The organism is Citrobacter sp. wls615, from assembly GCF_005281355.1.
Taxonomy (GTDB): domain Bacteria; phylum Pseudomonadota; class Gammaproteobacteria; order Enterobacterales; family Enterobacteriaceae; genus Citrobacter; species Citrobacter werkmanii.
Genome location: NZ_SZXM01000060.1, coordinates 1 through 56,739, shown reverse-complemented (window position 1 = coordinate 56,739; position 56,739 = coordinate 1). Strand labels below are relative to the sequence as shown.

Genomic DNA, 56,739 nt, shown 5'->3' with positions numbered 1-56,739 from the left:
CGTCGGTACCGCCCACTACGGCAAAGGCGCTGATACAAGGCTTAAAGCATGACTTGCTGGCCGATGACGCTGAGCTACGCGCGCTGATCCCACAAAAGCTGATCGCCTTTGATGACGCAGTGCGCAGCACGCTGAAAGAAGAAGAGAAGCTGGTTAACTCCAGCGACTGGGGGTATGACGCTCAGGCATTCGCCCGCTGGCGTCCCGAATATGGCTATTTTGCCAAACAGGCTGGCTTTAGCGTCGACACCTCCGCCAGCCTGAAAGCGCTGTGGCAAGTGGTGAACCGTCTCGGCGGGAAAGAGGGCTATTTCTTTGGCAATTTTTTGTGGAAGACGCGCGCCGCGCTGGACCTGCTGGTCGGCCATAAGCTGGCAAAAGGTCGCCCGGATAACCCGTTGTTGCAGGTTGGCGATGCCGTGGATAGCTGGAAAGTGATCATCGTTGAGCCAGAAAAACAGCTCACACTGCTGTTTGGCATGAAAGCGCCGGGATTAGGCCGTTTAAGCTTTACACTGGAAGATAAAGGCGATCATCGGCGCATCGATGTACGAGCCTGGTGGCATCCGCACGGCATGCCCGGTCTCTTCTACTGGTTGTTGATGATCCCGGCTCATCTGTTCATTTTCAGAGGGATGGCGAAGCGTATCGCCAAACTTGCAGAACAAATCACAGACTAATGACAAAAAGAGACTGTATTCTTTCACGTTTCCCATTGCATACAGTCGTATTTCACGGAAGAATGCGCACGATGTTTTTTAAACACAGTGGATTGATATGAAGGTACTGGTTACCGGAGCCACCAGCGGCTTAGGCCGAAATGCGGTTGAGTTTCTATGCAGCAAAGGCGTCAGCGTCAGAGCCACCGGTCGCAACGAAGCGATGGGCAAGCTGCTGGAGAAAATGGGCGCAGAATTTGTGCATGCGGATTTGACCGAACTGGTCTCTTCGCAGGCAAAAGTCATGCTCGCAGGTATCGACACGCTGTGGCACTGCTCCAGTTTTACCTCACCATGGGGAACGCAGGAAGCCTTCGATCTGGCCAACGTTCGTGCTACCCGCCGTCTGGGCGAATGGGCCGTTGCCTGGGGCGTACGTAACTTTATCCATATCTCCTCTCCGTCGCTCTATTTTGACTATCACCACCATCGGGATATCAAAGAAGACTTCCGACCACATCGCTTCGCCAATGAATTCGCCCGCAGTAAAGCGGCTGGTGAAGATGTGATTGCGCTGCTCGCACAGGCTAACCCGCAGACCCGCTTCACAGTATTGCGCCCGCAAAGTCTGTTCGGACCTCACGATAAAGTTTTTATCCCCCGTCTGGCCCACATGATGTACCACTACGGCAGCATCCTGTTGCCGCACGGTGGAAGTGCGCTGGTGGATATGACCTATTATGAGAACGCGGTACACGCGATGTGGCTGGTAAGCCAGGAAGCCTGCGATAAGCTGCCGTCAGGCCGCGCATACAACATTACTAACGGCGAGCATCGAACGCTGCGCAGTATCGTGCAGAAGCTGATCGACGAGTTGAATATTGATTGCCGAATCCGCTCGGTGCCATACCCGATGCTGGACATGATTGCCCGCAGCATGGAGCGTCTGGGCAATAAATCGGCGAAAGAACCAAAGCTTACGCACTACGGCGTATCGAAGCTGAATTTTGACTTTACTCTGGATACCAGCCGCGCACAGGAAGAGTTAGGTTATCAGCCCATCGTCACGCTGGATGAAGGGATTGAGCGTACCGCAGCCTGGCTGCGCGACCACGGTAAGCTACCGCGTTAACCCTGCCCGTATTTCTCCAGTAACGCTTCGGCAATCGCCTGAGTTTCTGCGTCCGCCACGCCGTTCCACAACGTCGGGCGGAAGTGCATCTGGAATGCCATAATCACCCGCTGCTGTTCACGCGGCGTCATATCAGGTTTTACCTCATAGCCATAGCGCGACAGCAGATCGAGTAACGATGCAGTGTCTACCGGCATAGACGGCGCTCTCCCATTGAGATAAAACGCCACGCGGTGAGCATCAGGCCATGCGCCAATCCCCTGTGCTGCCAGTTGTTTCCACGGAAACAATGGGCCTGGATCGTCCTTACGCTGCGGTGCGACGTCCGCATGGGCCACCACGTTTTGCGGCTTGATATCGTAGCGAGCAATAATGTCCTTCGCCAGTGGGATCAACGCCTGAATCTGCGCTGGCTCAAACGGGGCAAAATATTTCGTTCCCGCCGATTTTTGCCAGCCGCGGTTTTCCAGCTCAATGCCAATCGAGGTATCGTTAATCCGCGTAGCGCCGCACCAGAAGCTAATCCCGGCATGCCAGGCCAGATCTTTTTCCGGCACCAGTTGCCAGATACGCGGCTTGCCGTGGTAGAGCGGTGGCACAGCCGGGATCAGATAGTGCGAACTGACGTTTTTATCGGTCAGCGTAGCCAGAGAAGCGTCAAAATCATCGGCCGTGTAATGGATAACCAGTACTTTAATGCGCGGATAAGCGGCCTGCGCCTGACGGCGGGTATCCAACTGATATCCGTCTTTATCGACAATCCCTTTTTCGCCAGCACAGCCCACCAGCAGCAGCGTCAATGCCAGCAGCCACAACAGATGCTTCATCGGCGAGTTTTCACCGCAGTGCCGCTGACGCTCACCATCAACATGCTGCCATCTTTACCCACGGTTTCGTAATCAATGTCGATACCGACGACCGCATCAGCACCCAGCGCTTTCGCCTGTTCACCCAGCTCCTGAAAAGCAATTTCGCGCGCTTTGCGCAACTCTTTTTCATATGCGCCGGAGCGACCGCCGACAATATCGCGAATGCCAGCGAAGAAATCACGGAAGATATTCGCGCCTAAAATGGCTTCACCCGTAACCACACCGCAGTATTCCACGATGCTCTGCCCTTCAAGCGTTGGGGTAGTTGAAAACTGCATGGTTAATCTCCTTTTTGCGCTAAGAGCACGATCTCAAAAGCATTATCGAACCGATCCACTATCATTGAAAGGATATATTCTATCAACGTAGAACACTAATAGTAGAAAGCTAATAAGGAAATCATTATGCGCTACTCGAAACTCTCTCTGCTGGTTCCATGTGCACTACTTCTCAGCGCCTGTACTACCGTGACTCCGGCCTATAAAGATAACGGCACGCGGAGCGGTGCATGCGTAGAAGGCGGGCCAGACAGCGTGGCTCAACAATTCTATGATTACCGTATTCAGCATCGAAACAATGACATTACCGCCCTTCGTCCATACCTCAGCGACAATCTGGCTAAACTGCTGACCGATGCCAGCCGTGATAACGCGCATCGCGATCTGTTTAACAGCGATCCGTTCTCCAGCCGCTCTACGTTACCGGATAGCGCCAGCGTCGCCAGCGCATCGACTATTCCGAATAGTGATGCACGCAACATTCCGCTGCGCATAGAGCTGAAACAGGGTGACCAAAGCTGGCGTGACGAAGTGCTGATGATCCGCGAAGGCCAGTGCTGGGTAGTAGACGACGTCCGCTATCTGGGCGGCAGCGTACACGCGCCAGCCGGGACGCTGCGCCAGTCTGTGGAAAACCGCTAGTCGCCCCCATTCACCCGCCTGTTTCATAAACCCCATAAATTGTCTGGCATTCTGCATAGAATGCCGACAATTATTCTTGCCCGCTGGTGGCCCCGCTATTTTGTGCTATGTTTAGATAAGAATGCGGTTTGCATTTAACTTTTAACGCATAAATATTGCATAACTATTCTGTCAAAGGTAGTATCTGCGGCTTCAATAGCTATCAGACTGCCAGCATACGAGTGTCAATGAGTATTCAATTAAACGGCATTAACTGCTTCTACGGCGCACATCAGGCGCTGTTCGATATCACGCTGGATTGCCCTCAGGGTGAAACACTGGTGTTACTTGGCCCTAGTGGAGCCGGGAAAAGCTCGCTACTGCGCGTACTCAACCTGCTTGAGATGCCGCGCTCGGGCACGCTCTCTATTGCGGGTAACCGTTTCGACTTCACGAAAACGCCGTCAGATAAAGCTATTCGCGATCTGCGCCAGAACGTGGGTATGGTTTTTCAGCAATATAATCTTTGGCCGCACCTCACAGTTGTACAGAATCTGATTGAAGCGCCCTGCCGTGTGCTCGGTCTGACAAAAGAGCAGGCAATGGCGCGCGCCGAGAAACTGCTCGAACGTCTGCGTCTGAAGCCCTACAGCGATCGTTATCCGCTGCATCTCTCCGGCGGCCAGCAGCAGCGTGTGGCAATTGCCCGCGCGTTGATGATGGAACCACAGGTACTGCTGTTTGACGAACCGACCGCCGCGCTTGATCCGGAAATTACCGCGCAAATCGTCAGCATCATTCGTGAGCTGGCGGAAACCAACATTACTCAGGTGATCGTCACCCACGAAGTGGAAGTTGCTCGTAAAACGGCCAGTCGTGTGGTGTATATGGAAAACGGTCATATCGTCGAGTTTGGGGATGCGAGCTGCTTTGCCAACCCGCAAACCGAAGCGTTTAAAAACTATCTTTCTCACTAAGATTCGGGACAATACAATGAAAAAAGTTCTGATTGCCGCGCTAATCGCAGGTTTTAGCCTTTCCGCTACCGCAGCCCAAACCATTCGTTTCGCTACCGAAGCGTCTTATCCTCCGTTTGAATCTATCGATGCGAATAACAAGATCGTAGGTTTTGACGTTGATCTGGCGAACGCGCTGTGTAAAGAGATCGATGCTACCTGTACGTTTACCAATCAGGCATTCGACAGCCTGATCCCAAGCCTGAAATTCCGTCGTTTTGACGCAGTGATGGCAGGTATGGACATCACGCCTGAGCGTGAAAAACAGGTCCTGTTTACCACCCCTTACTACGACAACTCTGCGCTGTTTGTTGGCCAGCAGGGTAAATACACCAGCATTGATCAGCTGAAAGGCAAAAAAGTTGGCGTACAAAACGGGACTACGCACCAGAAATTCATCATGGATAAGCATCCGGAAGTGACCACCGTACCATATGACAGCTATCAGAATGCCAAACTCGATCTGCAAAACGGTCGCATTGACGGTGTATTCGGTGATACCGCAGTGATAACCGAGTGGCTGAAAGACAATCCAAAACTGGCCGCGGTTGGCGACAAAGTGACGGATAAAGATTACTTCGGTACGGGTCTGGGCATCGCGGTGCGTCAGGGCAACACTGAGCTGCAGCAGAAATTTAACGCTGCACTGGAAAAAGTGAAGAAAGATGGGACTTACGAGACCATCTACAACAAATGGTTCCAGAAGTAATATTTGATGAATGAATTTTTTCCGTTAGCAAGCGCCGCCGGGATGACCGTCGGCCTTGCGGTTTGTGCGCTAATCATTGGCCTCGCGCTCGCCATGTTTTTTGCCGTCTGGGAGTCCGTAAAATGGCGTCCGGTGGCATGGGCAGGTTCAGCGCTGGTTACCATTCTGCGCGGGTTACCAGAAATTCTGGTGGTTCTGTTTATCTATTTCGGCTCCTCGCAACTGCTGCTGACGCTGGCCGATGGTTTTACGATTAATCTCGGGTTTGTAGACATCCCGGTACAGATGCAGATCGAAAACTTCGACGTCAGTCCGTTCCTGTGCGGTGTGATTGCGCTGTCTTTGCTGTACGCCGCCTATGCGTCGCAAACACTGCGTGGCGCGCTGAAGGCCGTGCCACTCGGACAATGGGAATCGGGTCAGGCGTTGGGTTTATCTAAAACCGCGATCTTCTTTCGCCTGGTGATGCCGCAGATGTGGCGTCACGCTCTGCCGGGACTGGGTAACCAGTGGCTGGTATTGCTGAAAGATACCGCGCTGGTCAGCCTGATCAGCGTGAACGATCTGATGCTGCAAACCAAAAGCATTGCCACGCGTACCCAGGAGCCATTTACCTGGTACATTGTGGCGGCGGCTATTTACCTGGTGATTACGCTGGTGAGTCAGTACATTCTCAAACGCATTGACCTGCGCGCGACACGTTTTGAGCGGAGACCAGGCTGATGCTCGAGTATTTACCTGAATTGTTAAAAGGGCTGCATACCAGCCTGACGCTGACGGTCGCCTCCATCGTGGTTGCTCTGGTGCTGGCACTGATTTTCACCGTCATCCTGACGCTAAAAACGCCGGTACTGGTCTGGCTGGTCCGCGCCTATATCACGCTGTTTACCGGTACGCCGTTGCTGGTGCAAATCTTCCTGATCTACTACGGGCCAGGACAGTTCCCGACGCTGCAGGAGTATCCGGTACTGTGGCATCTGCTCTCCGAACCGTGGCTGTGCGCGTTAATTGCGCTGTCGTTAAACAGTGCGGCTTACACCACGCAACTGTTCTACGGCGCTATCCGCGCCATCCCGGAAGGCCAGTGGCAGTCATGCGGTGCATTGGGGATGAGCAAAAAGGATACGCTGGCGATTCTGTTGCCATATGCCTTTAAACGCGCCCTCTCCTCGTATTCCAACGAAGTGGTACTGGTGTTTAAAAGTACCTCACTGGCTTACACCATCACGCTGATGGAAGTCATGGGCTATAGTCAGTTGCTGTATGGTCGCACTTATGACGTCATGGTCTTCGGCGCGGCGGGCGTGATTTACCTGATCGTCAACGGTTTGCTGACGCTGATGATGCGCTTAATCGAACGTAAAGCGCTGGCGTTTGAACATCGAAATTAAGCCGATAACTGCATAAAGCGAAAAACAAAAGACGGGCAAGTCTAACAACCGCCCGTCTTTTTTTATACCAATAAAATACTTAATCAATTTTATTGCATATAAATTCATTAAGTGGCATTGTTACTTCACGCCGCAGACACGGTAAATCATCATAAGATTGACAGACGGGAGTTCCACCATGAAAAAGTTAGTACTGGCCGCATTACTGGCTACTTTCGCCGCTGGCGCCTCAGCCGCTGATAAAATTAGCTTTGGTGTATCAGCGACTTATCCGCCATTTGAATCGCTGGACGCGAGCAACAAAATTGTCGGTTTTGACATTGACCTGGCAACGGCGCTGTGCAAACAAATGCAGGCGGAATGTACGTTTACCAATCATGCTTTCGACAGCCTGATCCCCGCGCTGAAATTCAAAAAATATGATGCAGTGATTTCCGGAATGGATATCACGCCTGAGCGTAGCAAACAGGTTGCGTTCACTCAGCCTTACTATGCTAACTCCGCGCTGGTTATTGCCAAGAAAGACGCCTATAAAACCTTTGCCGATCTGAAAGGAAAACGCATCGGTATGGAAAACGGCACCACGCACCAGAAATACCTGCAGGACAAACATCCTGAAGTGAAAACCGTGGCCTATGACAGCTATCAGAATGCGATTATCGACCTGAAAAATGGCCGTATTGATGGCGTATTTGGCGATACCGCCGTCGTTAACGAGTGGCTGAAAACTAACCCGCAATTAGGCGTGGCTACCGACAAAGTGACCGACCCACAATACTTCGGTACCGGTCTTGGCATTGCGGTTCGCCCGGATAACAAAGCCCTGCTGGAAAAACTGAATAACGCGCTGGCCGCCATCAAAGCGGACGGCACCTACCAAAAAATCAGCGATCAGTGGTTCCCGCAGTAATTTCCGCTCAATCTGAAAAGCCGCAACCGCGGCTTTTTTTTATCTCTTCGTCTGCGCTTTCAGTCAGTTCTTACGCCATAAATGCATTCATGGCATACACTAGTTAAAACGATAAAGAATGAGGCATAAGGATGATAGCGTTTCCTGCCAGCTTGCTGATCCTCAATGGAAAAAGTGCTGATAATCTTCCCCTACGTGACGCCATTGCAAATCTGCGTGATGAGGGTGTGGAAATCCATGTTCGCGTCACCTGGGAAAAAGGCGACGCTCAACGTTACGTGGATGAAGCGCGTCGATTAGGCGTTGCAACGGTGATTGCCGGCGGCGGCGACGGCACGATCAACGAAGTCTCTACAGCGCTAATCCAGTCGCAGGGTGGCAATATTCCCGCCCTGGGTATTTTACCGTTGGGAACGGCGAATGACTTTGCCACCAGCGTGGGTATACCCGACGACCTTGATAAAGCGTTAAAGCTGGCTATTGCCGCAAATGCCGCTGAAATTGATATGGTACAGGTCAATGATAAAACCTGTTTTATCAATATGGCGACCGGCGGCTTCGGTACACGCATCACCACCGAAACGCCAGAAAAACTCAAAGCCGCGCTGGGCGGCGTATCGTATTTTATTCACGGTTTAATGCGCATGGATACGCTCAAGCCCGACGTCTGCGACATCCGTGGAGAAGATTTTCACTGGCAGGGCAAAGCGCTGGTGATTGGGATTGGTAATGGCCGCCAGGCCGGTGGTGGACAACAGCTTTGCCCGACGGCGCTGATTAACGACGGTCTGCTGCAACTGCGCATTTTCACCGGCGAGGAGTTGCTGCCTGGGCTGCTTTCAGCGTTAACGCAATCTGAAGACAACCCTAATATCATTGATGGCGCTTCATCGTGGTTTGATATCCGCGCCCCACACGAAATTACCTTTAATCTTGATGGCGAACCGCTCAGCGGACAGGAATTTCATATTGAAATCCTGCCCGCGGCGCTACGTTGCAGACTGCCGCCGGGTTGCCCGTTGTTGCGCTAACAAAACGGCACCCCGCCGGAATCAGGCAATGGTGACTTTGCTGTCCAGATAAACATCCTGCACGGCGTTAATCAGCTTAACGCCGTCGGCCATGGTTTTCTTGAAAGCTTTGCGTCCAAGGATCAGCCCCATACCGCCAGCACGTTTATTAATGACCGCCGTACGTACCGCATCGCTCAGATCGGTTTCTCCACCGGCAGCGCCGCCAGAGTTAATTAATCCGGCGCGCCCCATATAGCAGTTCGCCAACTGATAGCGTACCAGGTCAATCGGGTTATCGCTGGTCAGCTTGCTGTAGACGCGATCGTCGGTGTAGCCAAAGTTAACGGCTTTGTATCCGCCGTTATTTTCCGCCATTTTCTGCTTCACAATATCCGCCCCAATGGTGGCTGCCAGATGGTTAGCCTGACCGGTGAGATCGGCGGAGACGTGATAATCCACGCCGTCTTTCTTAAACGCGGAGTTACGCAGATAAGCCCACAGTACGGTGACCATACCCAGTTCATGGGCACGCTCAAACGCGGCAGAAATCTCTTCAATCTGACGGCGAGACTCCTCAGAACCGAAATAGATTGTCGCCCCGACCGCAACCGCGCCCATATTGAACGCCTGCTCGACGCTGGCGTATAGCGTCTGGTCAAACGTATTGGGATAACTGAGCGTTTCGTTGTGGTTAATCTTCACAAGGAACGGAATGCGGTGCGCGTAACGGCGGGAAACAGAAGCCAGCACGCCATAAGTCGATGCCACGCAGTTACACCCTGCTTCGATTGCCAGTTCCACGATATTCTTTGGATCAAAGTACAACGGGTTAGCCGCAAACGATGCCCCGGCGGAATGCTCCACGCCCTGGTCCACCGGAAGAATCGACAGGTACCCTGTTCCGGCCAGACGGCCCGTGTTATACAGCGTCTGCATATTACGCAGTACGGCTGGCGGACGGTTGTTATCAACCATTACGCGATCGACGTAATCATGTCCTGGCAGGTAAAGTTGGTCAGAAGGAATGGTCATACAACGATGCTGTAAAAGGCTGTCGGCATCTTTGCCAAGCAACTGCGCAATATCAGTCATAGCTATGCTCCCGTAAGTTCCGATTAATAATCGGAATGTGAATTATCCTGACCCGCCTTTTTGCGGGCAGCAATAAGCCTGGTACCGACTGCGCTTTTTTTCCATCTTTAGCGCACTTTTCAGCGATTTCCGCTGGAACGATTCAGGAAGAAATAGTGTTAAGGCGGTCAAATTTAGACCACAAAGGTATTTTAAAGGTATTATCTGGTGGTACTATCAACGCGTACCTTACCTGTCATGAAGGATTTAAAGATGAAAACTACAGTTAAGCTGTCGTTCATGATGTTTGTTGAGTGGTTTATCTGGGGCGCCTGGTTTGTCCCACTTTGGCTGTGGCTCAGCAAAAGTGGCTTTACCGCGGGTGAAATTGGTTGGTCTTACGCCTGTACCGCCATTGCCGCGATCCTGTCGCCGATTCTGGTTGGCTCTATCACTGACCGCTTCTTCTCAGCGCAAAAAGTCCTCGCCGTGTTGATGTTTGTCGGCGCTATCCTGATGTACTTCGCCGCGCAGCAAACCACCTTCAGCGGATTCTTCCCGCTGTTACTGGCCTATTCACTGACCTACATGCCGACAATTGCGTTAACCAACAGTATCGCTTTTGCCAACGTACCGGACGTTGAGCGTGATTTCCCACGCATTCGCGTGATGGGCACCATTGGCTGGATTGCGTCTGGTTTGGCCTGCGGCTTCTTGCCGCAAATGCTCGGCTATAGCGATATTTCCCCCACCAATATTCCCCTGCTTGTCACGGCCGGAAGTTCCGCGCTGTTAGGCGTTTTTGCGTTCTTTTTACCGGATACGCCGCCGAAAAGTACCGGCAAGATGGATTTCAAAGTCATGCTGGGGCTGGATGCGCTGATCCTGCTGCGGGATAAGAACTTCCTCGTCTTTTTCTGTTGCTCATTCCTGTTTGCCATGCCGCTGGCGTTTTATTACATCTTCGCCAACGGTTATCTGACAGAAGTTGGGATGAAAAATGCCACCGGTTGGATGACGCTGGGCCAGTTCTCTGAAATCTTCTTTATGCTGGCGCTGCCGTTCTTCACCAAACGCTTTGGCATTAAAAAGGTATTATTGCTTGGTCTTATTACTGCGGCTATCCGCTACGGATTCTTCGTTTACGGCGGTGCGGAAGAATATTTCACTTATGCCCTGCTGTTTCTCGGCATTCTGCTACACGGCGTCAGTTATGACTTCTACTACGTTACGGCCTATATCTATGTCGATAAAAAAGCGCCGGTACACATGCGCACCGCAGCACAAGGGCTTATCACGCTCTGCTGTCAGGGATTCGGCAGCCTGCTGGGTTATCGCCTGGGCGGCGTAATGATGGAAAAAATGTTTGCCTATAAGGAACCGGTTAATGGTCTCACCTTCAACTGGGCGGGCATGTGGGGATTTGGCGCGATCATGATCGCCGTCATCGCCGTGCTGTTTATGATTTTCTTTCGCGAATCAGACAAAGAAATTACCGCCATTAAGGTGGACGATCGCGATGTAGCGTTGAAACAAGGGGAAGTGAAATGAAAGCAGAACGTATTCTCGGTGCTCTTTATGGGCAGGCGTTAGGGGATGCGATGGGCATGCCGTCGGAACTGTGGCCAAGAACCCGGGTAAAAGCACACTTCGGTTGGATCGACCGTTTCTTGCCTGGACCTGCGGAAAATAATGCCGCCTGCTATTTTAACCAGGCGGAATTTACCGATGACACATCCATGGCCTTGTGTCTGGCTGATGCCCTGCTTGAATGTGACGGAAAGATAGTCCCAGACGTTATTGGCCGCAATATTCTGGCCTGGGCCGAACGTTTCGATGCTTTTAATAAAAACGTGCTTGGTCCAACGTCAAAAATTGCGCTAAATGCCATTCGCAACGGTAAACCAGTTGCCGAACTGGAAAATAATGGCGTCACTAACGGGGCGGCAATGCGCGTTTCGCCGCTGGGATGTCTGCTGCCCGCGCGCGATCTCGATACCTTTATTGATGACGTGGCACTGGCCTCCAGCCCGACGCATAAATCGGATCTGGCTATCGCCGGCGCAGTCGTCATCGCATGGGCGGTGTCGCGTGCTATCGACGGAGGAAAATGGTCGGAGATTGTTGACGCGCTACCTGCCATTGCCCGACATGCGCAGCAAAAACGGATCACCACCTTTAGCGCCTCGCTCTCTGCCCGTCTTGAACTGGCGCTGAAAATCGTCCGTCATACCGATGGCATTGAGTCCGCCAGCGAGCAGTTGTACCAGGTCGTTGGGGCCGGGACCAGCACCATTGAGTCCGTGTCCTGCGCCATCGCGATGGTCGAACTGGCGCAGACCGATCCTAACCGCTGCGCCATTCTGTGCGCGAATCTTGGCGGCGATACCGACACCATCGGGGCAATGGCGACCGCTATTTGCGGTGCGTTGCACGGCGTAAGCGCGATTGACCCGGCATTGAAACAGGAACTGGATGCGGTAAATCAGTTAGATTTTACCCGCTATGCCAATGGATTACTACGACTGCGCGGGCAACGGGAGGCGTTATGAACAGCACCACGCGTCTGCAACACCTTCTCCCGCAGTTAGGTTCACACAGGCCGGTCACGGTGGTGGGGGCGGCGGTCATTGATGTGATTGCCGATGCGTATGCCCTCCCCTGGCGCGGATGTGATATCGAGCTTAAACAGCAAGGCGTTAACATTGGCGGCTGCGCGCTCAATATTGCCGTGGCGCTCAGGCGTTTAGAGATCAACGCCAGCAATGCGCTACCGCTGGGTCAGGGGGTATGGGCCGATATTATCCGCAACCGGATGGCAAAAGAGGGATTGCACAGCCTGATCGACAACGCGGAAGGCGATAACGGCTGGTGTCTGGCGCTGGTGGAACCGGATGGCGAACGTACCTTTATGTCTTTTAGCGGCGTCGAAAACCAGTGGAACGCCGACTGGCTGGCGCGTCTGAACATCCCGCGTAACAGCCTGGTCTATCTGTCAGGCTATCAGTTAGCCTCTCCATGTGGCGAGCTGCTGGTACAGTGGCTGGAAGGTCTGGAAGACGTGACGCCATTTATCGATTTTGGTCCGCGAATCGGCGATATTTCAGACGACTTAATGGCGCGAATCATGGCCTGCCGCCCACTGGTATCACTCAATCGACAGGAGGCCGAAATTGCCGCCGAGCGGTTTGCATTAAGCCAGGATGTAGAAGGTTTTGGCGTTGAGTGGGTGCGCCGTTTCGCCGCGCCGGTGGTGATACGCCACGATAAAGACGGCGCGTGGTATTTCAGCGCGCAAACATCCGGTTGCGTGCCAGCATTTAAGACCACCGTCGTTGATGCCATTGGCGCGGGCGACAGCCACGCCGGTGGCATGCTGGCCGGACTGGCGTCAGGCTGGCCGCTGGCTGATGCGGTACTGCTGGGCAATGCGGTGGCTTCCTGGGTAGTCGGGCATCGCGGCGGCGATTGTGCCCCCTCGCGAGAGGCGTTACTCCTCGCACACAAAGACGTATAGATCGCTTCGGCAATAGCTGATGCTGTATTCAATGGGCCGTTGCTGCTGGTCAAGCGCTACCTGCTTGATCACCAGCACCGGCACTTTGCTGTCCATTTGAATGTGTGCCTGGAACTCCGCGTCTGGCATCCGGGCGCTGACGCGTGAGCGCGTACACTGCGGGAAGATATGCTGGCTGCGGAAATACTCATACAGCGAAACGCCGATGGCATCCACATCATGGATTAGTTGGGCCGGTACCCATGACTCTTCAATGGAAACGGCGTCTTCATCGACATAGCGAATACGTTTGAGCAGGAAGACCTCACTCCCGACGGCAACAGCCAACTGCTGCGCCACCTCTTCCGGACAAGGCACAATGCGCTTGTTGACCCACAGCGTATCCGGTTTTTTGCCGCGTAAAACAACCTGCTGCGAAAAACCCCGCGCTTCTTTGAGCGAATACTCGAAGATGTTGTTGATCTGCGTCCCGTAACCGCGGGCGCGTGTCACCACGCCTTCTTGCTCCAGAGCCTGCATCGCCTTGCGTACCGTAATTCGCGACACGCCGGTCAACTGACTGAGATCGCGCTCGCCGGGCAGGATATTGCCATGCTCAAGGATCCCGCTGCGCACAGCGTTTTTCACCGTTTGCGCAAATTTCATATACAGCGGCGTGTTATCTGCCGCTGCAATGCGTTCATTCAGTTGCGCGATAAGCTGGGTATGCGCTTGTTCCATTTATCTTTTTCCTGCAGCCGTTTCTGCAGTCAGTATACTCATTACCACCACGCGTGGAAATGATGCACCGGACCAATTCCCTCGCCCACTTCCAGCGTGTCGGCTTGTGCCAGCGCCGCCGAAAGCCACAGTTTGGCCTCCTGTACCGTATCGGCCCAGTTGTTATGCCGTGGACGCAGCGCCGCCAGCGCTGCGGAAAGAGTACAACCGGTACCGTGGGTATTTTTGGTCATCACCCTTGGCGCAGTAAAACGCTGTTCGCCATCACGGGTAAACAGCCAGTCCGGGCTTTGCGCATCCTCCAGATGACCGCCTTTCATCAGCACCGCCTCACAGCCCAGCGCTCGCAGCGCCCTTCCCTGTTCTAACATCTCCTGCTCAGTTTGCGCATGCGATGCGCCGAGCAATGCCGCTGCCTCCGGCAAATTTGGGGTGATAATTGAAACCTGCGGCAACAAACGGGTACGCAGCGTTTCTACCGCCGCAGGCGACAGTAACGGATCGCCACTTTTCGCCAGCATCACCGTATCCAGCACCACATTTTGCACCCGATGGCGGTGCAAACGTTCGGCGACCGCTTCAACAATATCCGCTTCCGCCAGCATGCCGATTTTGGTGGTATCGATACGTACATCGCTGAACACCGAGTCCAGTTGTGCGGCAACAAAGTCAGGTTCAATGCGATACACCGACTGCACCCCGCGCGTATTTTGCGCCACCAACGCCGTGATCACCGAACAGCCGTAAGCGCCAAGCGCGGAGAAAGTTTTTAAATCGGCCTGAATACCCGCGCCACCGCTGGGATCGGTTCCGGCAATCGTTAATGCGTTAATCCGTTTCATGCTTGCTCCTGCGCGTTCAGGTTATAGAGGGCGTCGAGAAATGCCGGGACAAAACTGCCCGGTCCGGTCGATTGTTGCGTGGCGATTTGTCCGGCCTGTTTCATCCAGCTACAGGCGGAAGCGACGTTATCAAGCCGGTCGCCGGGCAAGGCACAGCTGGCCGCAACGACCGCAGATAGCGCGCATCCTGTGCCGACTACGCGCGTCATCAATATATCGCCGCCATTCACGCAGACGGTACGCTGACCATCGGTAACATAGTCCACTTCGCCGGTCACCACGACAATGGTTCCAACCCGACGAGCCAGCGCCTGAGCAGCACCAAGCGCAGCGGCTGGCGTATCGGTCGTGTCCACGCCACGGCCCCCACTGTTCATTCCCGCTAGCGCCAGTATTTCTGAGGCATTACCGCGAATTACGGCTGGCTGTAGCGACAGTAAATCCAGACAAAATCGGCGGCGAAAATCGAGTGCGCCCACGGCAACGGGATCGAGCGCCCAGGGAGTTCTGGCAAGGTGTGCCTGCTCAACGGCAGCGCGCATCGCCGTGGCCCGCTCTCGGGTTAGCGTGCCGACGTTAACCAGCAACGCGCTGGCGATAGCCGCAAACTGGCTGGCTTCCTCGGGCTCAATCACCATCGCAGGTGATGCGCCTAACGCCAACAGCGTATTGGCGGTAAAGTTTTGCACGACCTCATTGGTCATACAGTGTACAAGGGGGGAAAGCGTTCTAAATTGGTGTAAGGCGTGGGCCGCGAGCGCGCGGCTGTGCAGGTCAGGCTGCATGGTTCAGCTCCTGCCCGCGCGAAGAAGGGACACGAGCAGTGTCAGACTTCCCTACGCTGGCATTATCCAGATCAGGTGGTACGGGTATTTCTCAGCCTTCACAAGAAGGGCACCCCGAGTCATGTAGATTGAATCTCTATACTTTTTGCCAGCTTAGGGGAAGTTGCTTGCTGGCGCAAGCCCACCCTTCCGGTTATCGCTTCTTCGCGCTGTACCCCACCTTGTACCTCAGTTTGTACCCCACTAAATTCACAACCATTGATCAAATACCGACCAACAAAACCAGTGTTATCACCTATGAATCACGTAAAAGAAGTCACTTGAGCAGCATAAAATACCGCACAATTTACCAACTGTGAATTTAACCAGTAAACTGCGTTTTCATTGTTGCAAAGCGAAGCGGTGAGAATTACCATTAACACTACATGTTGTGTTTATTCATAAATCAGATACAACATGTGCAAAAATTCACTTCCTGAATAGGTGTTGAGAATGGCTAATAATTCAAAGCAAACATCAAGCAAAGTCGCATCAGTAGCAGCACAAACCTTGAACAACCCTAACGCATCTGGAATCCAAAAGAGCCTTGCTGGTTCAGCACTGTCTCAAAAGGGTTCTTCGAACCAAACAAGCGGTGCAATGGAACACAAAGCATCTGCTGCCCTCAACAACCCTCGCTCAAGTGAATTGACCAAAGAACTTGCCGCCTCTGTTCTGGCTCAGTCCAACAAAGGGCGTAAATGATAAAAAGGGGCGCAAGCCCCTTTTTTAACCTTCTTGTTTGTCGAGGAGATGTATTGCTTTCCAACATAAAAACATTGTGGCAATACTTGCCCCCTCGCCAATACTTTTTCCACATGCCACAGCAAATGCTTTATTCTGGATTTCTTCCCAATCAAATTTGAAAGCATTCAATTCTTCAAGAGTAACCTTGTAATCATGCTTATGCGCATAGTTATTTCTAACTTTGTTAATCGCTTTGAATGCAGAATAGTATTTATTATTGAGCAAGCCCATAGCAAAGGCCAAATCTACTTTTAAATCATAAGAACGGGTAGACCTGAAAAATGCCTTAGGCTCAACAAGGTTTCTTGAAATTAATGTTTCAAGAACTTTCTCAATAAATAGATGCCCCTTTAAGATGGGAGATAATTCCTCTTCTTCAAATACGAGGCGATCCATAACATGCTGATCAAGTTCATCAGAGGATAAATCATCAAAGTTCAAGATCGATTCCTTTAATTGAAATTTGGCTTAAGTGTTTTATCATAACCTTGATTCAGTATCATACTCATCCACCTGTAGAGGATTGACCGCTTAAAGCTGACAGCGTGAGCGATTGCATAAAGCTGGCTTGTGAAGCTCTCGCCTGGAAATCAATGTAATCGCTTAATCTTGAGCTATCGCTTGCAATGGTGAGCGGTACGGATGCCTCAAGATTTAGATTGAATGTAGGGTTCACCGTGTACACTGGCGCATTGCCGCTGCTAAGTGACATTGCAGAACCGCGAAGAGAATCACCATTTAGGCTGTATTGATTTGCCGCTGTTCCAGCATTACCACTACCAACGCCCAACCAATCCATGATAGCAGGCCCCACTGAGCGAGTATCAAAGCCTGTCTTATCCTGAATCCAATCCGCAGTAGCATTCGCAGAACCACCCACAGCACCATCATAGAGAGCCTGGGCCGCTGGCTTATCGCTATCAGTGAACCACTGAGGGAAACGAGAGCGAAGCCCTGCATTAAGATCGGAGATTACGCCGGAGATTTCCCCCACAAACCCGGTGATTTCTTTAGAAAGATTGCCTAAACCCTCTCCGAGCATTCCAGCTGATTCGGTGATCACTTTGGTGTTCTTCACGAGGTCATCACCGCCATCAGCAAAACCTTTCATGAATCCAGTAAAGAGGCTGTTATCAACGCCATTCATCAGATTACCCATTGCAACGGTTAGATCGCCGTAAGCATAGGTTTGTTTGATCTGTTCATCGTTAAGGGTTTGACCACTCTCTACAAGGGTTTTCAACGTCTTGCTAAACTGCGCACCATTATTCAGGAATAGATCGGTGTAGTGTGCAAGGTCATCCCCGTAATCCTCGATCAGGTGCCCGATGGACGCTTGAGACATTCCACGGCGCTGACCTTCGTTAACAGTGGCTTGAATGAAATCTAACGGGTTATCCTGGTACTGAGTGATCTGCTTCTTGTTCCAGCCGAACAGGTTCATAACGTTGTCTATAGCTCCGTTACCACCTTTCCATTTACCAGATTTCTGATCAAATGCGGAGTTTGTAACCGATTCTCCCAAGCGTTCGCGCACATCTTTGAAGTTGTCTGTCACCTTGTCTACTGATGCGCTATCTATACCATGTTGCTGTCCGTAAGCTACAAGGGCTTTAACAGCATTTGGATTAGTTTTAACCAGAGCTGACTTTCTAACTAACTCAAGGTTTTCATTACCTTTGTCACGAATACGAGACAGGACACCTGCCCCGCCAGCAAATGCAGCAGTGGCCCCGATTAAGCCCACTCCACCGCCGATGATGCCGTTTATACCTCTTTCTTTAATGCCCTTTGCAGCCCCTGCATAGTCTGTTTTCTTAGCATGGCGTATTGCCGCCGCCTGAGCCTGAGTGGAAGCTGTCACCTTAGCTTGTAACGCTGCTTCACGACGCATAAGAGCTATGCGTTCGCGTAGCTCATAGTTCATCTTCTGGCTACTAATCTGACCGTTACGGAAAAGCTCTGTCTGTTCCTTAGCGAAGCGGGAAAACTGGTATTGCTTCGCAGGATCAATGCCGTATTTCCCGGCTATGCCTTTCATCTGTAGATTAGCACTGCGGAATTTCAGATCGGCTGTTTCATTACGTTTGGCAATCTTCGCCGCTTCCCTGGCTTGCGCTTTCCCTGCCTTTTCTGCCTGGCGTTGCTGTTTTAAATCACTGGGCGTTTTAGGAGGGGTGGATTTTGAATCCGCTATTTGTTCCCGCGCTTTAGCTCTTCGTTGCTTTTGAGCCTGGAAACGAATCTTCGGATTCTCCAGCTTTTTAAAATGGCGTTGAAGGTCATCGGCGGCTTTTTTAGCCTCCGCAATACTGCTTTTATCTACGGTGAAAGTAACGGTGTTAACAATCTTACTTGTGTTAATCTCAAGCATCAGCACCGCCTTTCTGATCTAAAAAATGATGAATCGCTTGCTCTACAGTTTCACCACGAAAAATACGTTGTCTCACGCCGTTATAGTCAACATCTAATAGTCTGCAAATAGCAGCAACATTTAATAAGCCTTCGGCATCAGAGGCCGATAATTGAACATGCAGCCCTCTTGCAGATTTCAAAATTAATTGCATCTATCTTTCCTCATTCTGGAATAGAAAATAAAAAGGGGCAAGGGCTGGCGCATTTGCTTTGCGTGTTCCAGTTCCCTACGCCCCTGATTGAAAAGCTCTTCTGTTATTTCCAGACGGGAAGAACTACCGTCTACGCTCATTATTCTGAGACAGTACCGAAAATGATCGCTTGAGGCACATTAACAATCGGCAGATAGCTACACTCTGTAGCCACTTCTGGGAAGCCCCAACGCTGATCAACAATTACATACTGGTGATACAGATCCGCGCCTTTGCCTTGTGTCGCATGGCGAACACCAACACCAGAGTGAAGAACATAAGCGTTAGATTCAGGAGTCATTACAGGAATACTCACAAAGCCATCAACCCCGATTTTGTCAGTGATGAGGCTATAGCCTGTCACGTCAATCACGGTTACGCCGTTTAGCGTCCAGGTTTCAAAAGCAGGGTTTGCACCTTTAGTGCGGGTGTAGAAGTTATCGCCCTGCTCCAGAGGGAGCGTATACACCATGAAATCTTTCACGGATGGGTGATAGCGAAGCGCTACGGCAGCTTTACAAGAAGCCAGGATCACTACGCCCTGTTTAGCCTGTGCAAGTGCTGATCCCAGTTTCACATTCTGGATTCGTCCGATCTCGCTTAGTTGCTGGAATACGTTAGCGTCTGCGCTAATGTCCATCGTGTAGGTGGTTTTGCTATCACCTGCAAGGAAATCTAAATTGCCCTGTCCGGCGTATTGTGACTGCACACGAAGCCCTAATAGTGCTTCTACAAGGTCAACCTCTACCGTGTTACTCACCTGTGCATACTGCGCATCGCTGAAATCGTTAATAGCGAGGGTAATTTGATCAGCAGTGTCTACGGTTCCACGCACTTTATACTGCTCAAGGTCACGAGAGGTGACAGAGTTTAAAGAGTTAGTGTATTTAAGCTGATAGAGGGCATTGGTAAATTCTGGGCGTTCTGCACTGTTCCAATCGCTTTGAGCGTAGGGCATTTTCTCTGGTGCAACGAGATTTTTCACATCTGTGACTTTCTCAAGAGCGATTGAGTTAACGTCGTGATTCTCAATTTTGAATAACCCAAGATTAGTTACAATCTGGTTTAGTTGAGTAGAGAATGTAAACGGGCTGGCAAAGTCATACATGTTGCCAGAAAATAAATCTGAATAAGCCATTCTTATTATTATCCTTAATTAGGTGGTGCGTAGAGCTACGGTGTCGTAGTCTGTGAAAGTGAAGCCAAGAGTCGCTAATTGCGCTTGAGCCAGAGATTTATTCAGGCTTCCAAATTCAACGCCAACCAGGGCTAAAATAGTATGCTCTGGAGAAGCTACAATAAACGCCTTATCACCAGCGCTTGCAGGTTCTACGACAACATACGCAATGTCACCAGGGGTGGCAGCTTTCGCGCCTGATGTGCTAACGAGATCACCTATGATAAGATCGGCAGGAATACCGGGTTCCACACGGATCAGCTTATCCTGCATAATTGCATCACTTGCGTGAGCGATGATTTTATAACGGGCGTGACTGTTATTCCCGTTCAGAGTTTGAAATGTTCCAAATTGCATTGGTTATTTTCCTTTTGCTAATAGTTTTAATCGTTCCTCAAGCCCTGATGATGGGTGAGGGGTATTTGATTTTGTGATCGTGGCTGTAGGCCAGAATTTCTCTGTAGCCTGTCGAATCTCTTCGACACTTACGCCTAATACATGCGCCGCCTGTTTCATCATCTTTTCAGTGAGGACAAGTGAAGAGGATTTGTGAGTGATCACGCGGTCATAGTTCATCAGAAACATGAAGAAGTTTCCTTATCGTAACTTTTTTGTTTATAGGAGATAAAAAAGAAAGCGCCAGGTGGCGCTTCTTTGGGGAGGCTGGCAATCTTAGGAGGAAATCCAGCCCAGACTATTAAACGTGTTTACACGTTGGCAATAATAGTCAGTGGAATCTCATTAAATACTCAACCTTTCGGGAAGCTCAATAATTAATAAGAGGGGTGCTTACATTACTGTAAGCTACAGGCAAACCATTATTCAAACACCTGATCATGTAGATCATGAAACAGTTTCCCATTCATTTAAATAATGTCGTCTGACAACTACACGTTGTTATAAACAAAGTAATAGCTGTAAAGAGCGGAATTGCTCTTCTATAAAATCACTTGTTGTGAATTGTTGCTTTCAAAGGGAAGGTGTTCTCCACCGGATACCCCCTATTTATTGAGAAGAGGCAATAAATAAAGCAGTGGAGAATCCTTGCTAGAAACAAACGAAACGTAGCAATAAAGAACACAACCAAAAATCAAGAGGAATGATTTTAGAGAAGAGGGCTATCCCTACAAGTGGAGAAATAGCCATCTATGGGAGAAGTGATTCGAATACTTACCCTATAACTCCATTATGACATAAAAAGCACAATTTGTCAATCAATTACTCAACATTTATGTTATAGCGCATTCCTCTGCAATGCCAGAGGATTTGAATTCTTCAATAGTTTCACCCACTTGCTCTTTAACATCCTGAATGCTTGCTACAAGTTCGTTAAGCTCTTCCAGCAATGCCGGATCATCCTGTAGCCCTTCAACCTGCATACAAGCTGTAGAGATGCTCCCTAACTCGCTACAAGCCGTCATCATAAGCGCCACCACCTGCATCAGGCTTTGTGGGGTTTTGTCTTGCTGCATAGTGTTTACGGCTTCCAGGAGTGGGGCGTGATGTTCATAGTGGAATTGGTGCAGGACGTCTGTTAGCCATTCAGGGTGATTATTCTGCATCTTGCATACGCTCCTTAATACCTTTGATAGCCTGAATCCCTGCCAGGAATGGCGCGGCTTCTGTAGCCAGTACATCAACGATAAGTTCGATCTCTTCTATTTTATTTTCTTTTTCGAGAGAGAGGGCTTGTTCGAATAGGTATTCTACGTATTCAACACGTTCTTTAAAATGTGGGTGTTGTGTGATTTCTTCAATCATAGTTGTCATTCTCCGTTAAAAATAAGCCGTCAAGTTCTCTCACTCCGGCTACGGTGTTATTTATCTGGTTATAAGTGATGTAATGCTCAAGGGATGAGAAGCCCAGGCATTGCCATTTCTTCAAATTTGAATCATCCCAACTATAAACTTTGCGTTTACGTGGTTTGTAATACAATCCGCTCGAACTTTCGAGAAGATCATTTAACGCGGCCCACTCTTCCACAGAGGGCGGTGTTGAATGTACTTCTTCAATGTGTTCTATTAATTCCCCTGGGATTTCCTCAAGAGATTTAATGTAGAGGCGGGATGATTTGATTCTGTTTACGTTCTCTCGCTCAAGGCGGGTGATAGTATTACGTTCTTTTTTACTCATTGCACCTCGTGTTAATTGTTAGAGGTGATGAAAGAGACATTGTGAGACACATCAAAATCATAATCGTTGCTCTTACGAGTGAGCGTAATAACATTGGCTTGTTGCATCAGAGATAGCCAATACCTAACACCGGATTCACTGTAGCCCAGAGCGCTTGATAATTGTCTAATGCTGGAACGGAATTTTCCATTCTCACGGTGCAGAGATGCCAAGTGATTATAAAGACGTTGGCAAACAGTGTTACATTCGATTTGATGATGTGTGGCTTCGTTCAATAGGTATAGTTTGTTCATTGTTCCCCTTGGTTAAAATGGTATCCCGAATCGTCCATAGAAGTGTGGATAACGATTTTCAAATCTCATCTCTAACTTATCTTCGAATCTGGAAGGTAGTTTCTTATGGTTACTTTGCATTACACGACGAGCATAATTTATAAATGTATCTCCCCTGTTTTGCTGTCGTAAACTGTCAGGCTTTGACAGCAGTTCGCACACTGAATCAATAATCACATCATCATCCGGCTTTTCCTCTGCGGTCTTCACTGGTTCAGAGGCTGGCGTAGGTGCTGGAGCACTTTCATGCACTTCAAGGGGAGTAGGCTGTAGTTCTGGAGATTCTTCTCGTGGAATCTCTAATACTTGATAAAGATTAGAAGTCCCAGGGCGCGGATCTTTAATAATCAATCCCATTTCAAGCAGTTTCTTAACTCGTTCCTCTGCAGCTCTTGGCGTTATTCCAAACACATCACCTATTTTTGCATAAGAAGGAAATGCGCGGTCAAATCCCCTTAGATAGCAATAGAGATTTTTAGAACCATCAGTAAATTTATGCCCGTTGACGTGGCTTATTTTCAGAATCCACATAGGAACCCTGACAAATTGATCATCATTTGTTGTCATTTGAAATTTTATCCTTAATTGTAATCGCGCTCACGGCGCTACTATGGTGATAATTGGATCACTTGCCCTTGTTAAGATTGGTTGCCTCTTTATTCAGAACATTGAGGATGTATTCTGTAACTGTCACTCTTTGATTTCTCGCCTCTTTAAATAAGGCCTGGAACGTTTCATCAGGAATGTGTAAGCAAGTGCGCGGTTGTTTCTTCGCATTTATAATGTCGCTCATGTGGTTTTCTCCTTCTGGCTTATTTGTCAGTTTCTTTCTCTGCTGCTCTAATTAGATCGAAGCGTCGTAGCACTTCATTAAAGAACTCTTCACGCTCTTTATAGCCGTGCTTACGATTAGTGTTGCGTATAGCTTTAATTTGGAAGCGGGTGACTTCACCGTTAACAAGCTGTGACACCGTAGTGTCAATGTCGAAGTATTTAATAACGGTTCTCCTTAGTTGAGATAAAATAAAAACACCTTGCAGCCTGACGGCTCAAAGTGCATTGCGATTTGGAATTTTTGGGAGGCTGAACACCTCAGAGATAGAAGGTAAGAATCTTTTTCTTAGCTCCTGATACTAATCTAACACGAAACAAGATAAAAGTCAATAATTATTTTTACCCATTTAAGATCATAGCATACTCACCAAAAGAGATCAAGTTCTACCAATTACCATAAAACGCGCTGTATCGAGCTATGCGAGGTTTGCATACACATGCGCTACATAGGTATTCCCTGCCCTGCTTAAAACGCTCTATGAGGCTGCTGTGAAGCATAACGGCATACGGGCGCACCTCTGGCACTTACTCCCGAAACCAATAGCACAACTACAGAGGGATAACGGTAGTTATCAGGATTGTAGTTAGTTGGTATTGGATTGAGGCTTAGTGAACTTGCACGAGGTACGGGGGTAAGTGAACTTTAGCCACTGGCGAAGCACACGATTATTACGCGCACAGCGCAACGGTACTTTGCCTACGGCATAAAATCATTCGTGCCTGACGTTCGTCAGAAACGAAGTTTGCACGAGTCAAGAAGATACAGAGTTACGCTTGTGCTTGTTCCTGAGCGGTACGGGGTCGAACCGTCAGCCCGTCAAGGGTGGCGTAGGTGAGATTTCCCGTAGAGTACCGACCAGGAACAGCGTAAAAAGATCATAAGTTCTGATCTAATAAAGTAATTTAATAAGTGATCTAATAGCTAACAGAATTCTGTTACCCCCTCCCCCAAAATTCTGTGGGGGTGTCTAACAGTTTTCTGTGGGGGTAGGGTCACAGTATTTTGTAGGGGTACTGGTGCATAGAAAGTCCAAAGGGTAACAGAATTCTGTAGGGGTGCTTGTTTCTCACTTTACCCGACGGTAAATCGTCGCCCTGCTCACTCCGATTTATCCATGCAATAACCCTGGTGTAATTCCCATCAAACTGGCCCGTAATCCGCTGGTAATTGGCAGGTAAAGAAACGCCATTGATACAAGAAAAATTTAGCCTAAGTTAAATTTCAACTTTAATTTTAAAATCACTTAACCTTGTTAAAGCCTTACCCCGTGCGGCTCACAGCGATCATTGTCCACTATGAGCACTTTCATGATAGGTGCAATTTGTCGAACGAGTTTTCACGAAATGAAACGCCGCTGATTTTTTCATGCCAAAATCCACCATTTCATTAGCATTCTAATCATTTCATTACACAATCAGTTTCAAGTGAATAAACTCTGCATACTCCGTGCATACTGGCAGGTTAGCGCCACCCTCGCCTAATACCCTCACATTTTCCAACATAAAATCAATGAAATAGACAACAACCACACACAACCATCTGTAGTGTGATGTTCCAGTGTTACCAACCTTTTTTGTGCCGATCTAATGGTTTGGCAACGTCTAAACACATGTTCATAAACGCCAACCAATTGATTTTGTTGATGATATTTTGGAATTGTGCAATTTTCGATCTGGGTGTGCCTAATCTTTGCGTTAAACACTGGACATAATCGCGCCATCCACCACACATAACACAGATCAATTTTTGATCATTTATCTTGTAACTCACTGAAATTGATCATAATGTTTATTTCATCGGTTTAGATCTGTGACCTTGAAGGAGAGTAAATTGAACAGAGCAGTAGTGTTAGACGAACAGCAAGCTAAAGCGATCAGAGAGTGGCTAAACGCTCATAACAAGAGCCTGATAGCTGACGTTACATTAATGATGCAAGCCGCCGTACTGCGTGTGGGGGATGCCGTCGCGTTACGCTTCGACGAAGTGATCAACGGTGAGATAGACATAGAAGAACAGAAGACAGGTAAGCGTAAAGCCCTCACCCTTCCTGCTCCAGTGATGCAGATGATCGCACGTCGCCGTGCTGAGTATCCCCATGATGTGCATGTGTTCAGAAGCCAGCGTAACCGCTCGATGAACAAGCAAACGCCTGTACGACGCGAGGAAGTGAGCAAACAGATTGCAGAAGCCGCTAAAGCTATCGGGATTCATGGCACAGTATCGGCACACAGTTTTCGAAAGGCGGGAGGTAATGCAATTTACAAGCGCTCTGCAAACAACATCGCGTTAGCTATGACCGTGCTCAATCACAGCAACATCACCGACACCAGGCGCTATCTGGACTTAGACAAGCAAGCCGTTAGCCGTGTGATCAATGAGATGGACTTATAAGGGGTATAAATGAAACACCCTGTGCTAACGCTGACACTATTGCCAGCCCTGGCCCTCGCAGGGATCACATTAACTTTGACAGACGAACGGGAGACAGACAACGCGAAGTTTTGCGTTTACAGCAATGCCAATTATACAGAGACAGTGACGATCAGACCGTCCGAACACTGCAAACACACACGCACCTTTTGACAATGAAGACTAATTGCTCTTTAGTCGATTTCGCCATAGAAATTACTATTACTTAACAAACCAAATTAATCTTTCAATGGAATTAGTTTTTTACCTGTATCTTCAAAAAAGTTGTATTCATCCCAATAAACTGTATACCAACGCATTATCCCATTTGGATTTCGGTCAAGAATGCTTTTTAAATAAGACTTTGTTTTTTTCTCTTGAGGATAATCAGAGGAATAAATTACGATGCAACGAGCATTTAATCCTCCACCGCCTCTCATAAAAAATGATAGATCTTTAAAAGTTAATGAATTGAAATGAGCACAATTCTCCACATCATTATCTAATTTCACCACCATTGACTTTATTTTATCGTATAAGGAAACCATTTCATTAAACAACTTATTATTTGCTAGGTTAGCATTTCTTTCATTAATCGTTTTTAAATAAAGTTCATCTTTTATAATTCCTATTGGATACCTAGCTTGCTGTACTATGTCTTGAGACAAAAGATCCAATAAATTTAAATCATAATCTGATAAAGATAGTTCTAAATCTTTAATCATAGATAGCAAATCATGGCTGTAAAACTTAAATTTTTGAGAGATTGTATTTTCAGTAGCGCCATAATTCATAAGTAGAACTGCTGATTTTAATAGCAATTCAAAAGCATAACCTAATAAAAGACGACTGCTTTTATCTGTTGCAGTCGCTATGTCTATCAATTCATAAATAGACTTATCATTTTTATTAGCATCAGAGAATTTCCTTTTACTCTCATCTCCTTGACTACGTAGTATCTTTGCAGATAGATAAAGACTTTTTGACTCTTTAATCCATTCATCTCGTTTAAAAATCCCTTTCCCATTTTTATTTGTTACAACTGAATTAGCCATTTATTACTATTCCTCAGAAGTAATGAATTCAATTTCATAATACATACTAATAATGCTTGTAATAACAAAAATTAACTTTACAACATCAACACGAGTTGCATAGTATTGTTGTCTTCCATGGGCAAATGCGTGCCTATTCAACGAATCAAAACTTTCAAAATCAATCTTGATAAAATACTTATCTAAGAATTGTTTAATTAAATAGATACTCTGCACAAACTGATAAGGAATTTCACTATCATTTTCAATGAATTGACCGTTCTCATCGTTTTCAATCCAAACTTTTCGTGCCAAACCCATACTATACTTCACATTACTTAAGTCACCATCATTTGAAAGATCAGCCAAATACCTTTCAAGTATTGCAAACAATGAAGGAATACAAATTTGATAAAATCCTTGCCTGTATGCTTGAATTACCTCTAATAACATCTTGTGGATAAAAGGATTCTGTTCCTCTTCAAGATCTATTATTTTGAAAAATACGCTTTCAAAATTAATTTCAAAAAAACTCATGAACCCTAATTCAATTTCTTTATCTGATAATTCTGATGACGGGCATTGAAAGTAATCATAACAATCAAAAGCTAATGGGGGAACCCATCCATTTTTAGATAACCGATTGATAAAATCCCATGAGAGATAGTCATCTTTCTCTAATCGCTCAAGAATACTTTCCATTATCGAATGGAATTTTTCAACAGTTAATTTATTTAGTAACACCTCAAACCTCATAAATTAGAAGTCTACAGATAAATCATCATCCATGAAAAAACTAACAAATACAAGAACATAACCAAAATTTATCATTCCCAGTTTAAACCATCGATCACATAGCAAATGCTTTGCAGTGGGAATGTATGTAAATAGCGTTTAGTAATCCCGCCACTTTTCTCGTGACCAACCGTTTGTTGTAGATGCAGAATGTTCTTTACCCATCCAGCCATCGCAGTAGAACAAACAGAATGACGAATACTGTGCAAAAGTCGTCTTTGCCCGTAATCATCGAGATACGCAATACCAAGCTGATCACGGAGATCTGAAAACATTTTTCCTATCTTCGTCATGTTCGTTCCTGCAACTTCTGAGAAAATCCGCTCCTTCCATTGGCGATCAACGTAGTCCATAAATCCCCATTCGATCAATTTCGAGTGGATCACTACTTGTCTGGTAGCATTTTCAGTTTTCCCCTGCCCTCCTTCTGCAATAAGGAAGTAATGCCGTTGGCTGTCTTCATCGAATTTTATCTGTGACTTCTCCAGTTTGGCAATCTCGCCTCTTCTGGCTCCGGTGTATGCCAGCAGCAATGTGATCCACTTTTGCCAGTTGTCAGGCTGTTTTAGCGCCCACCCCACAAACTTTTTCATCTCTGCTGTGCTGTAAGCACCGAACCTCGCTTTTGAAGGTGCTGCCACTACTCCATCAGTTGGGGACTTCTGCAAAACGTCTTTGCTTTCAGTGAGAAAAGTTTTAAACAAGGATTTGTAGATTTTGAGGTGCTTATGAATAGCTTCAACACCCACGAGATCATCCGGTGGCACATCATCACATTCTATCAGTTGCTGGATGGTCATTGATCGATAAGGCTGTACAACGCGCTTAGGGAGGTTCTCAACAACTTCCATCACCTGCTTAATGTCCTGCTTTGTGATCATCGTTACATCAGTTTCGCCTCCCAAGACAGTTAGCAACACTTCCATGTAACGCTCATTTGCCATTGAGATCGATTTCGTCCAGTTGCGCCCTTTTTCATCTTTGTACATCGCCCATGTATCCGAAAGGGTTAGCATCCTTTCCGATACAACTTGTGCCACTGGCTCAACGATTTCAGTAGGTACAACAATCGGCTGACTGAGTAACTGCGGAACTTTCACTGTCTTACGTTCTGACACAATCAGGTTTGACACAAAAGCATCAAACATCGGGATCGGTGTAGCTAATGATTTAACAAAAGGAATGTGCGGAATAACACCAACCATCAAAGCAGATGCTTCACGATAACTATCAGTGAGAAGGGATTTTTTATACATCCTGCCATTTGAAAGCCGGATTTGCAGATAGTAATTGCCGTTTCGTTGAAACGTGTATGGAAGAGTTCTGTACCTCATGATTAAGCCCTTTTTGTACCTCAAGTGCATTCAGCACGGACAAAAAGAGATGCAATCTCATGATAAGTAGGCCAAATTTTGGCCCCCTACGCTGGCATTATCCAGATCAGGTGGTACGGGTATTTCTCAGCCTTCACCAGGAAGGGCACCCCGAGTCGTTGAAACACAAACGTAATATGCTGGTTTCAGCAACAGGATACTGTCTGTGTCTGATGATGTAAATCGGCACGGCACGCTGATGCTTCGCCGCTAAACCTCTGGTCACAGTTGCCTGATTTCTGTACTTTCATTTACACTTTTTACGAAATTACTGGAGTGATAACAAAATAGTGCTTGTCAGATGTCCTGTTAGCCAGGAATCATACATGACTGATTTTGATGACCCGAACAGGTAGAGAGGATGGGTATGAAGAAGAAAATGTTGCTGGGCGCGCTGTTGCTCGTAACCAGCACTGTCTGGGCCGCGCCTACAGCTACTGCTGCCGCAAAGGGTATTGATCAATATGAGCTAAAAAGTTTTATTGCTGACTTCACCCATTTCAAACCCGGTGACAAAGTTCCACCACTGTATCTCACCGAAGAATACACCATAAAACAGTGGAATCTGCGCAACCTGCCCGCACCGACGGCAGGTACCCACTGGACCTATATGGGCGGCGCGTATGTGCTGGTCAATGATGCCGATGCTAAGATCATTAAAGCCTACGATGGCGAGATTTTTTATCATCGATAATGGTATTTAATTAAAATGAAGAACACGTACTGTCCAAGAGGCAATTCGTGTTCTAAATTTCATGAAAAATCAATCATATGTAATAGTAAAAACAACCTTGCTTTGCACTTTCCCTGTTCGTAACGGTTCATTATTAATTCGTGCATACCTGGCACTAACTATAAAATTATAATATTTATCAACCGCCCCCATCTTTTCTATTCTTTTTAAAACAGATCCGTTTTTTAAGGGGACACTGGTATCTGAACCACTGTAGATATTAAATCCCACTCCTTGCGCACCATCAGGTAAAGTGTTTTTCAGGGTAAGTCCATCATCCGACCAATCGCCAGAAGAAACTTTAAGTGTTACAGGATTTGTTGCTACACTATACACACCGTTACATTCTAGCTTGAGAGTATCAGAAACATTTTCTCCATATCTACCAGCCTGTAAATCTTTCATAGAAATATTCGGTAAAGTAATAGCATAATCAGACTGTAAAAACTTACAGGTTGTCGGTTTATGCGTTATATTGAAGGTTATTTTTTGCGAAAATGAAGCATTCAGACCTAGTAAACATGCTAAAATATTTGTCAAACTACAGCTGGAATTTGATGAAAATATAATCGCATCATCAATAGTAAAGGTGCTGGTGTTAGAAAACCGCTGTTTTACATTACCAGGAGCGTCGACATATTCAACCTTAAGTTGAATATCTTTTGTATTAAACAGATCTGCTGCTGAATAATCACGACTGGGAAATACTGAACCTGGCGTAGGTATTGGCGATTCCCCCCCGACAGAAGCATTTAATTTAATATATATAGATTTCCCGCCTGAAGAATTTTGCAATTCAACTATATAATCTTGTAGGCTATTGGCTATATAAATTTTATCTCCAGAGCTATAACAACTAAAACTCCCATCAAAATTCGTATTGAAATTTTTAGTCTCCCCTTGGTCCGTTAATGTGAAACTAATGTTAGCATCTTTTTCTTGCGTTCCCGAGCAAGTTGCGTAAGACATCATTGGAAATAATAAAACCAACATTATGTAATACTTTTTCATGTATCACCTCACCGACAAATATAAACTTTACTTTCATCAATCGTTTTATCGAAGGTGATTGCGCATGAAAGTCCCTGTTGTTTATCGACCGCCACTTTTATCTCCGGCGGTACTTGGTTGGTACGAATAAAAAGCTGACTTCCCTGACCTACCACACCAATATTTTGTCCATGGCTGTCTTCAACTTCATAGCCAAACGTCAGCGGTGAACCATCTGGACGCAACGCACGAATAAACCATGGCTGACGTTGATCGGTCTCAAATTTAACCAACACCACGGCACCCCGATAGGGAGCGGTACTGTGTCGATTCCCCATCAACTCGGTTTCACTGTTCGTATTTGAAATATCCAGCATCAGGTTATTTTCCCGATAGGGGGTAATAGTATCGTATAACACTACACCGTTATGGTTCGTGGTACGGTATCGTTGCCCGTTAACATAGGCCCCTTCCAGTCCCGGAGCCTGAAGAATAGCAAAGGTATCTGAGAGACGATTAGCCAGATTCACTCCGCCAGACCATGCCAACACCCCGCCTGAAATATTGCCGCTGGCTTGCATATATTTATTTGACTGGCTATAGCTGCCGTTTAGCGTAGCAAGCGGTGCATTCCACGTTAGGTTGGCACCAGCCATCGTTTCGCTGTCCTGACGCTGATGACTCAGGTTGACACCGTAGTTAAACTGGTCGCGATCGCCAATCGTTCCTGAAAGCCCGGTCGTATTTGAGGCAAAGCCGTCATCATCAAAAGTTGTTGAATTGGATACATATAAACGTCGGCTTCTTGAAGTAATATCATCTCCCCATTCAAACGGAATAGAGATAAAAAAGTTAAACCGCTTATCTTCGCGATGATTTTCATCATAAGTCTGACTGGCAGAAAACGTATAACTGATCCGTTGCCATGTATTGGAATAACTCAACTGATAATCTTTATTGCTGCCGCTACGCCCCCAATAATCGCGCCATAGTGTACTCAGTGACACAGACCCCCAGCCGACTGGTAAAGATTGGTTGATGTTTGCAGAAAAACTATTTTTACGGCCAAAATCATTCTGGTAATAATCTGCAATGTCATAAACATCATTTTCATCACGATGATAGCTGTCTTTATTATTAGCCCAAACGTGATCGTTAAACGTTCGGTAATCCCGTGATGAGTATCGATATGCAGCAAGGCCAAAACGCGTGGCGGTTTGTGTTAAATATTTATTATAAGCAATTTGATAGCTTTGCCCATCAAATACATCGCCATTATCCTGTTTACTGTGCGAACGCGTCGCATCCACGGAGATGGCGCCAATTCGGGTATTCCAGCCAGTCCCTAACGTAAACGAATTGTAGTTATCAGCGAGCATCGTACCGGCGTATAACGTCAAGAGGTTATTCCACCCATATTGATAACTTAGCTGGGTAAAATCGGTTTGGTTACTTGCACCCTCAATATGGCTGCGACCAGCGACAAAATCATATTTGGATACACCAGGTTGCAGCATATTCGGGACAGAAGAGAACGGTACCAGATAGGTCGTTACTGACCCATCGGCCTCTTTAATACTGACATCAAGATCAGCACCACCGCCCGCCAGTTGTAAATCAGCGATAGAAAACGGACCTGGCGGTACCTCTTTTTGGTAAACCACAAAGCCGTTCTGCTCAATAGTCACTAACGCATTACTCTGTGCAATCCCCTGAACCAATGGCGTAAAATTTTGCCTTGAGTTCGGTAACATCTGCATATCACGGTACACTCGCACTCCGCGAAAGCGCACAGAGTCAAAAATATCAGACGATGTGTACATATCCCCGACACGCAGAGTACCGAGAATTTGCGAGATCCCACGCTCAAGGTAAAAAGTATTACTTTTCCACTCACCGCTACTGTCTTGAGCTTTGGTATAGCTGGCATCTGAATGTAACTGCCAGCCCAGCAGATTCAGTCCACTGTTAAAACGAGCATAGGTGCTTTTACTATTACCAGAATTTTTATAGTCGCTGTAGTACTGACTAAGGTAATAAGAAGTATAAAGAGCATTAATTCCACGGTCCCAGTTTTCTGGGGGAACATAACCATTTTCCAATTCATCTACATAAGCCTGGGGTACGCTAAGGTTTAACTGAAATTTTCCTATATTCCAACTATAGCTTCCTCCTTGAACCATTTGCTTAAGCGTCAGACATGTCTGGGTTTTATCGATCTCATCAGTATTAATTCCTAAACGCGAAATCGTATCGCGGGACAGACAAGTTTCTTCAGGGGTGTCTTTAACAGTAATCTCATATTTACCGCGCCATTGAGTATTGACATAGATATCAACATCATACTGCCCTGGCAATGGATGGTTATCATCAATACGGAAATCAGAAACCTTCGCCCCCTTCATACCACCAGTCATAAAATTGGTATCGAAGGTCTCTTCAGCATAGGTAGTAATACTCCATAACGAAATTAATATCGCAGAAGCAAGCGGGGTCATCCTTAACATAATCAGCTCCTGTTATTTCAAGCTGACGCTATCACTTATAAAGCTGCCATAATCATTGATAATGGTTAATTTATATTGGTTAGCGTTACTACTTTTAACCATGACGGGTTCACTAGAGAATGGTGCGACCATCACTGATTTATCATTTATTTTCACACTGCCAAATTTTATCTCAGCTACCGTAACCCAATTAGCATTGTCATTTTTTATGATAAAACTCTTACCATTGCGTACCAAAACTATTTTTTTGAAAGTCGCACTATTAACTGGTGCAATACCTGACGGACGGTAAAATAATTTAATACGATTCTGCATCGCAAACTTTATAACATTCTTGCCAGCATTTACTGGGTTATTAGGCGGAATATCCAGTACATTAAGATAAAACAGGCTCTCTTTATTTTTCGGCAACGTATTGGGCATTTTTTTGATTTTGAGCTGTTGACCTGAATTGCCCGGCACCCTGACCACTGGAGGCGTTAATAAAAAGGGAACCTGAATCTTCTCTGGCGGTAATGATGTATTACCATCATCGATCCAGGCCTGAACCAGAGAGGCATTTTGTTCCTGGTTCATTAACTGCAGCGTTATTTCACTTTTTTCCGCGGGGTAAATAACTCTTGTGCCATAAATCACTATCCCTGCATGAACTGGTGTAACAACTGATAATGTGATTACCGCACATAGCATCTTCATTTTTCATTCCTTATTTTATGCCGGCAACCAAGGTTGCCGGCATAACATTATTCCTGGATGACCATCAGTTTTACAGTTCCGTTTACCTTACCCTCAGAAACGTTAGTTGCTGCTTTTGCATACCGCGCAGAAAGAAGCAACTCATATTTATTATCGCCTAATGATTTAAGATCAGAAATAGCAAGCGTTGAGTTTCCGTCTTTTTCAATTAACTTATTTTTATGGTATAATTTAAAACCAACACCGGTAGCACCACCAGATCCCTGAGCCAGTGTGTTTTCGATAACATCATTATAATCGAAAGCAGCACCATCAACTTTAATAATTACATCTTTGGTTGGATCGCATACCAAAATCATTGGTGTTGTCGCTTCATTTTCGCCAAATGGAACATCAACGCCAACATCGTAACCTTGAAATGCCGAAGCAGGTACATTTCCTAATTCAATTGCAGAAACGTTATTCCCATTATCGAATCGACAAGCGGTACCTGTTACTTCGCCAGTAATTGTCAAAGTTCCTTGTTCCTCTGCAGGAGCAGCATAAGCCCCACCACTCAAAAATACGCCAGCCAATACAGCAGCAATAATTGAACGATTCATAGTATCTTCCTTAATCAATATATTTAGATTTGTTACGCGGTGTTATTCCTGTAACTAGAATCTACACGTTTAAATCGTTACCGCAATGTAAACGGAATGTTTTTTTGATTTAAAACAAGTTACTCCGTGCAATATAATCGCAACAAATAGATAGAAACCAAACTTATTTGCACAATTAATAAGTTAGCGTAATTTACCATTCATATTTATTTTTAGGATAAATAAAAAAGCCCATATCATTCATGAAGGTGATATGGGCTATATGAAAGAGAATATTCTAGTCGTAGCGATTGAGGATAATTTGACGATTATCGCTCCCCGGAATAGCCACCAGTTCCGTTGTTACTCCCCTCGCCACCGACGTGACAGTTTGTTCGGTACTGGAAACGTGGGTGGTGTTGCCGCAGCGCTGTTGAAGTTGAGCATTTACCACTTCAGTACTGCAGGTCGGCGCGACAACGGTGCCGCTAATAGTTAAGGTTGCGGTATCTGCGCCCAATGTGGGAAGACTTAATCCATAAGCCAGAACTATAATTCCCAGCGACAAAGTTTTTTTCATCTAAATGTCGTTCCTGTATTAAACCCGATTTAACATGCAGGGTGGTTATTTGGCGCAATGATAGATGTACTATCACGCGAAAACCAATTGAAATACTAAATCAATGAGATAGGCATGATCAATTTAAATGATGAATAACGGATTTAATTCAGAAAAAATCATGTTTTATTAAGGTAGGATAAACAATACTCTATTTTCCCTTCATCTTATATATTCACCACATCAATATACCATTGATGCGGTGAATAATATTTAACGCCAGAAATTACACCGCGCGGAAGGCAATCTCGCCAGGAATAACTTCACCCTGCCAGTACAGCTGCGCTGCTACGCGCCCTGCAAGGTCACGGTAAATGGCAGTAAATTCGCTGTCTGGGCGGCTGATAACCGTCGGCGTACCGCGATCGAGGTCTTCACGCAGAGAAATATGCAGCGGCATTTGTCCCAGCAGTTGGGTGTGGTACTGCTCGGCCAGTTTCTGCGCGCCACCGGTGCCAAAGATTGGCTCATGATGTCCGCAGTTGCTGCAAATATGCATACTCATATTCTCAACAATACCCAACACCGGCACTTCGACTTTTTCGAACATCACAATGCCTTTTTTCGCATCGATCAGCGCAATATCCTGCGGCGTGGTCACTACAACCGCCCCCGTTACCGGAATGTTCTGCGCCAGCGTCAGCTGGATGTCACCGGTGCCTGGCGGCATATCCAGTACCAGATAATCAAGATCCGGCCATAAGGTTTCCTGCAGCATCTGCAACAGCGCTTTACTGGCCATCGGGCCGCGCCACACCATGGCGTTATCGTCAGTGACCAGATAGCCAATGGAGTTGGTCGCCAGACCGTGAGACATGATCGGCGCCATATGGGTGCCGTCCGGCGAAGTTGGACGCTGGTTTTCCGCACCGAGCATCGTCGGGATGGACGGGCCATAAATATCGGCGTCAAGAATGCCCACCTTCGCCCCTTCCGCGGCCAGCGCCAGCGCCAGGTTCACCGCGGTCGAGGATTTGCCAACGCCACCTTTGCCCGAGCTAACGGCAATGATGTTCTTCACACCATTAATACCCGGCTGGTTTTTCACGCGCTTCAGCGTCGCGATGTTATGCGACAACTTCCAGTCAATCGCCTTCGCGCCGGTAATACGCAGCAGATCGGCACTGCATTGCTCTTTTAATGCTTCAAACGCGCTCTGCCAGACGAAGGGCATGACCAGCTCGACGTGCAACGTGTCATCCATCCAGGCGACGTGGTGCAACGCTTTAAGCGTCGTCAGATTATGCTTCAGGGTTGAATGCTGAAAATTCGCCAGCGTCCCGGCGACCATCGCGCGCAGGGTTTCTGGTGATTTGGCCTGGGATTGTGGGTTCATCCCGACTCCTTTTTGTTGTTCTGAAAATACAATAGTCACCAGGTAGTTTACTCCAACCGCAACAATTATTCATTTACGTATAAATGCCCTTATCGCTTGGCGCAGTAATTACCATTTTGGTACTATCAAAGCCCTTTTCACTACAAAAGAAGTAATTGCCCACTATGACTCAAGTCGCGAAGAAAATTCTGGTAACGTGCGCGCTGCCGTACGCCAACGGCTCTATCCACCTCGGCCATATGCTGGAGCACATCCAGGCTGATGTCTGGGTCCGTTACCAGCGAATGCGCGGCCACCAGGTAAACTTCATCTGCGCGGACGACGCCCACGGTACGCCAATCATGCTGAAAGCACAGCAACTTGGGATCACGCCAGAGCAGATGATCGGTGAAATGAGTCAGGAGCATCAGACTGATTTTGCAGGTTTTGACATCAGCTACGACAACTACCACTCTACGCATAGCGAAGAGAACCGTGAGCTGTCTGAGCTGATTTACACGCGCCTGAAGGAGAACGGTTTTATTAAAAACCGCACTATCTCCCAGCTGTACGATCCGGAAAAAGGCATGTTCCTGCCTGACCGTTTCGTTAAAGGCACCTGTCCGAAATGTAAGTCTCCGGATCAATACGGCGATAACTGTGAAGTCTGCGGCGCAACCTACAGCCCGACCGAACTTATCGAGCCGAAATCCGTCGTTTCCGGCGCAACACCGGTGATGCGTGACTCAGAACACTTCTTCTTTGACCTGCCATCGTTCAGCGAAATGCTGCAGGCGTGGACGCGCAGCGGCGCGTTGCAGGAGCAGGTCGCCAACAAAATGCAGGAATGGTTTGAATCTGGCCTGCAGCAGTGGGATATTTCCCGCGACTCACCGTACTTCGGTTTTGAAATCCCAAATGCGCCTGGCAAGTACTTCTACGTCTGGCTGGATGCGCCAATTGGCTATATGGGATCGTTCAAAAACCTGTGCGACAAGCGCGGCGACACGACCAGTTTTGATGAGTACTGGAAAAAAGACTCCGACGCCGAGCTGTATCATTTCATCGGCAAGGACATCGTCTACTTCCACAGCCTGTTCTGGCCTGCCATGCTGGAAGGCAGCAACTTCCGTAAGCCGACCAACCTGTTCGTACACGGTTATGTGACGGTGAACGGCGCGAAGATGTCCAAATCTCGCGGCACCTTTATTAAGGCCAGCACCTGGCTGAAGCACTTCGACGCCGACAGCCTGCGTTACTACTACACGGCGAAGCTCTCTTCACGTATTGATGACATCGACCTGAACCTGGAAGACTTTGTCCAGCGCGTTAACGCCGACATCGTCAACAAAGTAGTCAACCTGGCCTCCCGTAACGCTGGCTTTATCGCCAAGCGTTTCGACGGCGTGCTGGCGGCTGAACTGGCCGATCCGGCACTGTATAAAACCTTCACCGATGCCGCTGCAGTCATTGGCGAAGCGTGGGAAAGCCGTGAATTCGGTAAAGCTATCCGTGAAATCATGGCGCTGGCCGACGTGGCAAACCGCTACGTTGACGAACAGGCCCCGTGGGTTGTGGCTAAACAGGAAGGCCGCGATGCGGACCTGCAGGCAATTTGCTCAATGGGCATCAACCTGTTCCGCGTTCTGATGACTTACCTGAAACCGGTACTGCCGACGCTGGCTGAACGCGTTGAAGCCTTCCTGAACAGCGAACTGAACTGGGATGCTATCGAGCAGCCGCTGCTCGGTCACAAGGTCAACACCTTTAAGGCGCTCTACAATCGCATCGACATGAAGCAAGTTGAAGCACTGGTTGAAGCGTCTAAAGAGGAGGTGAAAGCCGCGGCCGCACCGGTTACCGGCCCGCTGGCGGACGATCCGATTCAGGAAACCATCACCTTTGACGATTTCGCCAAAGTTGACCTGCGCGTCGCGTTGATTGAAAACGCTGAGTTCGTAGACGGTTCTGACAAACTGCTGCGTCTGACGCTGGATCTCGGTGGCGAGAAGCGTAACGTCTTCTCGGGTATTCGTTCTGCTTATCCGGATCCGCAGGTCCTGATCGGACGCCAGACCATTATGGTTGCCAACCTGGCACCGCGTAAAATGCGCTTCGGTATTTCCGAAGGTATGGTAATGGCGGCAGGTCCTGGCGGGAAAGATATCTTCCTGTTAAGCCCGGACGAAGGTGCAAAACCTGGCCAACAGGTGAAGTAAGATATATCAAGCGCTGCAATGGCAGCGCTTTTTTTTGCGACATTAGCGATTCCCCTAATCTTAAACTCGTCACTTCACTCCATTTTCGGACTGCGCATTTTTTAATATTAGATTTATTCTATGCGCCTCTGGTATCAGGGTCGTCCGGACTCACCAGATTCATGGATGTTATTATTTAACATCCGATATTCATGAAATGGAGTTTTGCATGAACGCGTTACAAAAATTACTTTCGCTCGCCGCGGCATCTGTTCTGGTTTTTTCCCTCGCGGGATGTGGCGATAAAGAAGAAACGAAAACATTCAATGCCAACATTAACGGTTCTGATATTACGGTCTCTTACACCTTTAAAGGTGACAAAGTTCTGAAGCAAACCTCAGAAAGTAAAATCAGCTATGCGTCTGTCGGCGCCAGCAATAAAGAAGAAGCAGCAAAAGTCTTCGACGCCTTAAGCGCTAAATATCATAATATTCCGGGCATTGAAGAAAAGCTCACCTATACAGACACCTACGCGCAAGAAAATGTCACCATCGATATGGAAAAGGTCGACATAAAATCGTTGCAGGGAATCTCTGGAATGAAGCTGTCTGAAAACGCCGATAAAAACATCAGCATGAAACAAATGCAGACGATAATGGAAGCGGCGGGCTTTAAAGAAGTGAAGTAAACCGTCGGCGACCCGATTTTAATCGTGGTCGCCCGTTTTTCTCGTTATGCTTTCGCGTTGTGTACGCGAGAGGTCAAACCGCGCAGGAAATAACGCAGGAACTGATCGCCACATTCGCGATAGTTTTTATGGTCCGGCGCGCGCATCATGGCGGTAATTTCCGGCATCGACACGCGAAATTTCTGCTCGGTCATAATGGCCAGAATATCATCGGTTTTCAGCGAAAAGGCGATACGCAGTTTTTTCAGCACCGTATTGTTATTAACACGACGCTCAAGCGCCAGTTCCGGCGCTGAATCATCTTTCCCGCGCAGATGATAAATCAGACCGTTTAAAAAACCGGAAAGAATGATATCCGGGCAGCGCACAAACCCATCTTCATCTTCTTTTGTCATCCAGGTATCAAAACCCGCGGAGGTGGATTCCATGTCAGCAAGCGCAAGAATACGCACCATGTCGTTATTGTTCGCTTTCAGGGTGTAGCGCAGGCTACGAAGAATATCGTTACTTAGCATAGAGCCTTCAACAGTCGGTGATGCAATGGCGCGCAGTGTATCAGTTTTACAGTCCAATCGCCTCTTTTAGACTTTTAAGATAACGACGGCTCACCGGAACGGTCAGCCCGTTACGCAAAATCAGCTCGGCCTGGCCATTATCTTCCAGCCGGATTTCCTGCAATTGCGCTAAATTCACCAGATATTGGCGGTGGCAGCGCAGTAGTGGCGTACGACTTTCCAGCGTTCTGAGCGTCAACTCTGTAAACCCCTCTTTACCATCACTACTGGTGACATACACGCCGCTCATACGACTACTGATAAATGCTACATCATCCATTTGCAGCAAATAAATACGGCTATGACCGCTGCACGGAATAAACTTCAGCGCCTGCTGATGCTCAGGCAGTAGCGATACATCCTGCTTCGTGCGTTCCTGACGCAAACGGCTCAGCGTTTTTTCCAGCCGCGCCTCTTCAATCGGCTTGAGCAGATAATCAAACGCGTGTTCTTCAAAGGCTTTAACCGCATACTCATCAAAGGCGGTCAGGAAAACAATGTACGGGCGATGCTCGGGATCAAGCATACCGACCATTTCCAGACCGCTGATACGCGGCATCTGAATATCGAGAAACAGGACATCCGGGCGCAGTTTATGTACCGCGCCGATGGCTTCCACCGCGTTCGAACATTCCCCGACAATCTCGATGTCGCTTTGCTCCTGCAACAGGATCCGCAGATTCTCCCGCGCTAACGGTTCGTCATCGACAATCAGCACTTTGATCATGCCTGTTCCTCCAGAGGAAGTCGTAATGTGATTCGGGTAAAGCGGTCAGGTTCACACGCTACGCTGATGCCAAAATCATCGCCAAACCGCTCGCGCAGTCGTTTATCGACCAGATTCATACCCAACCCGCTGGCCTCAGACGTTGGCTGATACAGTCCGGCATTATCTTCAATATCAAGCATCAGATACTGCCCTTCGCGACGGGCGGTAATCGACACCTCTCCGGTATCCAGTAACTGAGAGGTACCGTGCTTAATGGCATTCTCCACGATGGGCTGCAGGGTAAAAGCCGGTAATTGCTGATACGAAAGTTCATCAGGCACCGTTAAGGTCACCTGCAGCCGCGACTGGAATCGCGCCTTTTCAATTTGCAAATAGGCGTTCACGTGCTCAATTTCATCGGCCAGTGTGACAATCTCCGACGGACGCTTTAAGTTTTTGCGAAAGAAGGTCGACAGGTACTGCACCAGTTGACTGGCCTGCTCGCTATCGCGGCGGATCACGGCTTTGATGGTATTGAGCGCATTGAACAGAAAATGAGGATTCACCTGGGCGTGCAGGAGTTTTATTTCTGACTGCGTAAGCATTGCTTTTTGCCGTTCGTACTGTCCAGCCAGTATTTGCGCCGAAAGTAGCTGAGCGATCCCCTCCCCTAACGTGCGGTTGATCGAGCTAAAGAGGCGGTTTTTAGCCTCATATAGTTTGATGGTCCCCATCACCCGCTGGTTTTCACCCCGCAGCGGAATCACCAGCGTCGAGCCTAATTTGCATTGCGGATGCAAAGAACAACGGTAAGGGACTTCATTCCCGTCGGCATACACCACCTCTCCGGTTTCTATTGCCCGTAGAGTGTACGACGACGAAATCGGTTTACCAGGCAGGTGGTGATCGTCACCAATGCCGGTAAATGCCAGCAGCTTCTCACGATCGGTAATCGCCACCGCGCCGATATCCAGCTCTTCGTACAGCACCTGAGCCACCTTCATGCTGTTAACCTCGTTGAACCCCTGACGCAAAATACCTTCCGTAGAGGCGGCAACTTTGAGCGCGGTGGCAGAAAAAGCCGAGGTGTATTTTTCAAACATTGCCCGTTTATCGAGCAAAATACGCATAAACAGGGCTGCGCCCACGGTATTGGTGACCATCATCGGCGCGGCAATATTGCTGACCAACCGAAACGCATCATCAAACGGACGAGCAATTAATAAGATAATCAGCATCTGCACCAGTTCAGCCACAAAGGTGATGGCACCCGCCGTCAGTGGGCTAAAGACTTTATCGGTACGACCACGACGGGTGAGCACGCTGTGCACCAGCCCGCCGAGTAAACCTTCCACAATGGTCGAAATCATGCAGCTTAGCGCCGTCATACCGCCCATTGAATAACGGTGCAAGCCACCGGTAAGACCGACTAAACCACCGACTACGGGACCGCCGAGCAGTCCGCCCATCACCGCGCCGATAGCACGCGTATTAGCAATAGAGTCATCAATGTGCAGCCCGAAATAGGTGCCCAAAATGCAGAAAATGGAAAAGGTGACATAGCAAAGCAGTTTGTGCGGGAGACGGATAGTGACCTGCATCAGCGGGATAAACAAACGCGTTTTGCTCATCAGCCACGCGATAACGAGAAACACGCACATCTGCTGAAGCAGCAGCAACACCAGATTAAACTCGTACATACGCGCCAACCACACATCACTTAAAAGCGCGTAACATACATGGGCTGCGCGTAACTTTCTTTGAAGTGTTGCAAAAAAACAGGAATTTGTGAGAACGATCACTCGAAAGCGCGAGTATGACGACAAACCCAACCATTCATTGATCAAAAAACAGACAAAACTACCTGGTTCGCAAAAGAGCGTCTAAAGTAAAACTGGGACCTCGCGAGCAAGAGTGAGACGACGATGGCGCTTTACACAATCGGTGAAGTGGCTTTGCTTTGTGATATCAACCCTGTCACTTTACGCGCGTGGCAGAGGCGTTACGGATTACTCAAACCGCAGCGGACAGACGGCGGTCATCGTCTGTTTAACGACGCGGATATCGACAGGATCCGTGAGATAAAACGCTGGATAAACAACGGTGTTCAGGTCAGTAAGGTGAAAATGTTGCTCAGCAATGAGAACATTGATGTGCATAACGGCTGGCGTGAACAGCAAGAGACGCTATTAAGCTATTTGCAAAGCAATAATTTGCATAGTCTGAGAATGTGGATCAAAGAGCGTGGCCAGGATTATCCGGCGCAAACGCTCAACACCCATTTGTTCACACCGTTACGCCGCCGTCTACAGTGTCAGCAGCCGATCCTCCAGGCGTTACTCGGGATCCTCGACGGCGTCCTCATCAACTACATCGCGATTTGTCTGGCCTCAGCACGCAAGAAACAGGGTAAAGATGCGCTGGTTGTCGGCTGGAATATTCACGATACCACCCGCTTATGGCTGGAAGGTTGGGTTGCCAGTCAGCAGGGATGGCGCGTTGACGTTCTGGCCCATTCGCTGAACCAACTACGACCGGAAATGTTCGAAGGGCGAACCTTACTTGTCTGGTGCGGCGAGAACCAGACGCCCGCTCAGCAACAGCAGTTGAGTGAATGGCGCGCGTTAGGTCACGATATTTATCCACTCGGTATTTAATATTCTATTAACAAAAGTGTACAATCCTTAGATTCACATAAGGAGTGCACAATGAGCGCAGCTAAAATCGGTGTAATAACCCTCTTCCTGCTGATGGCTATCGGCGGTATCGGCGGCGTCATGCTGGCAGGCTACACATTCATTTTACGTGCCGGGTAAGGTAGCTCGCTAATCGCTCAAATCCGCGATCGACAATCACTGCCGCCAACGCGACCAGCAACGCCCCCTGAATCACATACGCGGTATTGAATCCGCTAAGTCCGATAATTATCGGCGTACCCAGCGTATTCGCCCCGACGGTTGAGGCTATCGTTGCGGTGCCGATATTAATGATCACCGACGTGCGGATCCCCGCCAGAATAACCGGCGCCGCCAGCGGCAACTCCACTTTACGCAGGCGCTGCCAGCGACTCATCCCCATCCCGCTGGCGATATCCATCACGCTGGCAGAGACGCCTCCCAGCCCCGCCAGGGTTGCCTGTAGGATCGGTAATACGCCATACAGGATCAGCGCGATAACCGCCGGCTCAAGACCAAATCCCATCACCGGTACGGCAATCGCCAGCACCGCGACCGGGGGAAAAGTCTGCCCCACGGCGGCGATAGTTTCCACCATCGGCCTGAACTCTGCCCCCCAGGGCCGGGTTACCGCAATCCCGGCACCGGTGCCGATGAGTACGGCGATAAGACTCGATATTCCTACCAGCGCAAAATGACTCAGCGCCAGCGCCGTAAAACTTTCCTGCTGATACACGGGGCGCGGCAACTCAGGAAACAGCGAACTAAACAGGGCCTGACTGTGCGGTAACCCGACCAACAGGATCAGGAACAGGACAACCAGCCACAGCAGTGGATCAGCAAGACGTTTCACGGGGCGGCATCTCCGAAAGCAGATCGCGAAAGTGAAGCGTACCGCAGGACACGCCCTGCGGCGTCACAACCGGCAGGACATCGCACCCCCGCGCCACAAACATCGACAGCGCATCACGCAGCGTCATTTCAGCCACCAGCGGCTCACCGTCTGAATGTTCGCCGCGACGGATAAAATCACCCACCGTACGCAGCGACAGTAACCGCACGCCCAGTTCGCTGCGGCCAAAGAACGTTTGTACGAAATCGTTCGCTGGCGCAGTCAGCATCGATAGCGGCGTCCCTTGCTGCACGACCTTCCCCGCGTCCATCAGGACCAGATGTTCCGCCAGCCTCAGCGCCTCGTCGATATCATGCGTCACTAATACGATGGTACGCCCCAGCAGACGATGAATACGGGTCATCTCCTGCTGCAACGCACCGCGGGTGACAGGATCCAGCGCGCCAAAAGGCTCATCCATCAATAGCACCTGTGGATCTGCCGCCAGGGCGCGCGCAACCCCGACCCGCTGCTGCTGCCCGCCGGAAAGCTGATGTGGGTAACGGTGACGCAAACTCGCCTCCAGCCCCAACAGTGCCATAAGTTCATCTGTTCGATCATCAATACGCGAGCGCGACCACTTTTGTAATTGCGGCACGGTGGCGATGTTCTGCGCCACGGTCCAGTGCGGGAACAAACCGATAGACTGGATCGCGTACCCCATACGCCGCCTTAACTCCAGTACCGGCAGACTGCGGATCTCCTCCCCCGCAAAACGAATCTGCCCGCTGTCATGCTCGACCAGTCGGTTGATCATCTTCAGTGTGGTGGATTTCCCGGAACCCGACGTGCCAATCAGCACCGAAAAGCTCCCCTCCGCCAAATGCAGATTAAGGTCATCGACGGCTTTTTGCTGACCGTAGGTTTTACTGACATGACTAAATTCAATCATTATTCGTTCCCTTCAGCAGCGCTAGCCCTAAATCAAACAGCGCATCAATCAATACTGCCAGCACAACTACGGGGATCACGCCCAGCAGCACTAAATCAACAGCACTACTGAGCAATCCCTGAAAGACCAGCGCGCCAAAGCCCCCGGCGCCGATCAGCGCGGCAATCACCGCCATCCCTACCGTCTGGATCATCACCACCCGCAAACTGCGCAAGAAGACCGGCAGCGCCAGCGGCAACTGCACCGAGATAAACCGTTGACGCGCACTCATCCCCATCGCCCGGGCGCTTTCCAGTACATCCACTGGAACCTGATTCAGTCCAGCCACGACGCCACGTACCAACGGTAAGAGCGCATACAGTACCAACGCAATAAGCGCGGGTGTCAGGCCGGTTCCCGCAACGCCGAGTGAGCTTAACCAGGGAAAATGCTTAACCAGCCCAGCGAGCGGCGCAATCAACAGGCCAAACAAGGCCACCGAGGGGATGGTCTGGATAATGTTCAGTACGGCGAAAACCGGCCCCTGACGCGAGTCAGAAAAAGAGCACCAAACGCCCAGCGGCACACCAAGGAATAGCGCGGGTATGACGGTGCCGAACAGAATAGTCAGATGCTGCGCCAGTGCGTCGTTAAAGACATCCTGGCGGTTGGCATACTCTTTAAGCAGGGAAAGATCGTTAAACGTGCCGGACAGTAATAACACTATCGGCATAACAAAAAGTTGCGCATGCAGCACCCATCGCCACAACATCTGACGGGTGATGCGCCGAATGGCGTCACTGGCAGCCAGCAACATGAATCCGAGACCCAGCCAGAACCCGGAGCCAAGACTGGTTCTGGCCAACGTACTGCCCGTCTGCGCCAGATACGTTGCCGTTGTACCTGCGGTTACCAGCGCCGCAATCACCAACAGCTGGCTGATAACAAGCGTCAATATATTGCCGGATTTGCCCGACACAAAGCACAGAAGAAACAGTAGCAAACATGCCACCGCCAGTCCCCACGCCATGTCGGGCCTGATATCCCAGAGTTGACGACCTTCGCCGGAAACCAGGCGATTGGGGGCATAACTAATGAAAGGAAGCGCAGCTGCTGCGAAGGTAAAAAGAACCAGCAGCAACAGCACCCGATTAACCGAGATATTGGACAAAACACCCACCCGCCGTAAATTCCGTTACTTAACCCATCCTTTTTGCTTCAGATAATCTGCTGCAACTTTTTTTGCATCCAGACCCTCTACGGCAATACTGGCGTTAAGCTGCTGGAGCGTTTTTTCATCCAGACTGGCAAAAACAGGCTGCAGCCATTCTTCCATTTGCGGATAGACCTTGAGTACCGACTCACGTACCACTGGCGCAGGCGCATAAATCGGCTGAACGCCTTGCGGATCGCTTAACGTTTGCAGCCCCAGCGCGGCGACCGGACCATCGGTGCCGTAGGCCATCGCGGCATTGACGCCGGAGGTTTGCTGCGCTGCGGCTTTAATCGTCACGGCGGTATCCCCCCCGGCCAGTGATAAAAGCTGATTCTGATTCAGTTTAAAATCATAGGTTTTTTCAAACGCGGGCAGCGCGTCCGCACGTTCGATAAACTCCGCAGAGGCGGCCAGTTTGAAGGTGCCACCCTCTTTCAGGTAGCGCCCTAAGTCGGCAAGCGAAACCAGTTTATTCTTTTCGGCGACATCCTGGCGGACCGCAATGGTCCACGTATTGTTGGCGGGCGCAGGCGTTAGCCAGACTAGGTTATTTTTCTCTGCGTCCAGCTTTTTCACTTTGTCGAAACCAGCCTGCGCATTTTTCCACGCCGGATCATTCTCATCTTTAAAGAAGAAAGCGCCATTGCCGGTATATTCCGGGTAGATATCCAGCTCGCCGGATGTAATAGCGCCACGCACCACTGGCGTAGTCCCCAGTTGCACTTTATTGACGGTTTTCACACCATGGCTTTCGAGCACTTGCAAAATAATGTTACCGAGCAGCGCCCCTTCGGTATCAATTTTTGACCCGACCGTAACGGGTGACGCGGCCTGCAAGGGCATACTTATCGCGGCTAACAAGGCCAACGACCCTACCCCAAACTTTGAGATTATCATGCTGTGCTCCTCATCCTTTTGCGGCCCTTTTCAGAGACTTGAGGAAAAAGCATAGTCGAAAAATCAGGCCTTAACCTGGCAATTGGGTAGTAACACTGAGAGTAATTAGCAGTAAGGCGATAAAAAAATCCGGCAAACCCAAGGTGAATTTGCCGGATAGCGTTATTTCATAGACCAGATAAGCATTGCGCCATCAGGCATGATGCGTGGCTTTCTTCATCAACTACAGCAGTTCAAATTCACCCTGCTTCACTCTGGCGGAATCCACGCCGATAAAGACGTTAAATTTACCCGGTTCAGCATCGTATTTCATACGCTGGTTCCAGAATTTCAGCGCTTCGATATCAATCGGGAAGCTGACGGTCTGCGTTTCACCCGGTTTAAGATTCACTTTCTCAAAGCCTTTCAGCTGTTTTACCGGACGGCTCATTGAAGCGGTCACATCCTGCAAATACATCTGAATCACCGTCGCACCTTCGCGCTTGCCGGTGTTGGTCACCTGGACGCTGGCCGTCACGGTCCCGTCACGTTTCATCGTCGGTGCAGAGAGTTTCACATCCGAAACGGTAAAGGTGGTGTAGCTCAGGCCATAGCCAAAGGGATACAACGGACCGTTTGCTTCGTCAAAATAACGCGAGGTGTACTTATTCGGCTTATCGGCGTTATACGGACGACCGGTATTGAGATGGCTGTAATAGACCGGGATCTGTCCGACAGAGCGTGGGAAAGACATCGGCAGCTTGCCTGATGGGTTGTAATCGCCAAACAACACATCGGCGATAGCGTTACCGCCTTCCGTCCCGGCAAACCAGGTTTCGAGGATCGCATCAGCTTGTTGATCTTCCTTAACCAGCGCCAGCGGACGTCCGTTCATCAGCACCAGCACCAGCGGCTTACCCGTTGCTTTCAGCGCGGCAATCAGGTCACGTTGGCTCTGCGGAATAGTAATGTCCGTCCGGCTGGAGGCTTCATGTGCCATTCCCTGTGCCTCACCGACCACCGCAACCACCACATCAGACTGTTTCGCCGCATTAACGGCTTCATCAATCATCTCCTGCGGCGAGCGCGGGTCAACTTTCACCGCTTCTTCATACAGATTCAGGAAATCGACAATGCCTTTATCGTTGGTGATATTCGCCCCTTTGGCGTATACCACTTTACCCTGCTCGCCAATGGCATTTTTAATCCCTGTCAGCACCGTGACCGACTGATCGGCAACCCCGGCTGCGGACCAACTGCCCATCACATCACGCTTGCTGTCGGCCAGTGGCCCGACAACCGCCACGGTGGCGGATTTTTTCAGCGGCAGCGTGTCGAGGCGGTTTTTCAGCAGCACCAGGCTTTCACGCGCCACTTCACGCGCTTCTTTACGGTGCAGGCGGCTTTCGGCGTTGGTATCCACCGGATCAGATTCTTTGGCTCCCAGATGGCTGTACGGATCGTTAAACAGCCCCATATCATATTTCACGTTCAGCACGTGACGAGCAGCGTCGTCAAGCTCCGCCATTGTCACTTTGCCTGATTTAATCAGCCCCGGCAGGTATTTGCTGTAATACTCATCGCTCATACTCATGTTGATACCTGACTTGATAGCCACGCGTACCGCATCCTCAGGATCGGAGGCGGTACCGTGCTTAATCAGTTCCTTAATCGCGCCGTGATCGGAAACGGTGATGCCTTTAAAGCCCCACTCATCGCGCAGCACGTCTTTCAACAACCAGGCATCCGACGTCGCCGGCGTACCGTTAAGCGAATTAAGTCCTACCATCACCGCGCCGCTACCAGCATCCAGCCCGGCTTTGTACGGCGGCATGTAGTCATTAAACAGACGCTGCGGGCTCATATCGACGGTGTTGTACTCTTTCCCGCCCTCTACCGCGCCATAAGCGGCGAAGTGCTTGACGCTGGTCATCACCGAATAGCGATCGGCAGGGCTTTTCCCCTGCATCGCTTCCACCATGGTTTTACCCATCGTGGCGGTCAAATACGTGTCTTCGCCAAACCCTTCCGATGCCCGGCCCCAGCGCGGATCGCGGGAGACATCAACCATCGGCGCCCAGGTCATGTTCAGGCCATCATCGGCAGCTTCATACGCTGAAACGCGACCGACGGTTCTGACCGCATCGAGATTAAAGGAGGACGCCAGACCGAGGCTTATCGGGAACACGGTACGCTGGCCGTGCAATACGTCGTAGGCAAAAAAGAGAGGAATTTTCAGGCGGCTGAGTTCCATCACCTGATCCTGCATTTTGCGGATATCCTGGCGTGTGACGGTGTTAAAAATTGCCCCAACCTGCCCGTCTTTGATCATCTCGCGGATGGCTTCTTTCGGATTATCAGGCCCAACGCTGATTAAGCGTAACTGACCAATTTTCTCATCCACGGTCATCTGTTTGAGTAAATCGGTAACAAATGCATCCCGCGCTTCTGGCGTCAGCGGATGGTTACCAAACAGAGTGTCCGCCAGCGCGGGTTGCACCGCCAGACTCACCGCAACACCTACAGAACATAGCCATTTCATGTTGATTCTCTCTTTATTTTTTCCTGACGCATCAGCGAAAATATAACAAAAACCGCAATTTGCCGTAAGACTAAACGGGAGCGCTAAAGAAAGCTAAGGTTATTCTCCTAATTTTCAAAATCAGCGTGAATCAATGAAAGACAAGCCAGAGACAATATGAATGAGAAAGCGTATTGTCATACAAAGCGCTATGCTTGTTCCTGATATTGAGTCCCACCACAAGGAGTGGAGAATGTCTTCCATTACAATAGATAATAAAGCTTTCCTGAATGAACTGACCCGCCAGGTGGGTCATTCGCACCTGCTCACTGAACCCGCTAAAACCGCCCGCTATCGCAAGGGATTTCGCTCCGGCCAGGGCGATGCGCTCGCCGTCGTTTTTCCGGGCTCGCTTTTAGAATTGTGGCGCGTCCTGAACGCCTGCGTCGCCGCAGACAAAATCATTCTGATGCAGGCCGCCAATACCGGCCTGACCGAAGGCTCTACGCCAAGCGGCAATGATTACGACCGTGAGATTGTTATTATCAGCACCCTGCGTCTTGATAAGCTGCACGTCATCGGCAAAGGCGAACAGGTGCTGGCCTGGCCTGGAACAACGCTTTATTCGCTGGAAAAAGCGCTCAAACCTTTTGGTCGTGAACCGCATTCAGTGATCGGTTCCTCCTGTATCGGCGCTTCCGTGATTGGCGGCATTTGTAACAACTCCGGCGGCTCACTGGTGCAACGAGGCCCGGCCTACACGGAGATGTCACTGTTTGCGCGTATTGATGAACAGGGCAAATTACAGCTGGTTAACCATCTGGGCATCGAGCTTGGCCAAACCCCAGAACAGATCCTCAGCAAACTCGATGACGAGCGCATCAAAGATGACGATGTTCGCCACGACGGACGTCATGCGCACGATCACGACTACGTGACCCGCGTCAGAGATATTGAGGCGGATACGCCCGCACGCTATAACGCCGACCCGGACCGCTTGTTTGAATCGTCCGGTTGTGCCGGAAAGCTCGCAGTTTTCGCCGTGCGTCTGGACACTTTCGAAGCCGAAAAAAATCAGCAGGTCTTTTATATCGGCACCAACCAGCCTGAGGTGCTGACGGAGATCCGCCGTCATATTCTGGCGAAGTTTGAACATCTGCCGGTTGCCGGTGAATATATGCATCGCGATATTTACGACATCGCTGAGCAGTACGGCAAAGATACGTTCCTGATGATAGACAAACTCGGCACCGACAAAATGCCGTTTTTCTTCACCCTGAAAGGCCGCACCGATGCGATGCTGGAAAAAGTGAAATTTTTCCGTCCGCACTTCACCGACCGGGCGATGCAGAAGTTTGGCCATTTATTCCCCAGCCACTTACCGGCGCGTATGAAAAGCTGGCGCGACAAATACGAGCATCACCTGCTGTTAAAAATGGCCGGTGGCGGCGTGGCTGAAGCGCAAAACTGGCTAAATGAGTTTTTCAAAACGGCAGAGGGCGACTTCTTTGCCTGTACGCCGGAAGAAGGCAGTAAGGCGTTCCTGCACCGCTTTGCGGCGGCTGGCGCGGCGATTCGTTACCAGGCCGTTCATGCGGATGAAGTAGAAGATATTCTGGCGCTGGATATCGCGCTGCGTCGTAACGACACCGAATGGTATGAACATCTGCCGCCAGAAATCGACAGCCAACTGGTGCACAAGCTCTATTACGGGCACTTTATGTGCTATGTATTCCATCAGGATTACATCGTTAAAAAAGGCGTGGATGCCCATGCGCTGAAAGAACAGATGCTGGAGTTACTTCGCGAGCGTGGGGCACAGTATCCGGCGGAACATAACGTCGGGCATCTGTACCAGGCGCCCGAAACATTAACCCGCTTTTACCGCGAGAATGACCCAACCAACAGTATGAACCCGGGTATTGGGAAAACGAGTAAGCAGAAGTTCTGGAAAGAGTCGTAGGCCCGATAAGCGTAAGCGCCATCGGGCACGTTGCCGGGGGCGCTTCGCTTGCCTGGCCTACGGTTTAATCGTTCTGCGCGGTTTGTTCACCCGTAGCTGAACCTGCCGCCGCCATCTGCGCCGCTTTTTGCTTTTTGTAGCTCAGCGCTGCCGCCGGAACCGGCATCACCTTGCCGGTTTCAATCCAGGTACGTAAACGGCTGGCATCGGCAAAGTGGGTATATTTCCCAAAAGCATCCATCACCACCAGCGCCACCGGTTTGTTATTAATCACCGTGCGCATCACCAGACAGTGGCCCGCCGCATTGGTAAACCCGGTTTTAGTTAACTGAATATTCCAGTTATCGCGATACACCAGATGGTTGGTATTACGGAACGGCAGTGTATATGCCGGGTTGGCAAACGTCGCCATATCTTCACGCGTAGTACTTAGCTGACCAATCAGCGGATACTGTTTGCTGGCAATCAGTAACTTCGTTAAATCACGCGCGGTTGAGACGTTATGAATCGATAACCCGGTCGGCTCCACAAAACGGGTATGGGTCATGCCCAGCGCTTTCGCTTTCGCATTCATCGCCTTGATAAACGCGTTATAGCCGCCAGGGTAATGATGCGCCAGACTGGCTGCCGCACGGTTTTCAGATGACATCAGCGCCAGTAACAGCATGTCTTTACGGCTGATTACACTGTTCAGCCGTACGCGAGAGTAAATTCCTTTCATCTCAGGCGTCTGACTGATATCAACTTTCAGTTTTTCATCCAGCGGCAGTCGCGCATCAAGCACCACCATCGCCGTCATTAATTTGGTAATCGACGCAATCGGACGCACCAGATCCGGGTGGTTCGAATAGATAACCTTGTTGGTATTCAGATCAACAATCATCGCGCTACCGGACGCTATCTCAGGTTGAGAAGCCGCTACGGTAGGTGCCGTTTTCGCCACGGCTTGGGGTGCAAAAGGTACAGCCAGCACCAGGGCAAGGCTTAATAATGAAACTCGGAATTTCAGCATGATGAGATTTCTGATAAGGGTTCACGCACGTCACAACGCACACCGCCCGAGATTAAGTATTTTCTCAGGCTAGCTCAGGCATCATAGCGATCCGGCAGGTTTGCCGCTACAGGAGAATCGTCTCGAAATGCTGCGTTGCTGACTTTTACGTCAACAACGCAGCGCAGCGGCGTTTTACAGATCAGAATAAGCGATAGCCGTAACCCCACAGGATTACCGTAATCGCCAGCAGAACTTCAAGTACCAGCACACCAATAGCCAGCGTGGAACTGGAAAAACTTAACCCTTCCTCGCGAGTGATATTCAGGAATGTCGGAATACCGAGATAGAGTAAATAACCGGTGTAAAACAGCGCGATAGTTCCCACCAACGCACACAGCCAGACCAGCGGATAAAGTGCGACCAGACCGCTTAAAAACAGCGGAGTCGCGACATATCCGGCAAAGACCATACAGTGCGCCAGCGACGGACGCTGCGGGTAATTACGCGCCATCCACCAGATAACCCGGCCCATGACAGCCACGCCCGCCAGCATCACGCCGTAAAACAGAATGGCCAGCGCCAGTCCGGTCAACAGGGATAACTGTAGTATGTTGCCGTCGCCAAAATTCCAGCCGATTTGTGTGGTACCGATAAACGCGCAAACAACCGGGATTGCCGCCATCAGCAGTACATGATGGGTATAGTGATGCGAAACGCTTTCGTTTTCGCTGTTGATCACGTGCATTTCACGATCGGGATGGGAAAACAGCCCCCAGACATGGTTCATACCGCCCCCTTCTTGTCAGCTCCGGACCTCAACACTTCAAGTATAATTCAGCTTTTGATTATTTTATGTACACAGAGAAAATACCGGATCGCTACGGCGCGGCTTTTCCGGCATCAAGTATTCATAGGGTGTATGCTATAAGCGGTGGAGGTCATACAATCGTATGGATATAAATCATTATGTTGCGCAATACGGCTATGCCGCATTAGTGATTGGCAGTCTGGCTGAAGGGGAAACCATTACCCTGTTAGGTGGCGTCGCGGCCCATCAGGGAGTACTTAAATTTCCGCTGGTGGTGCTCTCCGTCGCGCTGGGCGGGATGATTGGCGATCAGTTGCTCTATTTCCTCGGACGTCGTTTTGGCGGCAAAATTCTGCGGCGTTTTTCGCGTCATCAGGCAAAAATTGATTACGCGCAGAAGATGATCCAACGGCGTCCTTATCTGTTCGTGGTCGGCACGCGTTTTATGTACGGTTTTCGCGTTATTGGCCCTTTGCTGATTGGCGCCAGTCACCTGCCACCGAAGATCTTTTTACCGCTCAATATTCTCGGGGCGCTGGTGTGGGCGCTGATATTTACCACCCTGGGTTATGTGGGGGGAGAAGTCATCGCGCCGTGGCTGCACAATCTCGACCAGCACATTAAGCACTGGATATGGCTGGTTCTGGTGATTGTACTGGTGGTAGGCGCACGCTGGTGGTTGAAAAAACGCAGCGGCAAGAAGACGGCCCGGTAGAGCGGTATCTACCGGGCAGGTGTGTTACGACGCGTGGTAGCCGCCGCCCAGCGCGCTGGTCAACTGAATGGAAGCATCCAGCCACTGGCCTTGCAGTACCAGACCGTTGCACTGCTCACGTAACGCCGGGATCTTTGCTTCGCTAACCCGCGAACCCGCAATAATACCGGCGTTAAATCGCGCCTGTGCTAGTCCCACCACGCGCTGTGCATCATGTTCGATCTGCTGCTGATGCTGATTCTTCTGCGCCAGTGTTTCCACCTGCGAAGCTGCTCGCGCCACGTCATTCACCGCATCTACCACGGCTTTGTTGTAATTCGCCACCGTCAGGTTGCTTTGCGCTTTGGTGATATCGAGATTGGCATTCAATCTGCCGCTGTCGAAAATAGGCAGTGTGAGTCCGGCTGTGACCCCCATCTGCTGCGCGGAATGGCGGAACAGATCGCTCAGATGTAACGCATCCTGTTGTAAAAATGCCATCAAATTCACGTCAGGATAAAACGCAGCTTTCGCCGCATCAATGCTGCTCAGGGATGATTCAATATACCAGTGCGCGGCCTGTAAATCCGGTCGACGGGCCAGCAGCGAATAGCCTAACTGGGACGGGAGCTGGCTTTCTACGGTAGGTAACTTACTGGTATGCAGTTTCAGAACGGTAGACTGTGAATTAGTCAGGGCGCTCAGCCGCGCCTCAATCACTTTCATTTTGCCGTTAACATCGTTCAGTTGCTGATCCGTTTTACTGGAATCGATATCGGTCTCAACGCCTTCCACCGATGAGGTAATGCCGTTTTGATACAGTTGACGATCGACGTTAATAACGTTCTGTTGCTCATTTTTAATCTGCGTCAGCACGCTTTTCAGCGCCGCCTGCGTCTGCCATTCCCAATACAGACGTGAAACGCCGCTCGCCAGCAGCTGGCGGGTTTGTTCACGCTCAGCTTCTCGCGCTTTAACGGTCCCAATACGCGCCGTCACTTCGGCCCGATTTTTCCCCCACAGATCCAGATTCCAACCGGCGGTTAAACCAAAGGTCCCGTTGGTGTACCACGGACCTGTCGTTCCGGCGGCAGGATCGGTAATGGCAAACGGTCCCATCAGCCCTTCAGCTGACATTCTCTGACGCTCAACGTCCGCAGAGAAATCGATCTCCGGGCCATCCTGCGCCTCAACGGCCTTCGCCTGCGCCTCCGCCAGTTGAATGCGCTGTTCCGCTACCTGCATATCAGGAGAGTTTCGCAACGTGCTGTCAATCAGCGCATTAAGTTGAGGATCGTGGTATGCCTTCCACCATTGGCTGTCCGGCCAGCCATTTTTTAATGCCGCAGGTAATGCGGAATCGACGTTCACAGCTGGGGTCTGCTGTGACAGAGACTGACGGTCATCATGCATAGGCGCACAGCCTGCCATCAGAATAAAAAGAGGCAACAATGCCGTCGCGGCAAAAACAGAATTACGATTCATGGAGATATACAGGTAAGAAAAGATGCGCAGAGAGTACGACTTGTCGCTGTTACTTTTTTAGTTACGCGTGGCAATACATCTTTGGAAATAAAAATATATAATCAGAAAAATATACACTGCACAAATAACACAGTTTAAATAATTTTAATAATTTATAGATGGAAACCTTATGTCACAGAATATTTATGACGACCCGGAATTCTTTGCCGGATATGCCACGCTGGATCGTTCAGTAAAAGGGCTTGATGGCGCACCGGAATGGCCAGCAATACAAGCTATGCTCCCCGCTCTGCAGGGTAAAAACATTCTCGATTTGGGCTGCGGATATGGCTGGTTTTGCCGCTACGTGCGCGATAATCATGCCGCCAGCGTCGTGGGGCTGGATATCTCACAAAAGATGTTAACCCAGGCGCACAATATGACTCACGGCAATGGCATCGTTTATCGCCGTGAAGATCTCGAAACGCTTACTCTCTCACCGGCTTCTTTCGACCTGGCTTATAGCTCCCTTGCCCTGCATTATCTACACGATATTGAACGATTATTCGTAACGATTTACCAGGCATTAACACCGGGAGGTATGTTAGTTTTCTCTGCCGAGCACCCGATTTATACCGCACCGCTTAACCAGGGCTGGATAAAAGACAAAACCGGGCAACTGTCCTGGCCGGTTAATCATTATCAACAAGAAGGCGAGCGTATCAGTAACTGGTTTGCTGAAGGCGTTAAAAAACAGCACCGTAAGCTGGCGACCTGGATTAACGCGCTCATTGCCGCCGGATTCGACATTGTGTGTATTGATGAATGGGGACCATCAGCTCAGCAGATTGCTGAAAACCCGGCGTTGGATGAAGAAAAAGAGCGGCCAATGGTGTTTTTACTGAGCGCACGTAAACCGGCATAACAACACCGCCAGGCAGAATAGTTGATACTTTCCTATACTCAATCTGAACTTACCAAAAAAAGGAAAGTTAATGAAAATTCTGCTGTGGATTATTCTAATTATTTTTCTGATTGGACTGTTGGTGGTAACCGGCGTGTTTAAGATGATTTTCTGATGTTGTCATTTAGCCCAGGCCTGATAGCAGAAATGTCAGGCTATTATTCTCTCTGATGCCGGATGGCGGCGTAAACGCCTTA

59 protein-coding genes and 2 riboswitches (1 of these 61 only partly in view) are annotated in these 56,739 nt (G+C 49.1%); of the genes, 22 read left to right on the top strand and 37 right to left on the bottom strand.

All coding sequences use genetic code 11. From position 1 onward, the window contains the following. Positions 1-680, top strand: the end of a protein-coding gene (locus FDX04_RS15955) for an SDR family oxidoreductase (RefSeq protein WP_137360811.1). It extends 751 nt beyond the left edge of the window; the window shows 680 of its 1,431 coding nt (coding positions 752-1,431); its start codon lies beyond the left edge, outside the window; it ends in the stop codon at positions 678-680. Positions 681-777: 97 nt separating this feature from the next. Further along, positions 778-1,791: an NAD(P)-dependent oxidoreductase gene (locus tag FDX04_RS15950; RefSeq protein WP_079223497.1), complete on the top strand. Its 1,014-nt coding sequence runs from the start codon at positions 778-780 to the stop codon at positions 1,789-1,791. Here the strand turns inward: FDX04_RS15950 and FDX04_RS15945 are convergent. Further along, positions 1,788-2,618: an N-acetylmuramoyl-L-alanine amidase gene (locus tag FDX04_RS15945; RefSeq protein WP_137371209.1), complete on the bottom strand. Its 831-nt coding sequence runs from the start codon at positions 2,616-2,618 to the stop codon at positions 1,788-1,790. The genes FDX04_RS15950 and FDX04_RS15945 overlap by 4 nt on opposite strands. Next, positions 2,615-2,938 carry a heavy metal-binding domain-containing protein gene (locus tag FDX04_RS15940; RefSeq protein ID WP_001160725.1) on the bottom strand — a complete coding sequence of 108 codons (324 nt, stop codon included), beginning with the start codon at positions 2,936-2,938 and terminating at the stop codon, positions 2,615-2,617. Before FDX04_RS15940 ends, FDX04_RS15945 begins: the two co-directional genes overlap by 4 nt. Positions 2,939-3,064: 126 nt before the next feature. Between FDX04_RS15940 and FDX04_RS15935 the strand changes: the two genes are divergently transcribed. The 7 genes from FDX04_RS15935 (at position 3,065) to yegS (ending at position 8,616) form a co-directional block, all read left to right on the top strand. Next, positions 3,065-3,580 (top strand): lipoprotein, encoded by a 516-nt coding sequence (locus FDX04_RS15935; protein ID WP_137371208.1) that lies wholly within the window; start codon positions 3,065-3,067, stop codon positions 3,578-3,580. A gap of 227 nt (positions 3,581-3,807) precedes the next feature. Beyond that, complete coding sequence (artP, locus tag FDX04_RS15930; protein ID WP_003027295.1) at positions 3,808-4,536, top strand: arginine ABC transporter ATP-binding protein ArtP; 729 nt, start codon at positions 3,808-3,810, stop codon at positions 4,534-4,536. A 16-nt stretch (positions 4,537-4,552) separates the two neighbouring features. Further along, positions 4,553-5,284, top strand: a complete 732-nt coding sequence (gene artI / locus FDX04_RS15925; protein WP_137371207.1) for an arginine ABC transporter substrate-binding protein ArtI — start codon at positions 4,553-4,555, stop codon at positions 5,282-5,284. Positions 5,285-5,290: 6 nt separating this feature from the next. After that, positions 5,291-6,007, top strand: a complete 717-nt coding sequence (gene artQ, locus FDX04_RS15920; protein WP_042307396.1) for an arginine ABC transporter permease ArtQ — start codon at positions 5,291-5,293, stop codon at positions 6,005-6,007. Then, a complete protein-coding gene (artM, locus tag FDX04_RS15915) occupies positions 6,007-6,675 on the top strand; it encodes an arginine ABC transporter permease ArtM (protein ID WP_003844364.1) in 669 nt (222 codons plus the stop codon). Before artQ ends, artM begins: the two co-directional genes overlap by 1 nt. Positions 6,676-6,853: 178 nt before the next feature. After that, the gene (gene artJ, locus FDX04_RS15910; RefSeq protein WP_061382043.1) at positions 6,854-7,585 is read left to right on the top strand and encodes an arginine ABC transporter substrate-binding protein ArtJ; all 732 of its coding nucleotides are present in this window, start codon (positions 6,854-6,856) and stop codon (positions 7,583-7,585) included. 131 nt (positions 7,586-7,716) lie between these two features. Continuing rightward, positions 7,717-8,616 (top strand): lipid kinase YegS, encoded by a 900-nt coding sequence (yegS, locus tag FDX04_RS15905; protein ID WP_042307392.1) that lies wholly within the window; start codon positions 7,717-7,719, stop codon positions 8,614-8,616. Positions 8,617-8,637: 21 nt separating this feature from the next. Here the strand turns inward: yegS and fbaB are convergent, their stop codons facing one another. Further along, positions 8,638-9,690: a class I fructose-bisphosphate aldolase gene (gene fbaB, locus FDX04_RS15900; protein ID WP_006683855.1), complete on the bottom strand. Its 1,053-nt coding sequence runs from the start codon at positions 9,688-9,690 to the stop codon at positions 8,638-8,640. A gap of 252 nt (positions 9,691-9,942) precedes the next feature. Between fbaB and FDX04_RS15895 the strand changes: the two genes are divergently transcribed. Genes FDX04_RS15895 through FDX04_RS15885 form a run of 3 tightly spaced genes read left to right on the top strand, consistent with a single transcriptional unit; the run spans position 9,943 to position 13,186 of the window. After that, entirely contained in the window at positions 9,943-11,220 is a 1,278-nt protein-coding gene (locus FDX04_RS15895) for a nucleoside permease (protein ID WP_042307390.1), read from the top strand. Then, complete coding sequence (locus tag FDX04_RS15890; protein WP_137360806.1) at positions 11,217-12,221, top strand: ADP-ribosylglycohydrolase family protein; 1,005 nt, start codon at positions 11,217-11,219, stop codon at positions 12,219-12,221. The genes FDX04_RS15895 and FDX04_RS15890 overlap by 4 nt, the downstream gene beginning before the upstream one ends. Beyond that, positions 12,218-13,186, top strand: a complete 969-nt coding sequence (locus tag FDX04_RS15885; protein WP_137371206.1) for a PfkB family carbohydrate kinase — start codon at positions 12,218-12,220, stop codon at positions 13,184-13,186. The genes FDX04_RS15890 and FDX04_RS15885 overlap by 4 nt, the downstream gene beginning before the upstream one ends. Here the strand turns inward: FDX04_RS15885 and FDX04_RS15880 are convergent. Genes FDX04_RS15880 through thiM form a run of 3 tightly spaced genes read right to left on the bottom strand, consistent with a single transcriptional unit; the run spans position 13,160 to position 15,533 of the window. Next, a complete protein-coding gene (locus tag FDX04_RS15880) occupies positions 13,160-13,906 on the bottom strand; it encodes a GntR family transcriptional regulator (RefSeq protein WP_137371205.1) in 747 nt (248 codons plus the stop codon). The two genes, FDX04_RS15885 and FDX04_RS15880, sit on opposite strands and share 27 nt — an antisense overlap. 41 nt (positions 13,907-13,947) lie before the next feature. Further along, positions 13,948-14,748, bottom strand: a complete 801-nt coding sequence (gene thiD, locus FDX04_RS15875) for a bifunctional hydroxymethylpyrimidine kinase/phosphomethylpyrimidine kinase (protein ID WP_137371204.1) — start codon at positions 14,746-14,748, stop codon at positions 13,948-13,950. Beyond that, positions 14,745-15,533 carry a hydroxyethylthiazole kinase gene (gene thiM / locus FDX04_RS15870; RefSeq protein WP_137360802.1) on the bottom strand — a complete coding sequence of 263 codons (789 nt, stop codon included), beginning with the start codon at positions 15,531-15,533 and terminating at the stop codon, positions 14,745-14,747. Before thiM ends, thiD begins: the two co-directional genes overlap by 4 nt. Before the next feature lie 31 nt (positions 15,534-15,564). Then, positions 15,565-15,660: riboswitch (TPP riboswitch) on the bottom strand. A gap of 365 nt (positions 15,661-16,025) precedes the next feature. Here thiM and FDX04_RS15865 point away from each other — a divergent pair. Then, positions 16,026-16,277, top strand: coding sequence for a hypothetical protein (locus FDX04_RS15865; protein WP_071603011.1), 252 nt, complete (start codon positions 16,026-16,028; stop codon positions 16,275-16,277). Positions 16,278-16,301: 24 nt separating this feature from the next. Here FDX04_RS15865 and FDX04_RS15860 read toward each other — a convergent pair whose 3' ends face one another. The 11 genes from FDX04_RS15860 to FDX04_RS24230 all read right to left on the bottom strand — a co-directional run bounded on the left by FDX04_RS15860 (position 16,302) and on the right by FDX04_RS24230 (position 23,361). Then, positions 16,302-16,760 carry a hypothetical protein gene (locus FDX04_RS15860; protein ID WP_063162046.1) on the bottom strand — a complete coding sequence of 153 codons (459 nt, stop codon included), beginning with the start codon at positions 16,758-16,760 and terminating at the stop codon, positions 16,302-16,304. A 64-nt stretch (positions 16,761-16,824) separates the two neighbouring features. After that, positions 16,825-18,693: a hypothetical protein gene (locus FDX04_RS15855; RefSeq protein WP_137371203.1), complete on the bottom strand. Its 1,869-nt coding sequence runs from the start codon at positions 18,691-18,693 to the stop codon at positions 16,825-16,827. Further along, positions 18,686-18,886, bottom strand: coding sequence for a hypothetical protein (locus FDX04_RS15850; protein ID WP_046883281.1), 201 nt, complete (start codon positions 18,884-18,886; stop codon positions 18,686-18,688). The genes FDX04_RS15855 and FDX04_RS15850 overlap by 8 nt, the downstream gene beginning before the upstream one ends. Before the next feature lie 139 nt (positions 18,887-19,025). Next, the gene (locus FDX04_RS15845; RefSeq protein ID WP_137371202.1) at positions 19,026-20,063 is read right to left on the bottom strand and encodes a major capsid protein E; all 1,038 of its coding nucleotides are present in this window, start codon (positions 20,061-20,063) and stop codon (positions 19,026-19,028) included. Between the two features lie 18 nt (positions 20,064-20,081). Beyond that, entirely contained in the window at positions 20,082-20,459 is a 378-nt protein-coding gene (locus FDX04_RS15840; protein ID WP_137371201.1) for a hypothetical protein, read from the bottom strand. Positions 20,460-20,462: 3 nt separating this feature from the next. Beyond that, complete coding sequence (locus tag FDX04_RS15835; protein ID WP_045890506.1) at positions 20,463-20,687, bottom strand: hypothetical protein; 225 nt, start codon at positions 20,685-20,687, stop codon at positions 20,463-20,465. 644 nt (positions 20,688-21,331) lie between these two features. Next, a complete protein-coding gene (locus FDX04_RS15830) occupies positions 21,332-21,664 on the bottom strand; it encodes a hypothetical protein (RefSeq protein WP_137371200.1) in 333 nt (110 codons plus the stop codon). Continuing rightward, complete coding sequence (locus FDX04_RS15825; protein ID WP_137371199.1) at positions 21,654-21,863, bottom strand: hypothetical protein; 210 nt, start codon at positions 21,861-21,863, stop codon at positions 21,654-21,656. The genes FDX04_RS15830 and FDX04_RS15825 overlap by 11 nt, the downstream gene beginning before the upstream one ends. Beyond that, positions 21,856-22,236 carry a hypothetical protein gene (locus tag FDX04_RS15820; RefSeq protein ID WP_137371198.1) on the bottom strand — a complete coding sequence of 127 codons (381 nt, stop codon included), beginning with the start codon at positions 22,234-22,236 and terminating at the stop codon, positions 21,856-21,858. The genes FDX04_RS15825 and FDX04_RS15820 overlap by 8 nt, the downstream gene beginning before the upstream one ends. Positions 22,237-22,541: 305 nt before the next feature. Then, positions 22,542-23,135 (bottom strand): transcriptional regulator, encoded by a 594-nt coding sequence (locus FDX04_RS24515; RefSeq protein WP_233465200.1) that lies wholly within the window; start codon positions 23,133-23,135, stop codon positions 22,542-22,544. 58 nt (positions 23,136-23,193) lie between these two features. Beyond that, entirely contained in the window at positions 23,194-23,361 is a 168-nt protein-coding gene (locus FDX04_RS24230) for a hypothetical protein (RefSeq protein WP_162838660.1), read from the bottom strand. Positions 23,362-25,233: 1,872 nt separating this feature from the next. Here FDX04_RS24230 and FDX04_RS15805 point away from each other — a divergent pair. Then, positions 25,234-25,794 (top strand): tyrosine-type recombinase/integrase, encoded by a 561-nt coding sequence (locus FDX04_RS15805; protein WP_063162045.1) that lies wholly within the window; start codon positions 25,234-25,236, stop codon positions 25,792-25,794. Between the two features lie 257 nt (positions 25,795-26,051). On the opposite strand, the gene FDX04_RS15795 is transcribed toward FDX04_RS15805, so the two are convergent. The 3 genes from FDX04_RS15795 to FDX04_RS15785 all read right to left on the bottom strand — a co-directional run bounded on the left by FDX04_RS15795 (position 26,052) and on the right by FDX04_RS15785 (position 28,975). After that, the gene (locus FDX04_RS15795; RefSeq protein ID WP_063162044.1) at positions 26,052-26,867 is read right to left on the bottom strand and encodes a hypothetical protein; all 816 of its coding nucleotides are present in this window, start codon (positions 26,865-26,867) and stop codon (positions 26,052-26,054) included. Positions 26,868-26,873: 6 nt separating this feature from the next. After that, positions 26,874-27,590 (bottom strand): hypothetical protein, encoded by a 717-nt coding sequence (locus FDX04_RS15790; protein ID WP_137371195.1) that lies wholly within the window; start codon positions 27,588-27,590, stop codon positions 26,874-26,876. Between the two features lie 83 nt (positions 27,591-27,673). Beyond that, a complete protein-coding gene (locus FDX04_RS15785) occupies positions 27,674-28,975 on the bottom strand; it encodes a tyrosine-type recombinase/integrase (RefSeq protein WP_137371194.1) in 1,302 nt (433 codons plus the stop codon). A gap of 67 nt (positions 28,976-29,042) precedes the next feature. Further along, positions 29,043-29,138: riboswitch (TPP riboswitch) on the bottom strand. A 243-nt stretch (positions 29,139-29,381) separates the two neighbouring features. Between FDX04_RS15785 and FDX04_RS15780 the strand changes: the two genes are divergently transcribed. Next, positions 29,382-29,708, top strand: a complete 327-nt coding sequence (locus tag FDX04_RS15780) for an RcnB family protein (RefSeq protein WP_032941982.1) — start codon at positions 29,382-29,384, stop codon at positions 29,706-29,708. A gap of 69 nt (positions 29,709-29,777) precedes the next feature. On the opposite strand, the gene FDX04_RS15775 is transcribed toward FDX04_RS15780, so the two are convergent. From FDX04_RS15775 to apbC, 6 genes are all read right to left on the bottom strand, one after another. Further along, the gene (locus tag FDX04_RS15775; protein ID WP_137360800.1) at positions 29,778-30,758 is read right to left on the bottom strand and encodes a fimbrial protein; all 981 of its coding nucleotides are present in this window, start codon (positions 30,756-30,758) and stop codon (positions 29,778-29,780) included. A gap of 8 nt (positions 30,759-30,766) precedes the next feature. Next, positions 30,767-33,244, bottom strand: a complete 2,478-nt coding sequence (locus tag FDX04_RS15770) for a fimbrial biogenesis outer membrane usher protein (RefSeq protein WP_042307378.1) — start codon at positions 33,242-33,244, stop codon at positions 30,767-30,769. Between the two features lie 12 nt (positions 33,245-33,256). Next, a complete protein-coding gene (locus FDX04_RS15765; RefSeq protein ID WP_042307377.1) occupies positions 33,257-33,940 on the bottom strand; it encodes a fimbria/pilus periplasmic chaperone in 684 nt (227 codons plus the stop codon). Between the two features lie 47 nt (positions 33,941-33,987). Continuing rightward, positions 33,988-34,542 (bottom strand): fimbrial protein, encoded by a 555-nt coding sequence (locus tag FDX04_RS15760; RefSeq protein WP_079223488.1) that lies wholly within the window; start codon positions 34,540-34,542, stop codon positions 33,988-33,990. A gap of 277 nt (positions 34,543-34,819) precedes the next feature. After that, a complete protein-coding gene (locus FDX04_RS15755) occupies positions 34,820-35,101 on the bottom strand; it encodes a DUF2574 family protein (RefSeq protein WP_042307374.1) in 282 nt (93 codons plus the stop codon). A 265-nt stretch (positions 35,102-35,366) separates the two neighbouring features. Beyond that, a complete protein-coding gene (gene apbC, locus FDX04_RS15750) occupies positions 35,367-36,476 on the bottom strand; it encodes an iron-sulfur cluster carrier protein ApbC (protein ID WP_137371193.1) in 1,110 nt (369 codons plus the stop codon). 164 nt (positions 36,477-36,640) lie between these two features. Between apbC and metG the strand changes: the two genes are divergently transcribed. After that, the gene (gene metG, locus FDX04_RS15745; RefSeq protein ID WP_079223487.1) at positions 36,641-38,674 is read left to right on the top strand and encodes a methionine--tRNA ligase; all 2,034 of its coding nucleotides are present in this window, start codon (positions 36,641-36,643) and stop codon (positions 38,672-38,674) included. A 208-nt stretch (positions 38,675-38,882) separates the two neighbouring features. Further along, a complete protein-coding gene (locus tag FDX04_RS15740) occupies positions 38,883-39,341 on the top strand; it encodes a YehR family lipoprotein (RefSeq protein ID WP_137360798.1) in 459 nt (152 codons plus the stop codon). A gap of 44 nt (positions 39,342-39,385) precedes the next feature. On the opposite strand, the gene FDX04_RS15735 is transcribed toward FDX04_RS15740, so the two are convergent. From FDX04_RS15735 to FDX04_RS15725, 3 genes are read right to left on the bottom strand one after another with little or no spacing between them, the layout of a single operon-like run. Next, positions 39,386-39,856, bottom strand: a complete 471-nt coding sequence (locus FDX04_RS15735; RefSeq protein WP_042307978.1) for a DUF1456 family protein — start codon at positions 39,854-39,856, stop codon at positions 39,386-39,388. Positions 39,857-39,902: 46 nt separating this feature from the next. After that, positions 39,903-40,622, bottom strand: a complete 720-nt coding sequence (gene btsR, locus FDX04_RS15730) for a two-component system response regulator BtsR (protein ID WP_042307368.1) — start codon at positions 40,620-40,622, stop codon at positions 39,903-39,905. Then, complete coding sequence (locus tag FDX04_RS15725) at positions 40,619-42,304, bottom strand: sensor histidine kinase (RefSeq protein WP_042307365.1); 1,686 nt, start codon at positions 42,302-42,304, stop codon at positions 40,619-40,621. Before FDX04_RS15725 ends, btsR begins: the two co-directional genes overlap by 4 nt. A gap of 225 nt (positions 42,305-42,529) precedes the next feature. Between FDX04_RS15725 and mlrA the strand changes: the two genes are divergently transcribed. Both mlrA and FDX04_RS15715 read left to right on the top strand, forming a co-directional pair. Further along, complete coding sequence (gene mlrA, locus FDX04_RS15720) at positions 42,530-43,261, top strand: HTH-type transcriptional regulator MlrA (protein ID WP_042307362.1); 732 nt, start codon at positions 42,530-42,532, stop codon at positions 43,259-43,261. A gap of 51 nt (positions 43,262-43,312) precedes the next feature. Next, positions 43,313-43,420, top strand: coding sequence for a protein YohO (locus FDX04_RS15715; protein ID WP_003027354.1), 108 nt, complete (start codon positions 43,313-43,315; stop codon positions 43,418-43,420). Here FDX04_RS15715 and FDX04_RS15710 read toward each other — a convergent pair. The 5 genes from FDX04_RS15710 to bglX all read right to left on the bottom strand — a co-directional run bounded on the left by FDX04_RS15710 (position 43,401) and on the right by bglX (position 49,676). Next, positions 43,401-44,132, bottom strand: coding sequence for an ABC transporter permease (locus FDX04_RS15710; protein WP_137371192.1), 732 nt, complete (start codon positions 44,130-44,132; stop codon positions 43,401-43,403). The genes FDX04_RS15715 and FDX04_RS15710 overlap by 20 nt on opposite strands. After that, positions 44,116-45,063 (bottom strand): ABC transporter ATP-binding protein, encoded by a 948-nt coding sequence (locus FDX04_RS15705; RefSeq protein WP_079223478.1) that lies wholly within the window; start codon positions 45,061-45,063, stop codon positions 44,116-44,118. Before FDX04_RS15705 ends, FDX04_RS15710 begins: the two co-directional genes overlap by 17 nt. Continuing rightward, positions 45,056-46,222, bottom strand: coding sequence for an ABC transporter permease (locus tag FDX04_RS15700; RefSeq protein WP_305764114.1), 1,167 nt, complete (start codon positions 46,220-46,222; stop codon positions 45,056-45,058). Before FDX04_RS15700 ends, FDX04_RS15705 begins: the two co-directional genes overlap by 8 nt. Before the next feature lie 15 nt (positions 46,223-46,237). Next, positions 46,238-47,155 (bottom strand): ABC transporter substrate-binding protein, encoded by a 918-nt coding sequence (locus tag FDX04_RS15695; RefSeq protein WP_137371191.1) that lies wholly within the window; start codon positions 47,153-47,155, stop codon positions 46,238-46,240. A 223-nt stretch (positions 47,156-47,378) separates the two neighbouring features. Next, positions 47,379-49,676: a beta-glucosidase BglX gene (gene bglX, locus FDX04_RS15690; protein ID WP_137347135.1), complete on the bottom strand. Its 2,298-nt coding sequence runs from the start codon at positions 49,674-49,676 to the stop codon at positions 47,379-47,381. 232 nt (positions 49,677-49,908) lie between these two features. On the opposite strand from bglX, the gene dld reads away from it, so the two are divergent. Beyond that, entirely contained in the window at positions 49,909-51,618 is a 1,710-nt protein-coding gene (gene dld / locus FDX04_RS15685) for a D-lactate dehydrogenase (protein ID WP_137371190.1), read from the top strand. 64 nt (positions 51,619-51,682) lie between these two features. Here the strand turns inward: dld and pbpG are convergent, their stop codons facing one another. Together pbpG and FDX04_RS15675 are read right to left on the bottom strand one after the other, a co-directional pair. Then, positions 51,683-52,630: a D-alanyl-D-alanine endopeptidase gene (pbpG, locus tag FDX04_RS15680; RefSeq protein WP_038641951.1), complete on the bottom strand. Its 948-nt coding sequence runs from the start codon at positions 52,628-52,630 to the stop codon at positions 51,683-51,685. A 181-nt stretch (positions 52,631-52,811) separates the two neighbouring features. Continuing rightward, complete coding sequence (locus FDX04_RS15675; RefSeq protein WP_038641953.1) at positions 52,812-53,399, bottom strand: Yip1 family protein; 588 nt, start codon at positions 53,397-53,399, stop codon at positions 52,812-52,814. Positions 53,400-53,562: 163 nt separating this feature from the next. Between FDX04_RS15675 and FDX04_RS15670 the strand changes: the two genes are divergently transcribed. Then, positions 53,563-54,135 carry a DedA family protein gene (locus FDX04_RS15670; RefSeq protein WP_137360794.1) on the top strand — a complete coding sequence of 191 codons (573 nt, stop codon included), beginning with the start codon at positions 53,563-53,565 and terminating at the stop codon, positions 54,133-54,135. 24 nt (positions 54,136-54,159) lie between these two features. On the opposite strand, the gene mdtQ is transcribed toward FDX04_RS15670, so the two are convergent. Continuing rightward, on the bottom strand, positions 54,160-55,599 hold the full coding sequence (mdtQ, locus tag FDX04_RS15665; protein ID WP_137349900.1) for a multidrug resistance outer membrane protein MdtQ: 1,440 nt from the start codon (positions 55,597-55,599) through the stop codon (positions 54,160-54,162). A gap of 169 nt (positions 55,600-55,768) precedes the next feature. On the opposite strand from mdtQ, the gene FDX04_RS15660 reads away from it, so the two are divergent. After that, positions 55,769-56,503: a class I SAM-dependent methyltransferase gene (locus FDX04_RS15660; protein WP_137371189.1), complete on the top strand. Its 735-nt coding sequence runs from the start codon at positions 55,769-55,771 to the stop codon at positions 56,501-56,503. Positions 56,504-56,739: the final 236 nt, after the last annotated feature.

Excerpts from the sequence above, each read along its gene's own strand:
- FDX04_RS15950 (WP_079223497.1), top strand. The coding sequence starts at position 778 with ATGAAGGTACTGGTTACCGGAGCCACCAGCGGCTTAGGCCGAAATGCG.
- FDX04_RS15945 (WP_137371209.1), bottom strand. The coding sequence starts at position 2,618 with ATGAAGCATCTGTTGTGGCTGCTGGCATTGACGCTGCTGCTGGTGGGC.
- FDX04_RS15940 (WP_001160725.1), bottom strand. The coding sequence starts at position 2,938 with ATGCAGTTTTCAACTACCCCAACGCTTGAAGGGCAGAGCATCGTGGAA.
- FDX04_RS15935 (WP_137371208.1), top strand. The coding sequence starts at position 3,065 with ATGCGCTACTCGAAACTCTCTCTGCTGGTTCCATGTGCACTACTTCTC.
- artP (WP_003027295.1), top strand. The coding sequence starts at position 3,808 with ATGAGTATTCAATTAAACGGCATTAACTGCTTCTACGGCGCACATCAG.
- artI (WP_137371207.1), top strand. The coding sequence starts at position 4,553 with ATGAAAAAAGTTCTGATTGCCGCGCTAATCGCAGGTTTTAGCCTTTCC.
- artQ (WP_042307396.1), top strand. The coding sequence starts at position 5,291 with ATGAATGAATTTTTTCCGTTAGCAAGCGCCGCCGGGATGACCGTCGGC.
- artM (WP_003844364.1), top strand. The coding sequence starts at position 6,007 with ATGCTCGAGTATTTACCTGAATTGTTAAAAGGGCTGCATACCAGCCTG.
- artJ (WP_061382043.1), top strand. The coding sequence starts at position 6,854 with ATGAAAAAGTTAGTACTGGCCGCATTACTGGCTACTTTCGCCGCTGGC.
- yegS (WP_042307392.1), top strand. The coding sequence starts at position 7,717 with ATGATAGCGTTTCCTGCCAGCTTGCTGATCCTCAATGGAAAAAGTGCT.
- fbaB (WP_006683855.1), bottom strand. The coding sequence starts at position 9,690 with ATGACTGATATTGCGCAGTTGCTTGGCAAAGATGCCGACAGCCTTTTA.
- FDX04_RS15895 (WP_042307390.1), top strand. The coding sequence starts at position 9,943 with ATGAAAACTACAGTTAAGCTGTCGTTCATGATGTTTGTTGAGTGGTTT.
- FDX04_RS15890 (WP_137360806.1), top strand. The coding sequence starts at position 11,217 with ATGAAAGCAGAACGTATTCTCGGTGCTCTTTATGGGCAGGCGTTAGGG.
- FDX04_RS15885 (WP_137371206.1), top strand. The coding sequence starts at position 12,218 with ATGAACAGCACCACGCGTCTGCAACACCTTCTCCCGCAGTTAGGTTCA.
- FDX04_RS15880 (WP_137371205.1), bottom strand. The coding sequence starts at position 13,906 with ATGGAACAAGCGCATACCCAGCTTATCGCGCAACTGAATGAACGCATT.
- thiD (WP_137371204.1), bottom strand. The coding sequence starts at position 14,748 with ATGAAACGGATTAACGCATTAACGATTGCCGGAACCGATCCCAGCGGT.
- thiM (WP_137360802.1), bottom strand. The coding sequence starts at position 15,533 with ATGCAGCCTGACCTGCACAGCCGCGCGCTCGCGGCCCACGCCTTACAC.
- FDX04_RS15865 (WP_071603011.1), top strand. The coding sequence starts at position 16,026 with ATGGCTAATAATTCAAAGCAAACATCAAGCAAAGTCGCATCAGTAGCA.
- FDX04_RS15855 (WP_137371203.1), bottom strand. The coding sequence starts at position 18,693 with ATGCTTGAGATTAACACAAGTAAGATTGTTAACACCGTTACTTTCACC.
- FDX04_RS15850 (WP_046883281.1), bottom strand. The coding sequence starts at position 18,886 with ATGCAATTAATTTTGAAATCTGCAAGAGGGCTGCATGTTCAATTATCG.
- FDX04_RS15845 (WP_137371202.1), bottom strand. The coding sequence starts at position 20,063 with ATGGCTTATTCAGATTTATTTTCTGGCAACATGTATGACTTTGCCAGC.
- FDX04_RS15840 (WP_137371201.1), bottom strand. The coding sequence starts at position 20,459 with ATGCAATTTGGAACATTTCAAACTCTGAACGGGAATAACAGTCACGCC.
- FDX04_RS15835 (WP_045890506.1), bottom strand. The coding sequence starts at position 20,687 with ATGTTTCTGATGAACTATGACCGCGTGATCACTCACAAATCCTCTTCA.
- FDX04_RS15830 (WP_137371200.1), bottom strand. The coding sequence starts at position 21,664 with ATGCAGAATAATCACCCTGAATGGCTAACAGACGTCCTGCACCAATTC.
- FDX04_RS15825 (WP_137371199.1), bottom strand. The coding sequence starts at position 21,863 with ATGATTGAAGAAATCACACAACACCCACATTTTAAAGAACGTGTTGAA.
- FDX04_RS15820 (WP_137371198.1), bottom strand. The coding sequence starts at position 22,236 with ATGAGTAAAAAAGAACGTAATACTATCACCCGCCTTGAGCGAGAGAAC.
- FDX04_RS24515 (WP_233465200.1), bottom strand. The coding sequence starts at position 23,135 with ATGACAACAAATGATGATCAATTTGTCAGGGTTCCTATGTGGATTCTG.
- FDX04_RS24230 (WP_162838660.1), bottom strand. The coding sequence starts at position 23,361 with ATGAGCGACATTATAAATGCGAAGAAACAACCGCGCACTTGCTTACAC.
- FDX04_RS15795 (WP_063162044.1), bottom strand. The coding sequence starts at position 26,867 with ATGGCTAATTCAGTTGTAACAAATAAAAATGGGAAAGGGATTTTTAAA.
- FDX04_RS15785 (WP_137371194.1), bottom strand. The coding sequence starts at position 28,975 with ATGAGGTACAGAACTCTTCCATACACGTTTCAACGAAACGGCAATTAC.
- FDX04_RS15780 (WP_032941982.1), top strand. The coding sequence starts at position 29,382 with ATGAAGAAGAAAATGTTGCTGGGCGCGCTGTTGCTCGTAACCAGCACT.
- FDX04_RS15775 (WP_137360800.1), bottom strand. The coding sequence starts at position 30,758 with ATGAAAAAGTATTACATAATGTTGGTTTTATTATTTCCAATGATGTCT.
- FDX04_RS15770 (WP_042307378.1), bottom strand. The coding sequence starts at position 33,244 with ATGTTAAGGATGACCCCGCTTGCTTCTGCGATATTAATTTCGTTATGG.
- FDX04_RS15765 (WP_042307377.1), bottom strand. The coding sequence starts at position 33,940 with ATGAAGATGCTATGTGCGGTAATCACATTATCAGTTGTTACACCAGTT.
- FDX04_RS15760 (WP_079223488.1), bottom strand. The coding sequence starts at position 34,542 with ATGAATCGTTCAATTATTGCTGCTGTATTGGCTGGCGTATTTTTGAGT.
- FDX04_RS15755 (WP_042307374.1), bottom strand. The coding sequence starts at position 35,101 with ATGAAAAAAACTTTGTCGCTGGGAATTATAGTTCTGGCTTATGGATTA.
- apbC (WP_137371193.1), bottom strand. The coding sequence starts at position 36,476 with ATGAACCCACAATCCCAGGCCAAATCACCAGAAACCCTGCGCGCGATG.
- metG (WP_079223487.1), top strand. The coding sequence starts at position 36,641 with ATGACTCAAGTCGCGAAGAAAATTCTGGTAACGTGCGCGCTGCCGTAC.
- FDX04_RS15740 (WP_137360798.1), top strand. The coding sequence starts at position 38,883 with ATGAACGCGTTACAAAAATTACTTTCGCTCGCCGCGGCATCTGTTCTG.
- FDX04_RS15735 (WP_042307978.1), bottom strand. The coding sequence starts at position 39,856 with ATGCTAAGTAACGATATTCTTCGTAGCCTGCGCTACACCCTGAAAGCG.
- btsR (WP_042307368.1), bottom strand. The coding sequence starts at position 40,622 with ATGATCAAAGTGCTGATTGTCGATGACGAACCGTTAGCGCGGGAGAAT.
- FDX04_RS15725 (WP_042307365.1), bottom strand. The coding sequence starts at position 42,304 with ATGTACGAGTTTAATCTGGTGTTGCTGCTGCTTCAGCAGATGTGCGTG.
- mlrA (WP_042307362.1), top strand. The coding sequence starts at position 42,530 with ATGGCGCTTTACACAATCGGTGAAGTGGCTTTGCTTTGTGATATCAAC.
- FDX04_RS15715 (WP_003027354.1), top strand. The coding sequence starts at position 43,313 with ATGAGCGCAGCTAAAATCGGTGTAATAACCCTCTTCCTGCTGATGGCT.
- FDX04_RS15705 (WP_079223478.1), bottom strand. The coding sequence starts at position 45,063 with ATGATTGAATTTAGTCATGTCAGTAAAACCTACGGTCAGCAAAAAGCC.
- FDX04_RS15695 (WP_137371191.1), bottom strand. The coding sequence starts at position 47,155 with ATGATAATCTCAAAGTTTGGGGTAGGGTCGTTGGCCTTGTTAGCCGCG.
- bglX (WP_137347135.1), bottom strand. The coding sequence starts at position 49,676 with ATGAAATGGCTATGTTCTGTAGGTGTTGCGGTGAGTCTGGCGGTGCAA.
- dld (WP_137371190.1), top strand. The coding sequence starts at position 49,909 with ATGTCTTCCATTACAATAGATAATAAAGCTTTCCTGAATGAACTGACC.
- pbpG (WP_038641951.1), bottom strand. The coding sequence starts at position 52,630 with ATGCTGAAATTCCGAGTTTCATTATTAAGCCTTGCCCTGGTGCTGGCT.
- FDX04_RS15675 (WP_038641953.1), bottom strand. The coding sequence starts at position 53,399 with ATGAACCATGTCTGGGGGCTGTTTTCCCATCCCGATCGTGAAATGCAC.
- FDX04_RS15670 (WP_137360794.1), top strand. The coding sequence starts at position 53,563 with ATGGATATAAATCATTATGTTGCGCAATACGGCTATGCCGCATTAGTG.
- mdtQ (WP_137349900.1), bottom strand. The coding sequence starts at position 55,599 with ATGAATCGTAATTCTGTTTTTGCCGCGACGGCATTGTTGCCTCTTTTT.
- FDX04_RS15660 (WP_137371189.1), top strand. The coding sequence starts at position 55,769 with ATGTCACAGAATATTTATGACGACCCGGAATTCTTTGCCGGATATGCC.